The following is a 57,671-nucleotide window of genomic DNA, read 5'->3' on the forward strand; positions in this document are numbered from 1 at the left end:
CTCTTGCTTTCCCCAATCCCATTTTTCTTAATTATACAAAAAAGTACCCTATAGAGGACTTTTTTTAAGTGTCTACTCTATAGGGTACATTTTAAGTGGCCCAGGTTTTTATTTTGTTAAAAATACTATTTTGGAAAAATTCTAAAAATAACATGTTAGGAAACCTTACATGTTTGGTCATATTTTAATTGCGCTATGTTATAGTTTGTGAAGAAACTTTCATAGGGAGGAATATCCAGTGGAAAAGAAAAAGTTGATTCTCGTTGGGAATGGCATGGCAGGAGTCAGAGCCATTGAAGAAATCTTGAAACTTTCAAAGGAATCTTTTGAGATCACAGTTTTTGGGAGCGAGCCCCATCCAAACTACAATCGAATTCTCCTTTCTAAGGTATTACAAGGGGACACAGAAGTTAAGGATATAACGTTAAATGACTGGAATTGGTATCGTGAAAACAACATCCAGCTTTTTACTGGAGAGACCGTCAGTCAGATTGATTCAGCAAAAAAAGTAGTCGTATCGGACTTGGGCAGAGTGGAACCTTATGATGAGTTGATTTTAGCAACAGGATCACTGCCCTTCATCCTTCCAATACCGGGGGTGGAGAAAGAAGGAGTTACGGCTTTTCGGGATATAAAGGATACCGAAGTAATGCTCGAAGCCTCAAAAAAATATAAAAAAGCCGCCGTGATTGGCGGAGGCTTATTAGGGCTTGAAGCAGCAAGGGGACTATTAAACTTAGGGATGGAAGTTTCTGTCATCCATTTGGCGCCATACTTGATGGAACGCCAACTCGATCCTACTGCTGGAAAACTATTACAAACAGAATTAGAAAAACAAGGGATGAGGTTTTTACTCGAAAAACAAACCCAAGAGATTTTTGGGGATGAACGGGTGCAAGGATTAAGGTTTAGTGATGGAACAGAACTACAAGCAGACTTAGTCGTAATGGCTGTTGGAATTAAACCGAATACCGAATTGGCAGAGAAAAGTGGTCTAAATGTCAATCGTGGGATTGTGGTGAATGACTATCTCCAAACCAATATCCCTCATGTCTATGCAGTTGGTGAATGTGCCGAGCATAATGGAATGGTTTATGGTTTAGTAGCCCCGTTGTATGAACAAGGGAAAGTATTGGCGAATACTCTCTGTGGTGTTGAAACCAATCCGTATAAAGGCTCCGTTTTATCGACTCAATTGAAGGTTTCGGGTGTAGAGGTGTTTTCTGCCGGGGACTTCATCGAGGGAGAAGGTAAAAAAGCAATCAAGGTCTTCGATGACCAGGACAATATTTACAAAAAAATCGTGTTACGCGGAAATCAAATCGTTGGTGCTATGTTGTTTGGCGATAGCAGCGAAGGGAATCGGTTATTTTCCATGATTCAAAAGAAAGCCGATATTTCCGACACAGCCAAGGTAGCGATTCTTCAACCTCATAATGAGGAAGCAGGCACCAGTCTTGTGGCTGTGATGGAGGATGGAGATATTATTTGCGGCTGCAATGGGGTAACAAAAGGGGCGATTGTTCAAGCGATTGAACAGCAAGGCTGCACATCAGTGGATGCAATTAAAGCATGTACGAGTGCTTCAAGATCTTGCGGGGGCTGTAAACCGCTTGTAGCTGATCTCCTTCAGCACACGCTGGGCCCCGCGTTTGTGGCAACTGCTCAAAAAGAAGCCATCTGCGGCTGTACACTCCTTTCAAGAGATGAAGTGGTGGAAGAAATCAGAGCAAAAGGGATGTCAACGATTAAGGAAGTGATGTCTGTGCTTGGCTGGAGTTCGGAGGAAGGATGTTCCAAATGCCGCCCCGCATTAAACTACTATTTAGGAATGGTTCATCCAATTGAACATATCGACGAAAGAGAATCACGGTTTGTCAATGAACGGATGCATGCCAATATTCAAAAAGACGGTACGTATTCCGTAGTACCTCGGATGTATGGCGGGGTAACGAATTCAAACGACCTGCGGCGCATTGCCGATGTCGTCGATAAATATGAAATTCCATTAGTAAAATTAACAGGTGGACAACGAATCGATTTATTAGGTGTGAAAAAAGAAGATGTACCAAAGGTTTGGCAGGATCTAGATATGCCATCCGGGTTTGCCTATGGAAAATCGCTTCGAACGGTAAAGACATGTGTCGGAGAACAATTTTGCCGGTTTGGAACCCAGGATTCGATGGGGCTGGGAATTGTATTGGAAAAGAAATTTGAAGGCTTGCAAACGCCTCATAAAGTTAAAATGGCGGTTTCAGCCTGTCCAAGAAGCTGTGCGGAGTCCGGCTTTAAGGATATAGGGTTTATTGGAATTGACGGCGGTTGGGAAATTTACGTTGGCGGAAACGGGGGTACGCATGTCCGCGGGGGAGATTTATTATACAAAGTCAAAACCGACGAAGAGGTTATCGAGATTACGGGTGTCTACTTGCAATATTACCGTGAAACAGCCAATTATTTGGAACGTACATCGGCTTGGATTGAACGTGTTGGACTGACACAGATTCGCTCTGTCCTTGATGATCTGGAGAAACGGAAGGAATTGAATCTTCGGATGGAGGAAGCATTGTCCGTCTTACGTGATCCATGGAAGGAAATTACAGAAGATGAAAAGGTAAGGAAGCAATTGTTTGAAAGTTTAGTAATGTCATAATTCTGACAAGGTAAAGGAGGAAATGGAAGATGGCCAGTAAAAGTGTGACGAAATTATCGATTGGTTCCATTCATGAGCTGAAAGAGCGAATTGGAAAAACGGTTTGTATTGGGGAAAAGGAAGTAGCTGTATTCAGATTATCTAATGGAAAGGTTCGAGCTGTAGAAAACCGCTGTCCTCATAAAGGCGGGGTATTAAGTGAAGGAATGGTCAGTGGAGATTTTGTTTTTTGCCCGATGCATGATTGGAAAATCTGTCTGGATGACGGAAAGGTACAAAAGCCCGATAGAGGCTGTGTGAAAACCTATCAAACCTTGATGGAAGGAGATCAAGTTTTTCTATTATTTGAGGAGTAAGAATCGAAACTGTCTTTTGACCAGGAGTTGAAAGGCAGTTTTTCTAAAATCTATCATTTTTTGCTAGCTTGAGAGGGAATGGAGTAAGGACTGACAAGGAGTGGGGGAAACATGGAACAAAAAAAGGGGAAAGTGTATCTTGTTGGTGCTGGTCCCGGCGACCCAGATTTGATTACTGTAAAAGCGATAAAATTTATACAACTGGCTGATGTTATTGTATATGACCGCCTAGTTAATCCGGTGCTACTTAAATACGCAAAACACGATGGTGAAATAATCTATTGCGGGAAAGAGCCAGGGAACCATTGTGTTTCGCAGGACGCTATTCACGAATTATTACTAGATAAAGCGATGGCTGGTAAATCCGTAGTTCGCTTAAAAGGAGGCGACCCGTTTGTTTTTGGGCGTGGCGGGGAAGAAGCAATGGTACTTGCGGAATATGGAATTGAGTTTGAAGTGGTTCCAGGTATTACCTCTGGAATAGCGGCCCCTGCCTATGCTGGAATACCAGTTACATATCGGGATGTTAGCCAATCGTTTGCTGTAGTAACAGGGCATTGTGTTAGCGGGAAGCCTAAAAACATTCGCTGGGACTATTTAGCTCAAGGCGTCGATACCCTGGCAATCTATATGGGAATCAAGAATCTTCCATACATATGCAGCCAATTGGAATTATGCGGCAAGGATCCGCACACACCTGTAGCGGTTATCCAACAAGGCACAACAGGTGAGCAACGAACGGTGATTGGAACACTTGAAACCATCACAAATATAGTGGAAGAGAATCGAATGAGCAATCCATCCATAATCATCATTGGGGAAGTTGTCAACCTGTCGAGTAAACTAGCTTGGTTTCCAGAAAAAATTCGCATACCAGCTAAATGAATAGGAAAAGTGTATTCGGGGACGGAAAGATAAATTTTCCCAAAAAACAATTAGGTGAAATTAAGTATGAAAATTCTTAACATTAAACGCGGACTAAGGTATAATAATTTTCATTACTTAATAGGAAGGTTTTAAAAACATCATGAACTCTATTTTCAAAGAACAAATCGAACAATTTAAATTGCGGAATCAAAACCGCGGGCGCTTACTAGTCAGCTGTCCCGATCAACCGGGTATTGTTTCCGCCATCTCTCAATTTTTATTTTCCCATAACGCCAATATTATTGAGTCCAGTCAATACTCAACCAATCCCGCGGGCGGAGTGTTTTTCATCCGGATTGAGTTCGAATGCCCCTTTTTAAAAGAAAAAGCAAACGATATGAAAGAACAATTTACCGAGATTGCCAACAAGTTTTCAATGGAATGGAACTTAACACCTGTTTTTAAGGTGAAAAAAGCGGCAATCTTTGTCTCAAAAGAATTGCACTGTCTTTTGGAGCTGTTATGGGAGTGGCAAAGCGGTGATTTGATGACCGATATTGCACTGGTCATCAGCAATCATGAAGCGGCAAGGGATGTCGTCGAAGGGCTTAATATCCCATTCTATTATATTCCAGCCAATAAAGATATTCGTGAACAAGTAGAAAAAGAGCAGCTTCAGCTCCTTAAAGAACATGACGTGGACCTTATCGTTCTGGCACGCTACATGCAAATTCTGACGCCCAATTTCGTTGCGGCTAACCCGCATAAAATAATCAACATCCACCATTCGTTCTTACCAGCCTTTATCGGGGCAAGACCGTATGAACGGGCATATGACCGTGGTGTAAAGTTAATTGGCGCGACCTCGCACTATGTAACCAATGATTTGGACGAGGGACCGATTATTGAACAGGATATCGCCAGAGTCGATCACCGTGCCAATGTCGAATCGCTGAAGAAAATCGGCCGGACGGTAGAAAGAAGCGTCTTGGCTCGAGCTGTAAAATGGCATTTAGAGGACCGGATCATTGTCCATCAGAATAAAACAATTGTATTTTAATTGCTAGAAACATGAACTCCTCTGACCAAATGGTTAGGGGAGTTTGATTTTTTAGAATGGATAATAATAATTTTGGAATAAAATAGTTTTTTCCCCATTCAAATCTCTTATTTTTCTAAAAAAATATTTTATCCGTGATAATAATGCAGTATGATAGATAAAGTTAATGGCTATGATTTTTACTCTAAATTTTCAGTCTTTTTAGATAACTTAAAATTTAAAAAAGAAACTAGGAGCTACTATGAAATTAAAAACAAAGCTTTATACGAGTATTGGCTCATTATTATTGTTATTTTTAATCATTGCGCTCATTTTAATGAATATGCTCGAGCAAACAACGGTGAATTTAAACCTTGTGGTCAATGATTTAAATGAGAGAATCGGAATGGCTTCCGATATTGAATTTGAAACCTCCCGTGTTGGTTTAGAGCTAAGTGCGGCGCTAACGGATCCACACCAAGCCATTAATATAGCCGCAAAAAATAATTGGGAGGATTCCCAAACCACAATAACCGCCTCTCTTGATGCATTGAAAAAGAGAGATTCGGATAAGAAAGCACAGGAGCTAATGGAAAAATATAAGACATTACAAGAATCCTATAACAATATGGCGCTGCAAGCCCTTACCGAGAAAAAACTCCATAAAGATTTCAAAATACCCGAGTCTTTCTGGAAGGATTCTGAACTACTAAGACAAAGAATGTTGCAAATTGCCGATCTTCTCAATGGATTACAAAAACAAAAGTTGAAAGATGAACTGCTCAGATCCAAAGATACCTATAATTGGGCCGTCACCGTGATTTATAGCTACCTTGCCATTGCTCTCTTTATCGGTATTGGTTTTACGTTTTGGATTATTAGAAGTATGACAACGAACCTGAACAAGGTGACAGATGTAATGAAAAAGGCGACGACCAGCAACTTCGAAACCTTACCTAGAATAGATATTTCTGCTAAGGGAGAATTAGGTTCAATCGCGGTTGCCTTTAATAAAATGGCCGATGAATTAGAAGAGCATAGCAGGCTGGAAAAACAATTTTTACAAGAAGCAGAAGAGCAAAGCTGGTTAAATACCCAAATTGCCGAAATCGCAACGATTTACCCAAATGTGGAAAATGTTTCGTCATTAGCAGAGATGCTCATCACGAAGCTTGTTCCCATGGTTGATGCTAGTTTTGGAGTTTTCTATATTAAAGAAGTGGAGGAGGACCAATATTTTTTAAAAAAGATTTCAAGCTATGCCTCCTTGGATAAAAATAAAGATTATATGCGTTTTCGTTTTGGAGAAGGGCTAATCGGACAAGCTGCACTTGAAAAGCGTTCCATCCTGTTAAACGAAGTCCCGGACAATTACATAAAGATAGGCTCCGGAACGGGTGAAGCTACACCGAAAAATATCATGATTTTGCCGGTACAATTTGAAGGACATGTACTGGCTGTTATAGAAATAGCCTCATTTAACTCATTTGGGCCATTGCAGGTAAAACTGCTTGAGGCGGTAATGAACAATATAGGTATCAAGATTAATAGCATTGTGAACCATATGAAGGTTGAAAAACTTTTGCAAGAATCACAGGCTTTGACAGAAGAACTCCAATCCCAATCAGAGGAATTGCAACTACAACAAGAAGAGCTGCGGACAACGAATGAGAAGCTTGAAGAGCAGTATGAAGCAGCGGAACAAAAGAATCTTGAAATTGAAAAGGTTCGCGCCGAACTTGAAGAGAAAGCACAGCAGCTCCAGCTAAGCTCTCAATATAAATCTGAGTTTCTTGCAAATATGTCTCACGAGTTAAGAACGCCGCTGAACAGTTTGCTCATTTTAGCACAGATCCTCTCTGAAAATGGGCAGGGAAATCTTACAGCTAAACAACAAGAGTATATTCAGACGATTTACTCGTCTGGAAATGATTTACTTCATTTAATAAACGATATCTTGGATTTAGCAAAAGTCGAGTCAGGTAAATTAGATGTTCATATGAAAGAAGTAGAATTATATGAGATTGAAGCTTATATCCAAAGCCAATTTTCGCCTGTCGCGGTTCAGAAAAATGTTCAGTTTGCCATTGAAATGGATGAGGGGTTAGCAGAGAATTTCCTTACAGATGAGCAACGATTGCAGCAAATTTTAAAAAATTTACTTTCTAATGCCTTTAAGTTTACGGAAGTTGGCAGTGTAACCTTACGTGTTGAAAAGGTAATAAAAGATGTCAGCCAGCTTGTTCTTGACGGAAAAACACAAATGAAACCGATGCTCGCTTTTTCTGTCATCGATACGGGAATCGGAATCGAAGAAAAGAAACAATCCTCGATATTTGATGCCTTTATCCAAGAAGATGGTACGACAAGCCGTCAATATGGCGGCACAGGCTTGGGGCTTTCAATCAGCCGGGAGTTTGCCCAGTTATTAGGTGGATTTATTGAGGTCTCAAGTAAAAAAGGAAAAGGAAGCACGTTTACTTTATTTTTGCCATACGTTCAAAACAATCATCAAATGATGGCAATGGAGGAAGCAGCCGTAACACTTTTTGTAGATGAATTGCAAGAAACGGAAGAAGTTAAACCGAAACCACATGAGAATAAAATCTTGACGAACAAGAAAATTCTCATCGTTGACGATGATATTCGGAATGTTTATGCACTCACCATCGCACTGGAGGAGAACGGGATGGAAGTGATTGTTGCAGAAAACGGTAGGGAAGGGATTGATGTGTTAAGGAAGAACCCTGATACCGACCTCATCTTAATGGACATTATGATGCCCGAGATGGATGGTTTTGAGGCGATGCGGAAAATTCGTCAAATCTCAGAGTTTCAAACATTACCAATCATTGCTCTAACAGCAAAGGCGATGAAGCGGAGCAGAGAAGAATGCTTAGAGGCGGGGGCAACAGATTATATTAGTAAGCCCATTAACTTGGACCAGCTGTTCTCGTTAATGCAGGTTTGGCTGTATCGATAGGAGGGGCTGAAAATCATTACGAAGAAAATTTATCCAATTCTACATCCAGAAGAAATTGAAAGAATTGAAATCGAATTACTGCTTGAGTCGGTATACCGCTATTATGGTTATGATTTTAGAAACTATGCCTTTCCTTTTATCCAAAGGAGAATTAGCCAACGTGTTCGGAAGGAGAATTTATCAAGTGTATCGGCTCTTCAGGAAAAAATCCTTCGTGATCCAGAAGTGATACTGAACTTGTTATTGGATTTTTCCATTAATGTGACCGAGATGTTTCGCGATCCGTCGTTTTTTAAGTCTTTTCGTGAGAAAATAATCCCGATGATAAGGGATTATCCCGAAATACGGATTTGGCATGTGGGCTGCTCTTCTGGCGAAGAGGTTTATTCCATGGCTATTCTCTTGTATGAAGAAGGGATTTATGAAAAGGCGAAAATTTATGCAACCGACTTAAATCATTTGATTCTTGATAAAGCAAAGCAGGGGACTTTTCCATTAGATGTGATGAAGCTCTATACAAAAAATTATCTGGAGGCAGGCGGGACGAGGGCGTTTTCGGAATATTATAAGGCCGTAGAAGATAAGGTTTTTTTTCATGCTTTTCTTAGAAAAAACGTATTATTTGCCCAGCATAATCTAGTAACCGACCAATCATTTAACGAGTTTGATATTATTATATGCCGGAATGTGCTCATCTATTTTAATAAGTTTCTTCAGAATGAAGTCCATCAGTTACTATATAACAGCCTAAGTGAATCAGGCTTTCTAGGGCTGGGAAAAAGAGAGGGGATAAAGTTTACAAGTTATGAAAACTGTTACGAAGAATTTGACGGATCCGAAAGACTATTCCGAAAAAATAGGTAGTTCGGAAGCGGATAAAGTGAACATTTTAATGGTAGACGATCATCTGGAAAATCTCTTAGCATTGGAAGCTGTCCTGAATTCTCCCAATTATAATTTGGTGAGTGCTCACTCAGGAAAAGAAGCATTAATCTGTATGCTAAAACAGGACTTTGCCGTTATCTTATTGGACGTACAAATGCCGGGGCTAAATGGATTTGAAACGGCAAAGCTGATTAAGGCAAGGGAAAAGACCAGACATATCCCGATTATTTTTATCACAGCGATTAGTCAAGAGCGGGAACATGTCCATCAGGGGTATGCCGCAGGGGCCATTGATTATATTTTTAAACCATTTCATCCGGATACATTGAAACGGAAAATAGAACAATTTGTTAAAATTCATCAAAAACATGAAGAAAATATTCTTCGGACCAATTGGGAACGGAAGAATGAATTGAATGAAATCAATCGGAAGTTAGACCGAACAACACTAAATTTACGGCGGACAGAAGCATTAGCGAAAGTCATTGGTGAAACCATTGTCGACACCATCATTACATTCGATGAACAGGGCTCTATTTTATCAGTGAATCCCGCTGTTAATAAAATGTTTGGTTATAAGCCCGAGGATTTGGAAGGAAGAAATGTTTCTGTTCTTTTCCTTAAAGGGGAGAATGATGAAGTCAAAGAATCTTTCTTAACCTCCATTAAACATTCGGTAGGAAAAGTGATGGAATCAGTTGCAATTCGAAAAGATTATCGGCAATTCCATGCTGATATTCTCATTGGTGAAACATCTGTCGAACATCATCAGATTTTTGTTTGCACGATTCGCGATGTGACAGAAAGAAGACAGATGGAGGAAGTTAAAAAACTAAAATTTATAAATTTGGAACAAATGGTAGAAAAACGAACAAGGGAATTGATTAAGACAAACAAGAAATTGCAATCGGAAATTGAAGAAAGAAAGAAAATAGCTGACCATCTGTATCGATCACAAGAAAGATTTCGAAAAATTTTTGAATCCAGTCCATGTTTAATGGTGATTTTTTCCCAGAAAGATTTAACGATCATGGAAGTAAATGATAGTTGGTTAAAATATACAGGTTATACCTATGAGGAGTTAGTGCAACAAAAAATAAATTTACAGAGTTTTGTTGAAGAATCAACTTTGAAACCCATTCGGATTGATCAAACGATAAGGAATAAGAAAATTAACTATCGGACGAAAACCGGTCGTATCCGCGATGGATTATTGTCAACTGAATTGATTGATGTCTATCCAGAACCATGTATTTTGTTTGTTTTGAACGATATTACCGAAAGGGTTCATTTGGAAAAAGAAATGTCCCGACTGGATCGGTTAAATTTAATTGGGGAAATGGCTGCGGGGATTGCCCATGAAATTCGAAATCCGATGACAACGGTCCAGGGATTTCTACAAATATCAAGGAATAACAAAGATCCTTTACCAACCGATATCATTAATCTTATGTTAGAAGAATTAAATCGGGCTAATTCAATCATTACCGAATTTCTTAATCTGGCAAAAAATAAGATAAGTGTGAAGAAAAAACAAAGCTTGAATGCGATTCTTAACGCCATTTATCCACTGATTCAAGCGGAAGCTTTGCGTTCTAGCAAACAGGTAAAACTGGATTTACATGATTGTCCGGATATCTTCCTCGATCAGAAAGAAATCCGCCAGCTAATTTTTAATATTTCATTAAATGGATTCGATGCCATGACAGCAAATGGGTTGCTTACAATCAAAACCTATTCAGAAAAACAGGATGTTATTTTGGAAATAAAGGATCAAGGTCAAGGAATAAGCCCTGAAGTTTTACAAAAATTAGGGACACCCTTTTTTACAACAAAGGAGAAGGGAACAGGATTGGGGTTGGCGATTTGCTATAGTGTTGCCAAACGGCACCATGCGGAAATTGATATTAAAACCGGGAAACAGGGAACCACTTTCTCGATTCGATTTCATTTAAATTCCTTTTAAGCTACTCATAGTTTTTTAAACAGAAAAGAGGGAAGGATGTAGTGTTAAAAAAAGGAACGTTCGTTTTACTGTCGGCAGTTGTTATTTTTCTCATCATAGGCGGATTTATTTATAAATCGTTCAATAAACCGAAAGTGACGGTTGTGGTAAAAAATTTAGACACGCAATATTTCGAAATTGTTAAAGCAGGTGTTGAGCGAGGTTTTAAAGACTTTGGTTTAAAAGGGGAAGTAATCGCACCAAGTGACGGTTCGGCTAAAGAACAGGCTCATATATTAGAAAAAATCTATCAAGAAAATCCGGATGTTTTAATTGTCTCACCGATCGATTCCTCGGTTATTCAGATTTTGGATAAATTTGTGAAAAAAAAGCATATTCCTGTTTTATTATTGGATCAAAATAATCCATGGCCAAATAAAACTGCTTATGTAGGTTCAGATAATGTAGAATTAGGCGAAAAGGCGGGAGCATTACTAAGCTCCGACCTTTATCCTGGTAATAAAGTGGCCATACTCGCTGGAAATTTATCTGTCTCTATTTTTAAGGAAAGGATCACGGGGGCAAAAATCGCTTTAAAAAATTCAGGCATGACGCTTGTGTCCGAAAAGACGGGGATTCCGGAGAATCTGAAGAGTGTTAGAAAAGAAGTGAATCAGATTTTGAGTGAGCATCCTGATCTTAATGGAATTATCGCTACCCATGATATTCTTGCCTGTAGGATTTTAGAGGTGCTAAAGGAGCAAGATCGGAGCATTCCCGTAACAGGAGCCGATGGAATTCCCGATATGATTAATTATATCGAGGATGGAACCATCTCAGCGACAGTCGCACAAAACCCATATGACATGGGCCATTTAGCCGTTGAAACAGCCTTTAAAGTGATAAAGGGAGACCATGTCAAAAAATTCGTGAATACCGGTGTAGATATTATCACGAAAGAAAATGGCAAAAAAGAAAGACTAGATTTTTATAAAAAAATGGTTCACTTTGGTTCAGATTAGAAGTCGGGGTTCAGCAGCAGTGGAACATATTGTGAAACAAGAAAATTCGAGTGGTGACAGGCACCTTTATCTAAAAAACAAATACCTTAATAAAAACCGTACAGTATTGAAATCTGTACGGTTTTTTTGTGCTTGTGGAACATTTGTGAAACAAGAAAATTCGGGTGGTGCCTGGCACCACCCGAATTTTGTCGAAGACCTAAACGGGTATATTGACCCTATTGACAAATTCGTTGGAGGATTTTAACATAAATATGTTAACTTAAATTAACTTACGGTTAACATATTTATGTGGGAGGTGAAAAAGTTTGAGCCAGGAAGACTTCTATAGTGTCAGAATGAGGGCTTCTGAGAATGGAGCCCATGAACAGGGGGGCAGACATATTTCCGGTGGGGAACTCATTTCTACCTACGGTAATTTGAAAAATGCTGTGAATGTCCTGCTTGAAAAAGCCTTAACGCATTCACGAGGCACTCCTGATTTTATGCAGATTCAGTTTGAATTAATTGATAAGCCAATAAAAAAATTAAAGCCATTACCGATTGAAACAAATGAAGTGGAATCAGTAAAAGAAGGACATGCAATCGCACAGCACCTTTTAAAAATAGTGGGGGTCCCCCAAAAGTGCATTGAAAAAGTATTCGGGCAAATTACTGAAAATTCCGGACTTAGAGGTGCCATGGTGGTTGATATTCAAACGAGTGAACGGATTGATAATCGAAACGAAAAAGGCGTGCGTGTTTCGAGAATGGATTGGTTAACCACGAATTTTGACAACTGGGCAGACCATCACAAAATAACCCGAAGTCAAAGAGTAAAGGAGGCACTAGTTCTTGCAACAAAGGTGAGTCAGCATCCAGCTACAGTCGCAGAATTATGCTGGTCCGATGATCCTGAATATATTACTGGATATGTTGCCAGTAAAAAACTGGGCTATCAGCGGATTACGAGATTAAAAGAATTTGGAGATGAACGTGGCTGCCGTATCTTCTTTGTGGATGGCTTAAGCGATCTTCATGCATACATAGAATACTTAGAAAAACAACCAATATTCGTTGAATGGGAGGAAGGAAATGTCGCACGAATTAATTGAAAAAAGTAAAAAGTACCTTTGGTTACCGTTCACGCAAATGAAAGATTACGATAAAAATCCACTTATCATCGAAAGCGGTCAAGGAATAAAGGTTAAAGACACAGATGGCAAGGAATATTATGATGGATTTTCTGCTCTTTGGCTAAATGTCCATGGTCACCGAAAAAAAGAATTAGATGAAGCGATAAAAAAGCAGCTTGATAAAATTGCTCACTCAACCCTTTTAGGAATGACAAACGTCCCGGCAACAGAGCTGGCAGAAAAACTAATCGAAATCAGTCCCGAAAAACTGACCCGTGTTTTTTATTCAGATAGTGGTGCGGAAGCGATGGAGATTGCGCTCAAAATGGCTTTTCAATATTGGATGAATATTGGCAGACCGGAGAAACAAAAATTTATTGCCATGCATAATGGTTACCATGGCGATACAATTGGCGCCGTCAGCGTTGGGGCGATTGATCTATACCATCAAGTATACGGCCCGCTCATGTTTGAAAGCTATAAAGCTCCGATTCCATTTGTCTACCATTCTAAGAGTGGTGATCCCACGATATGCCGGGACGAATGTTTACATATACTTGAACAGCTGCTAATCGAAAAACACCAAGAAATCGCTGCGCTCTCAATTGAATCAATGGTCCAGGGGGCCGGAGGAATGATTGTGATGCCTGAAGGATTTTTAGCAGGTGTACGTGAGCTTTGTACAAAATATGATGTTTTAATGATTGTCGATGAAGTCGCAACAGGGTTTGGCCGGACTGGAAAAATGTTTGCTTGCGAGCACGAAGGGGTTCAGCCCGATTTAATGGCAGTCGGGAAAGGAATTACTGGCGGATACCTGCCAATTGCGGCAACCTTAACGACAGAGAAAATTTATCAAGCTTTTTATGATGATTACGATAAGCTAAAAACCTTATTCCATGGTCATTCCTATACGGGAAATCAGCTTGGGTGTGCAGTGGCCCTTGAAAATTTACGTATATTTGAAAAAGAAAATCTTGTAGAAGAGGTAGCGAAAAAGGCAGAGTATCTCCACACATTACTTGAGGAGCTGAAATCGCTTCCTTACGTTGGCGACATTCGCCAGCTTGGGTTTATGTGTGGAATCGAGCTTGTTTTTTCTAAGGAAACGAAGGAACCTTTCCCGAAAGAAAAGCGGATCGGCTATCAAGCTACCTTAAAAATGAGAGAGCTTGGGATGTTGACGAGACCATTGGGCGATACCATCGTCCTTATGCCGCCGCATGTGAGCACAAAGGAAGAACTAAAGGAAATGGTGGCAATTATGAAAGAAGCAATAATCGAGGTGACAAATGAGGTGACGAAAGTTGGAGCTTGACGAATGTTTAAGGAAGCGATTGGATCGGACGAAAGTGGCTGGTTTGCATCGTAAACTGCGAACGATGAATACAGCTCCGTTACCAAAAATGTTGATTGATGGTAAGGGACAGCTTGTCTTTTCCTCTAATAATTATTTAGGGCTTGCTTCCGATCGACGTTTGGTCTATGCTGCCGAAACGATTCTCCATGAATTTGGCGTAGGAAGCAGCGGATCTAGATTAACAACGGGTCATACGGACTGGCATCGAAGGCTGGAAGAAAAAATCGCTCAATTTAAGCAAACGGAAGCTTCCTTACTTTTTTCAAGTGGTTTTTTAGCAAATGTTGGCGTGTTATCTTCCTTGCCTGAAAAGGGAGATGTCATTTTAAGTGACCAGTTAAACCATGCCAGTATTATCGATGGATGCCGACTTTCAAAAGCGGTAACAGTGATTTATCACCATATTGATATGGATGAGCTTGAAGAAAAGTTGAGAGAAACATCCCACTATCAGCGGCGTTTTATTGTAACCGATGGTGTCTTCAGTATGGATGGAACAATCGCACCTCTTGATCAGATCATCTCCCTTGCAAAACGGTATGATGCCTTCGTAATTGTGGATGATGCCCATGCAACAGGTGTTTTGGGGGAGAATGGCAGGGGGACGAGCGAATATTTCGGTGTCCAACCTGATGTCGTGATTGGAACCTTAAGTAAAGCAGTTGGTACGGAAGGCGGGTTTGTTGCGGGTTCAAAGGTTCTAATTGACTTTCTGCTCAACCATGCAAGGACCTTTATTTTTCAAACCGCTATGCCTCCTGCTATCTGTGCTGCTTCCTATGCCGCACTTGAAGTTATCGAGGAAAGTAATGAAAAGCGGCAGAAGCTATTTTCAAATGTAAAAAAAATAAAAACGAGTTTAGTAGAAATGGGGTTTGACTTAAAGGGAGAACTGACTCCGATAATTCCTGTCATCATTGGAGATGCAACAGAGGCGGTTATGTTTGCAGAAAAGTTACAGGAAAACGGAATTTTTGCACCTGCGATCCGTCCGCCTACGGTGCCAGTTGGGGAAAGCAGGATTCGCCTTACGGTTACATCCGACCATACCTCGAATGATATTGATGACTTATTAAACTGCTTTTATTCCATTGGAAAGGAGTTAAAGCTGATATGATCAACGGTATTTTTGTTACAGGAACAGATACAGATGTTGGAAAAACCATTATAGCAAGCGGAATCGCGGCCGTTCTAAAAGAGCGGCAAATAGATGTAGGAGTCTTTAAACCTTTGCTAAGCGGCATTTCACGTGAGGATCCAGCAAGCGATACAAGTCTTTTAAAACAACTATCTGAAACATCATTATCTTACGAAGAGATCACGCCTTTTCCATTTAAGGAACCACTTGCACCATACGTATCAGCAAAGCTCGAAGGAAAGAGCGTATGGATGGAAGAGGTTTTAAGTCACTGGGAAAAAATAAAAGATAAACACGAATTTTTCATTGTCGAAGGGGCGGGCGGTATTTCAGTCCCGTTGGGGGAACAGTTTTTAGTAAATGATTTAATAAAAGCATTAAAGCTGCCCATTTTGATTGTAGCCCGGCCAAATCTTGGGACCGTCAATCATATTTTTCTAACGGTACAATATGCAAAAAGTCTGGGTCTAACAATAGCCGGGGTTGTTTTAAATGGAATGAGTGAACAGCCTGGTCTTGCTGAAAAAACAAACCCTGGATTAATTGAAGAGTTATGTGGTGTTCCCATTTTAGGTATTACTCCTAAATTGAAAGATTTAACAGCAGAAAACATTAAAAACATGGTAAAAGAACACATAGATGTGACCTTATTTTTAAAAGAAAAGGAGCTAAGAAGATGAATAAATGGTTGGAGCTTGCAGAACAGGTATTAGCGGGGAAAGAAGTAACAAATGAGGAGGCACTTTCAATCTTAGCATGTCCAGATGAGGATGTATTGTTGCTCATGCATGCGGCATTTCAAATTCGAAAGCATTATTTTGGTAAAAAGGTAAAATTAAATATGATCATGAATACAAAATCGGGATTATGTCCTGAAAATTGCGGTTATTGTTCACAATCTTCTATTTCCACGGCGCCTATTAATACCTATAGAATGGTAGATAAGGATACAATCCTTAAAGGAGCAAAACGCGCCTATGAATTAAATGTGGGCACATACTGTATTGTGGCAAGCGGCCGGGGTCCATCCAATAAAGAGCTTGATCAGGTAGTAGAGGCAGTGAAAGAAATTAAAGATGCGTACGGGTTAAAAGTCTGTGCCTGCCTGGGGCTGTTGAAGCCTGAACAAGCCCAGCTTCTTAAGGAAGCCGGGGTAGATCGTTATAACCATAATATCAATACATCCGCGAGCAACCATGCAAACATTACCACATCCCATACATACGATGACCGCGTGAATACGGTGGAGATGGTCAAAGAATCCGGGATGTCACCATGTTCCGGTGTCATTGTTGGCATGAGAGAAACAAAACAGGACGTTGTCGATATGGCAAATAGCCTAAAGGCTCTTGATGCGGATTCAATTCCGGTTAATTTCTTACATGCAATTGATGGTACTCCTCTGCAAGGTGTTAAAGAGTTAACACCACTATATTGTTTAAAAGTGCTGGCATTATTCCGTTTTATCAATCCAACGAAGGAAATCCGTATTTCGGGGGGGCGTGAAGTCAATCTTCGTTCTTTACAGCCATTAGGACTCTATGCAGCCAATTCGGTTTTCGTTGGCGATTATTTAACGACAGCAGGTCAAGAGGAAAATGAAGATTATAAAATGTTACAGGACTTAGGATTTGAGATTGAATCCGTGGAGGAAATGAAGGTAAGCTTGGCGGCAGAAAAATAGAAAGGATAAAAGTCTTACAGAAATTGATTCTGTAAGACTTTTATAACGATAGGAAAGGGGCCGAACATGAAAACGGTTATAAATCAAACAATGCCATCTCCTCCACATGATTTTTTTCAAAATCCCTATCCATTTTATGAAAGGGTACGATCTATACATCCCATATGCTGGGGAAATCTATTGAAGCAGTCAGGATGGTATGTAACAGGATATGAAGAAGCAAAAACGATTTTAAAAGATACTCGCTTTAAAAATCGGATCCCACTGCCCTTAGCAACAAAAAAATATGAACAATTAAAAAACATCCAAAGCGAGATGCTGCTTTTTAAAAATCAACCAGACCACAAACAGTTGCGTTTCCTGGTGAGCAGTGTATTTACACCTAGAATGGTCGATCGACTATGTCCGTATATCGAAAAAACTACTAACGATTTACTAGAGTCATTTCGAAATAAAAAAGCAATCGATATCGTCTCCGATTTTGCGTTTCCATTAGCAAGTCAGGTCATCGCGAAAATTTTAGGAGTACCACAAGAGGATCATCATCGCTTCAGAGAATGGGCGGTAAGCTTAATTCAAACCATTGATTTTACACGATCAAGAAAGGTGTTAGAAAATGGGAATGAAGTGATGTTAATCTTAAGGGATTATTTTATAGAGCTGATTAAAAAACGAAAACGAAATCCTGAAGCGGACTTAATCAGCTTGTTAATAAAAGAGGAGCAGCAAGGCGAAAGGCTGACAGACGAAGAATTATTGGCAACCTGCATTTTACTTGTAATTGCCGGTCATGAGACAACCGTTAATTTGATCAGCAATTCCATGCTTGTTTTATTGAAACATCCACAGCAAATGATGGAGCTAAAAGAAAAACCATTGCTGATGGAAAGGGCTGTTGAGGAGTTTTTGCGTTATGAAAGTCCTACACAAATGATCGCTCGGGTTGCGTCAGAGGATATCGAGCTTCATGAAAAAATGATTAAAAAAGGCGATCAGGTTTATCTTCTTTTAGGTGCAGCCAACCGGGATCCGAATCAATTCAATGAACCTCATTTACTTGATATCAAGAGGGATCCGAATCACCATCTTGCTTTCGGATATGGTTCTCATTTTTGTTTAGGTGCTCCTTTAGCACGATTAGAGGCACAAATCGCACTTCAGTCCCTTTTAGGCTGGAGGGAAGATATTCAATTAGCTGCACCTGATTTGCAATGGAGAAATCTGATTGGGTTTCGATCGTTAAATGAACTAAAGATTACATTCGAATAAGTTAAGGTAGCTGAAGGACAGAATCACCTGGCTAAACCAAGCAACTGTCCTTCAGCAGTTTTCATTACCCCAAATACTGATGATATAACCCCTTTGCTTCAGCAACATCCTTCGTTCCGTGCACCATCACTCTTCCGTCTCTAAAAACGACCAATCTAAACGAATCTGCTTGATAAGATAAAAGATAAGGATTGCGCTGCACAACGCCCCCTTGCTTCAACAAAACTTTTTCCAATCCCTCCAAATCGCGCACGACAGGAGAAGAAGGGCGAATCTGAACGGAATCTCTTCCGCAAAGCACTGCTGTCTTCGTTTGATTTTCAAATGCCAAAAACGGGTAGGAGCGTTCTATACCACAAGAAGGGCAATCCGCTTTTTTCAATAGATCTACAGAAATAGCACTATATTGGTTTTTCCAAACGTCAAATGAAACAAGTCTGTTTCGTAATGAATCCAAGTCATCGACTAATATTTTTAAAGCTTCACTAATTTGATAAGAAACTACCATGTTTACAGCTGGACTAATAATTCCAGCCGTATCACAGGTCATTCCTCCTAAAGGGACCGTTTCTAGTAAACATGAGAGGCAAGGGGTCCGACCTGGCACAATCGTATAAGAAATGCCGTAGCTGCCGACACAAGCTCCGTATATCCACGGAACCGCAAACTTTTGCGATACGTCATTCAAAATCATTCTTGTTTCAAAATTATCCGTGGCATCGATGATCAGATCCACTTTCCGAGCCCATTCTTCGAGCTCTATAACAGAGGCATCCGCAATCAGAGCCTCAACCGAAACTGAAGAGTTAATTGCGTTCAAGCGGTTTTTTGCCGCAACCGCTTTAGGCAGCCGATTTTTTGCATCTTCTTCGGTGTATAATTGCTGGCGCTGCAAGTTGGACCATTCCACATAATCGCGATCCACAATTGTTAATTTCCCAATTCCGGCACGGACAAGCGCCTCCGCGCTCCCTGAACCGAGGGCACCGGCACCGATGATCAACACATGTTTAGCAGAGATTAAGCGTTGCCCGTCTTTACCAATTGGTGTAAAAAGCTCCTGTCTTGAGTACCGACCCTTCACCCGATACTCATTCCTTCCTTAGGACTGCTGGCCGTCGCATATTGCTTTTTCTCCATTCGTCCTGCCTCATAGCCTAAGCGGCCAGCTTCAATCGCCAACTTCATTGCTTTTGCCATTTTTACCGGATCCTTAGCTGCGGACACAGCGGTATTTAATAACACACCATCCGCTCCTAACTCCATTGCCAAAGCAGCATCAGCAGGGACGCCAATTCCAGCATCCACAATCACCGGAACAACCGCTTGTTCGATAATAAAACCAAGGTTTACCGGATTGATGATTCCTTGGCCGGAACCGATGGGAGAGGCACCAGGCATAATCGCGTGACATCCCAGTTCTTGAAGTTTTCTTGCTAGTACAACATCATCGGAAGTATAAGGGAGGACGATAAATCCTTCCTTCACCAATTCTTCAGTCGCTTTTAATGTTTCAACCGGGTCAGGCAGCAAGGTTTGATCGCAGCCAATGACTTCGACTTTAATCATGTCGCAGAGGCCGGATGCTTTCGCTAATTTAGCAATACGGACCGCCTCTTCGGCAGTTTTTGCCCCCGCCGTATTGGGGAGGAGTGTATATCTAGAAGTATCAAGCTGTTCCAAAAAATTTGGCTGGCTCGGTTCAAAAATATTCATCCGTCTGACCGCAAACGTAAGGATTTCTGCTTCGGAAATTTCAACTGCTTCCTTCTGGATTTCAAAGCTAGGATACTTACCTGTTCCTAATAATAAACGTGATTGAAAAGATAATGGACCAATTTTTAACATATCAACCGCCTCCTACAAAATGAACAATTTCAATTTTATCTTTATCAGATAATCTGGTACTCTGGTGTTCTACTTTCGTTAAAATCTTTCCGTTTAATTCAACCACCACGACCTTATTATGAACCTCGTAGTGTTTAAGGACATCTGAAACAGTCACAATATCATCGGGGAGCACGACTCTTTCACCATTTAACAGTAGTTTCATTTAAAGCCTCCTTAAAAAGGTTTTAAAATGTATTGACAAAAATATTTTTATGTGTTATAATAAATATTTTACATATTGATAATAAATATATAAGGGTGTAATATTGGATTCGCAGGTATGAATTTTTTTCTGGAGGGATCCAATGTTCAAGAAAAATGGTATTCACATGTTAGAAATCTCCATCAACTCTACGGGTGAGGTAAATGTCATTCACCCAACCGTCATTTGGGATGAAGAAGAATTGATTTTAATTGATACAGGTTACCCAGGTAACGCGAATGAATTACGTGATGGGATCGAAAAAGCAGGGGTTTCGTTTGAACGACTGACGAAAATCCTCATCACCCATCAAGATATCGATCATATCGGCAGCTTACCAACCATTCTAGAAGAATCCTCGAAAAAAATAGACGTGTATGCGAGCGAGATTGAAAAAACGTTTATTCAAGGTGAAAAAATGATTCTCAGGATTACCCCCGAATCCATCACGAAAGCCCTGGAATCTCTGCCGCCTGAAGTACCCGAAGACTTTCGCCGTGCTTTTAAATTTCGATTAGAGAATCCGCCAAAAGCAAAAGTAGACCATGTAATGGAAGCTGGTCAGGAATTACCTGTCTGTGGTGGTGTCATTGCCATCGATACGGCTGGACATACACCAGGTCATTTGAGTTTTTACCATAAAGCAAGTAAAACCTTAATTGCCGGGGATGCATTAATTGTTAAAGAAGGACAATTATATCCAGCTGACCCGAAATACACCTTAGATAATGACACCGCAATAAAATCACTTGATAACCTCTTAAGCTATGACATTGAAAAAGTCATTTGTTATCATGGTGGATTATTTGCCGGCAATGTTCATGATAGATTGCAAGAAATTTTAAAAGGATAATTTCTTTTTGAGGTCTGAACGGAAAAATTCCTGTTCGGGCCTCACAGAGCTTTTTCGATTTTCCTTTCCAGCTGAAATGCGGAAAGAAGAGAATCCTGTTTACCATCTAATAAATCAGCAACGAGTTTTCCTGTGATCGGACTTAACAAGATGCCATTGCGAAAATGCCCGGCAGCTACGAACAATCCCTTCCATTCAGGATGCTCGCCAATATAGGGGAGACCGTCGCCTGTCTGTGGCCTAATTCCACTCCAAACCCGCTCCCACTCTGCATCCTTAATCTGGGGAACAAGTTGGACCACTCTTTCAATTAATGTGGCAATTCCTCCAAGTGTGACAGTGCGATCAAAGGTATCCTCAATCATCGTTGCGCCAATATAAATCTCCCCATTTCGTTTTGGGACTAGATAACAGCGTTTATCGGAAAAAATCGTCCTATTGATTAAAGCTTCATCCGTTTTGACAGAAAAGCATTCACCTTTAACAGGGAAGACATGAATGTTCAAGCCGGATTCCATCATCAATTTTCGAGCCCAGGCTCCGGTTGCCACGATAACTTGTTCACAATGTATGACCCCATTTGTCGTTTTGACCCCTTTAACCTGACCCTTTTCAAAAAGAAATGAGAGGACTTCGGTATTTTCACGGATTTCTGCTCCATAGTGGTTGGCGGCTTTTGCAAATCCTTGAGTTAATTTTCCCGAAAGAACATGGCCGTCATTCGGGAGAAATATCCCGCCGGACACTCTTGGTGAAAGAGCCGGTTCCATTTCCCTTATTTCCTTTGAGTCAAGCCATTGGATGTTGGAATCCCAATTTTTTTGAAAAATGGTCTGTTTTTTTAACTCGAATGCGATTTCTTCTGTTTCGGCTACTTTTAACATTCCTTTTTGGACGAACTCAATATCAATTCCAGTTAGATCGAATAACTCGTTTGAAACCTCAGGAAACATGGCTTGACTTTTTATTGCCAGCTGAAAAAGGGGACCATCTTGTTCGATTTCCGCTTGGGCTGCCAGCATCCCGGCGGCCGCACTGGAAGCCTGGCAAGCTAATCGTTCTTTTTCCAATATAATGACCTTTTTTCCCCTCTTCGAAAGCTGATAGGCGATGGAAGCACCGTTAATTCCGCCGCCGATGATGGCAACATCATATGAATGATACAATTGATTCATCTCCATTTTTCAGTTCATTTACGTAAGACTTTACTGCTTCTACTGGATCCTTAGCATCTAACACTCCCGACATAACCGCAATACCGCTTGCACCTGCCTGAAGTACTTGATGAGTATTTTCAGGCGTGATACCACCAATCGCAATGACCGGAATGTTTAGGTGAGTTACCCTTTTTAATTCCTCAAGACCTTTAGGGCTTTTTCCCGGTTTAGAATTAGAACGGAAGACATGACCGAACAAGACGTAATCAGCCCGATCCTTTATCGCCTTTAGTCCCTCCTCAAAAGAGTGGATGGAGCTTCCCACCCGAAGTCGTGGGAAGTTTTCTTTTGCGATGGCTGCATCTAAGCTGTGATAGGCTAATTGAACTCCCGCAGCATTTATAACATAGGCAACGTCGACGCGATCATTCAGAATCAATTTTGACAAAGGGATGTTTTTCTTTGTTAAAAGTTCGACTGCATCAAGAAGCTCTCTGGCTGTTTTTCCTTTTTCTCGCAGGTGAATCGCTGTTACGTAAGGATGGATATCCGTGACAATCTCAGCAAATTGCTCAATCGGTATTTTTCCATTTGAAATAAGATGGAATTCGTTTGAAATGTAAGTCACCCCTTTTAAGAAGATTCCGCTGAAATGAAAAAAACCACTCCCAATTGGTATGGAAGTGGTTTGAAAATTTGAAATAAACAATTTTTGGTTACTCAAATATCCGTTTTCCACTTCCCTACGCTGGCATTAACCAGATCAGGTTCATAGAGTCCCGAAGTAGCACTTCAATCTCAGCCCTTTAAAAAGGCACCTCTAGCGGAATAGCTTCAATATTCATTTGTTATGTTTTCCTGCAGTTATTATATTAACACGTGAGATAAATATGTCAATTGATTTTGTCATTTTACGGAATCATCCAGGTTAGAAAATGGCTTTGAACAAAGGTCATGATTCCTACCAGAATGACTAAAAAGAAGCTATGTTTGACAGTAAAGCGGAATAATTCTGACTCCTTGCCGGCAAGGCCAACGGCGGCACAAGCAACAGCAATTGATTGAGGTGAAATCATTTTTCCAGTTACACCGCCCGAAGAATTTGCTGCCAGAGCAAGCACCGGGTTCATTCCAGTTGAAGTTGCAGTTATTTTTTGCAGGTTCCCAAACAATAGGTTTGCTGAAGTATCAGAACCCGTAATGAATACTCCAAGCCAGCCAAGGAAAGGAGCAAAAAACGGAAACAGCAGCGAGCCCGTTTTGGCAAGAGACATACCAAGAGTGGTGCTCATTCCCGAGGAATTTGTAACATAGGCAAAACCAACAACGGAAGCGATGGTAATGACCGGATATTTTAATTCATTAAGTGTCTCGCCAAAGGTAAGGATCCAATTTTTCCACGAAATCCCTACAATGAATTTCGTCACAATTGCTGCGATTAAAATCGCTGTCCCTGCTGCACCAAGCAATTCAAGTTTATAAACGGCAGGTACAGGCTGCCCAGCGGTGTTCATAACCTTATTATTTAGTAAAGGTACTTCCGGCATGAATGTGAACCAGTAACCCAATGAATTAAGTGCTTTTAATAATGTGTTCGTTCCTTCATAATGACCAGTTAATACAAGTTTAACTGCAGGAATGCCCCATAAAGTGATGGTTCCTGTTAAGACAAGGAAAGGGGACCATGCCTTGAAAATTTGCCTGCTAGTATAATGCTCCTGTTTGCTTTGTAATTTTTTCGCTGAAGAAGCAGCAGCGATCTCTTGCTCAGCGGAAAATCGGAAAATTGTTTTTGGTTTCCAGAACTTCAAGAAAATTGCCAGTGTAAACAACGAAACAAGTGCAGATAAAATATCGGGAAGTTCAGGACCCATAAAGTTGGATGTAATGTACTGAGTAACGGCAAAGGCTGCCCCCGAAACAAGAATGGCTGGCATTACTTCCTTTGTTCTTTTCCAGCCGGACATAATAAATACCAAATAGAAGGGAATAAAGAAAGACAAGAATGGCAACTGTCGGCCAACCATTTTAGAGATCTCCGCTGCCGGTATTCCTGTTGGACCTTCCATTGCAATAATAGGTGTACCAATTGCTCCAAAGGCTACTGGGGCAGTATTGGCAATTAAGCATAGTCCTGCGGCATAAAGCGGGTTAAATCCCAGTCCCACTAATAACGCAGCTGAAATGGCTACAGGCGCTCCGAAACCGGCAGCTCCTTCCAGAAAGGCCCCGAAGGAAAACGCTATCAATAATGCCTGTAAACGGCGATCCTCTGTAATCGATACCACGGATGTACGAATGATATCAAACTGGCCTGTTTTAACAGTAAGTTTGTAAAGGAACAGCGAAGTTATAATAATCCAGCCAATCGGCAGGATTCCATAAACAGCTCCCTGAGATGCTGACATAAGCGCCATTCCGGCCGGCATTTTATAAGCAGCAACGGCAATTACTAAAGCAATGACAAGTGTACTGAATCCTGCAATATGACCCTTCATCCGTTTGATCGCCAATGCCCAGAAAAAATATAGAATCGGTATTAGTGCAACCATTGCGGTAAGTCCAAGATTATTTCCAACCGCTGTAAAATTTTGAGTAAATGTCATACTTTCTGAGTCCCCCTATTATTTTTTTTAAAATGAAACCATTTTCCAATTTGAATCATGCTCTCCTCCTGTTCGTAACCGTTTGCAATTGATGATTAGGTCATCTGATGACTCGATGTCTACTGCTGCTAAGAAAAATTATATGGATGAATCTGAAAAAAGACAATATTTTTTTAAAATTTTTATTTTTTCATAATTTCACATAAGAAATCGCATTTAATGCAGTTTTGTTAAAAACATGTATAATTATAGGAGCGAAATCCTATTTAGGAGCTGGATGGATGAATTACAAAAAAATAAAACCGAAAAAAATCTATGAAGAGGTGGCGGAAGCCATTTCTGAAATGATTCGCTCCGGCGAGCTTAAGCCTGGAGATAAACTTGATTCTGTACAGCAGTTGGCTGAAAATTTTCAAGTAGGGCGTTCAGCGATAAGGGAAGCTTTAACCTCATTAAGAGCTATGGGATTGGTTGAAATGAAGCAAGGGGAAGGCACTTTTATCAAGGAATTTGAAAAAGAACAAATCGCCTTTCCTTTATCCACAGCGATTTTAATGAATGAAGAGGATGTTACCCAACTTCTGGAGGTTCGAAAGATTATTGAATGCGGGGCAGCTGCTGCTGCGGCAAAAAGGCGGACGATTCAGCAACTGAAAACAATCGAGAATGCACTAGAAAAAATGAGAGAAGCGAATGGAGATGAGGAACTGGGCGAGGTGGCAGATCTACAATTCCATTTAGCCATTGCAGAAGCTTCCCAAAATCCGCTTTTGCTGAGTTTAATGAATCATATTTCCGGATTGATGGGGGAAGCAGTGAAAGAAACACGCAAGGTCTGGATCTATTCCAAACAAACCACAACTGAGGATCTATATGAGAAGCACAAAGCCATCTATCAGGCGATTAAGGATCAACAGGAAGATGAAGCGAGAAATCGCATGATGGAGCACCTTGAAAATGTTGAGGCCATTTTACAGAAGTATTTTCAATCCACCCCTTGATCTGGATAAAATGAGAAAAAACTTGCGGTCCTATAGCGATATGCGGGCCGTAAGTTTTTAGGCCAAAAAGTTTTTTACTGAAACCCCTTTCAAATCAGCCTGGCTTTATTGTAAGATTAGAGATATTATTTTTTTAATAAGTCATCTGATGACCAGTTCATCTTCACAAGTATGCTGCGGCCAGCCCTCTTATATCAGCGGTTATGTAAAGGAATTGAAGGAAGCCATGAAACGAATGATTGAAACATTTAGTGATGCGGAATATGTTGTGTCTCCATCTGGATCCTGCGCGTTTATGTTTAAAGAATATCGGCGGGCGGATTGCACGGAAAGGCAAACCAATTAAAGTGCTTCATTTAGCAGAGGTTTTAAATAGCCGGTATAGCGGCTTTTGAGTGAAAAGGGTAAAAGAAACCGCGTTTCATTAACCGAAATAGCGGCTTTTGAGTGAAAAAGGTAAAAGAAACCGCGTTTCATAGCCCGAAATAGCGACTTTTGAGTGAAAAAGGTAAAAGAAACCGCGTTTCATTGCCCATGATAGCCGCTTTTGAGTAAAAAGGGTAAAAGAAACCGCGTTTCATAGCCCGAAATAGCGGCTTTTGAGTGAAAAGGGTAAAAGAAACCGCGTTTCATTAACCGTAATAGCGGCTTTTGAGTGAAAAAGGTAAAAGAAACCGCGTTTCATAGCCCGAAATAGCGACTTTTGAGTGAAAAAGGTAAAAGAAACCGCGTTTCATTGCCCGAAATAGCGGCTTTTGAGTGAAAAGGGTAAAAGAAACCGCGTTCCATTGCCCGAAATAGCGACTTTTGAGTGAAAAAGATAAAAGAAACCGCGTTTCATTGCCCGAAATAGCGACTTTTGAGTGAAAAAGATAAAAGAAACCGCGTTTCATAGCCCGAAATAGCGGCTTTTGAGTAAAAAGGGTAAAAGAAACCGCGTTTCATAGCCCGAAATAGCGGCTTTTGAGTGAAAAAGGTAAAAGAAACCGCGTTTCATTAACCGAAATAGCGGCTTTTGAGTGAAAAGGGTAAAAGAAACCGCGTTTCATTAACCGAAATAGCGGCTTTTGAGTGAAAAAGGTAAAAGAAACCGCGTTTCATAGCCCATGATAGCCGCTTTTGAATGAAAAGGGTAAAGTTATGGTTTTATCCGCGAATGTTCGTGTGAAAGCAATTGCTTTTTAATAGAGCGGTTTTTTTCTTTTAGTAAAAATTGGTAGAAATCCGTCTTTTTAAAGATTCGCTAATTAATCACGTCAATTCACGGATAACCCTGAAAATTCACGGATAAATAATCTTTTCTACAGCCACTCATCCGGAACTGAGCTATTGTCAGCGATTTCGTACGCTGCAGTGGTGATGGCTTGCGCTAACGTATTTCCCGTTGCCCATACGTCATTAAAACAAACCTTGTAAGCTCCTTTTGCTTCATACGAAAACCCTAACTTTTCCATCCTCTCAACAATCAACAAGGCATGGTCAAGATTTTCCTCGGGTTGAAACGCATAAATGAAAATACCTTTTTCCTCATCATACCATCGATCCCACCTATTTAACTTCCATCCTAATATTCTGCGGGCGATAATTTCTATTTTGTTCATATTCAAATGACTTCCTTTCACTAGATTTTAATATTTTATCATGAACGGCATCCAAGTCTAATAGAAATACTTTTCAATTTTTCGACATTCTTAAGAAAATATATTATTTCATGTGTTAAACTTAAATAGATTGATGATGGAGGATTGATTGGGTATGTTGAACATTCGAAACGTAAAAAAGCAGGATTTATCTGATATTGTAATCATAGAACAACTTTGTTTTCCGCCAGAAGAAGCGGCGAAAAAGGAAGCATTTGAGAAGCGGATTGAAGTCATCCCAGATAGTTTTTTTGTTGCGGAAGAGAATGGAGTGATCATCGGTTTTGTTAATGGACCGGTTATTGAAACTCCCTTCATAACCGATGACTTATTTAAGGAAATAAAGGAAAATCCGGAAACGGGTGATCATCAAAGTATCCTTGGGATCGCAGTAACCCCTCATTTTCAAACACGCGGGGTAGCAGCAGCACTCCTTGTTCATATTGAAAAAGAAGCAAGAGCAAAAAGTCGTGAAACGATTACTCTTACCTGTAAAGAAGACTTAATCGTCTTCTATGAAAATCATGGATACCGAAATCTTGGAGTCTCGGATTCACAGCATGCCGGAGTTATTTGGTATAACATGGTTAAAAAATTATAATACCGTGAAACAAGAAAAATCGGGTGGACCTGGCGCCGCTCGATTTTTCTTTGTTGATTATTGAATCATAAATTTAAGGGAAAAAGTAACTTTTAGAGGGATTCCTTCACATTTGTCGAATAATTTAAATAATATCTAATCGACAATTGAGGTGGGAAAGTTGAACGATATCCAATATGTATTTTTCAATGAGTATGGTGATTATGGTTTTGATTTTGACAATAGCGGCGACTCAACCCACTTTATGATCACTGGGATTCTAGTAAAAAATTCCGATAAAGAATGGTTAGAAAAGGAAATCAACAAAATTTGGCAAAAGTATTTTCAAAATGAGAAAAATAGCTTCAGCATAATAAAAGAACAGCCGGAACAGTTGAGGCAATTATTAACTGAAATGAGCGGATTGCCTTTTAAAATATACTCCTATGTAATCGACAAGCAAAAAATTAGAGAGAACAGTGGGGTTACTTATAAAAATACTTTTATAAAATATTTAACCCGCAAAGTCCTCGAAGATTTATCGATCACGTTTGAGAGGCTTGATATTGTTGCGGATGACCAGGACCCGAAGGAGTTTATGAAGGCCTTTATAAATTATGTTAAACAGGAATGTATACCGGACCTCTTTAATTATTCAAGTTTTGGATTTAATAACACTAAATCAGATATTCTCGTGCAATTGGCGCAATGGATTGCGGCAACACTGGCAATAGGATATGACGAAAAGCAGTCAAAACATTATCATACTTTTTATAAAATGATCAAACCTCAAATCGTGCGAATCAATTTATGGCCCTATGATTATCGGAATTTTCTCTATAACTACAAGGTAGACCGTGCTGACATTAAGAATGACGAGGTTATCATCAAACAGGCAGTCAATTTAGCTTATCAATACATTGATAAATTTCGCAAAAGTGATGATGAGGATGATAAGCTTCGCATCGATTTTTTAAAATTTTTACTGTTTAATTTGAAGGAAAACCCTGATGACTATGTATACACCCAGGAGATTTTGAATAATTTGAATGCCATCCGGGAAATCGATTTGAACCCTCATAATTTTCGCTCGAGCATCGTATCAAAGTTGCGTGACCAGGGGTTACTGATTGCGAGCAGCAATAAGGGTTACAAATTGCCGGTTTGTTTGACCGATTTATATGACTTTGTGAACCTCTCAAGTCTAACCATTTTCCCGATGATTCAAAGAATAGCCAAATGCCGTGATCAAATTTTGCAGGCTACCAACAAAGAAATCGACATTCTTGAGCAAAAAGAATATGAGTATTTGAAACGGGTTATTGAATTGAAAAAATGGAATGTCAAGTAATTCTTTTTATAATGACTAAATTTTGTGTCCATATCTTGGTAATACTAAAAACGAAACCAAAGTGGAGGTACAAGATATGGTAGAAGAAAATTCAAAAAATGAGAATGGGAAGGAAAAAAACAGCCTTGTAAAGATACAGTTAGATGAATTAGTCGAGATTAAAACCGGTGAATACAAAGGGAAAAAAGCTAAAGTTATACAAGTCCGCGATAACTCTGTTATTGTGGAACTAGGGTTGAAAACCAAGGCAGGAGAACCCGTCTTAACCGTGGTTAATCATAAAAATTACAAGAAGCTGAATAAATAATTCCATCTTCAAAGTGAAAAGCTCCATCTAGTCTGTTTGCATTCACATCTTAAAGGTATCAGGGACCCTTATGGGAACTGATACCTTTTTTAATTTACTGTGGGAATTGGCATCAATGAAAAAATGGAGATTTTGTGGTTCTGTTCGAGTTATAATAATTATGGCAAATATTTCTTTTTAGTTTGATTAGCAATGGCGGAAGGATGAACAAAAATCTTCCTCTCTAACATTTCGCATGATTTGTGGGAGTTTGTTGAAAGTAATGGTAATGGGGAAGGGGGGAAAAATGTTGAAAAATAATCAAGGAAAGAAATTCACTTTCGCTAGCATCCTAATTATTGCTGCTGTCATGACACTGTTTATAACATCAAATGTGTTTGGAAAATTATCAAGGGATCAAAATCAGCAGGGTAAGAAAAAGAGAATCACCATGTATCTCGCAGGAGATTCCACAGTATCTAATTATCCTGACAATATGACCCCTCGGACCGGTTGGGGGCAGGTGTTGCCGGCATTTTTTGACGGTCAGGTACTAATAAAAAACAGAGCGGTACCAGGCAGAAGCTCAAAAAGTTTTATCAAGGAAGGCAGATTGGCTGTGATTTTAAAACAAATTCATAAGGGGGATTACCTTTTTATTCAATTCGGACATAATGATGAAAAAATAAAGGATCCCAGCCGGTACACGGAACCTTCCACTACATATAAAACCTATTTAAAGCAGTATATTGACGGCGCTCGTCAAAATGGTGCTATTCCTGTCCTGGTCACACCGGTGGAAAGAAGAAGGTTTTCCCCAGAAGGCAGTGCTGCGGAAACGCATGGCAGGTATCCAGCGGCGATGAAGGAGCTAGGGCAGAAGGAGCATGTTACGGTCATTGATTTAACGGAGAAAAGTAGAAAGCTTTTTCAACAGCTAGGTCCTGAAAAAACAAAAGAGCTTTTTATGTGGCTAGACCCGGGAACCAACCCCAATTTTCCGAGAGGAGTACAGGACAACACGCATTTTCAGGATAAAGGGGCAAGAGAGATTGCTAAACTAGTGGTCGAGGGGATAAAGGAGCACGGTTTGGGACTACGCACTTACTTAAAATAAAAGACGATTTTTATTACTGGACCCATTATCTGCGATAGGTTTAATCCCTATAAAAATAGAACAGCTCTCCATTCTGAGAGCTGTTCTATTTTTAAATCAATGTTTTTTTCAAGTTCTGTAAATATCGGTAGCGGATCAAGAAAAAATAAATGAGTTGAGCAACCAGAAAACTGGCTAACACGATGATAATCTCTGTCGCAATCGATAACTGATAAAAGCTTTGCAGGGCCATAAAGGCAAAAGTACTGTGGACAAAAGCTACAACAATTGGAACAAAGAAAAGTAAGGAAAGCTGCTGAGTGACAATCTTGTTTAATTCCTGATCAGTCAGTCCCACTTTCTTGATTGTTAAATACTGACGGCGGTCGTAATCTAAGTCTGCATATAGTCTGAAGTAGAGGAAACTGCCTGCAGCGATAAAGAAAACCGCACCTGTCAATAACGCGACAAATAACATCATCTTATACATATTCATTTGGTTTTCATAAATGGTTCCACTTACGGTCATGGAGTATGGATTTTTTTCAGAAGAAAACGACATTCCATTTTTCGTTAATTTTTTACCCATACCCGCTGTTTTTTGTAGATCCTTCGTATAAAAACCGGTAAACATTTCTGTGTTTACTGGTGTTAGCTTTTTAAATAGTTCATCACTAACAACAAACCCTTGAGAAAAAATCAATTGCATGGGAAGGACAACATTCTTAGTTATTTTTTCATGATGAAATTTTAAATGATTCTGTACTAATGTATAGGTAATCGGTTCCGGTTCACTTAAAGTCGCCGTCCTCAATTCTAGTATTTCTTGTCCGTCAAGTGGCTTTTCGTTAAAATCAAACCCGGCGGCTTTAGCCATTCTTTTATAATCTGAGAAAGAAACAACAGCCATTTTTTTAGGTGCATATTTGTCTGTGGATGAAGCGACAGCAACATATTTAATCTGTACTTGTTTCGTTCTATATTTTATATTTCTAGCTTTCAATTCAGCTTCAATTTGCTGCAAATGTTTCTGGTGAACAGGTTGGTCGTCCTTAGCTAAATAACTGATCTCTGCAGGGAATTCTACTTTTACCTGCTTATTCATGACATTCATTGAAGCAAGGGAACCCACTGCACAGAAGGCAACGGTTGAAACGATTGTCACCATAAAAAACATCCGCGCATTATCTTTTAGACGGTAAGCTAAATTGGAAATCGTAATTAAATTCGTTTTTCGCCAAAACAACAACCGGTGTTTTTGTAGTCTTTTCATCAAGAACACGGAAAGTTGTGTGTAAAAAAAGTACGTGCCGACAACAGTCATACCGATAACTGGCAGCATCCGGAAAAGTAACGTCTGCATTGTCGCAGTAGCGGCTAAATAATAACTAACAAGCAGCAAAATGGCCGAAAGAAGCGATAAGAAAACCGATGCTTTTGGCTCTTTTTTTGGTTTTTCGCCTGCTTGAAATAAATCAATTAACTTGTTGACTCTGACAAGGATGGTGGTAAATAGGGAAATACTGAAAAATAAGATTAAAAATGCCCCAAGTGTTAAAAATAATGCTTTTTTCGAAATGAAAAAGGGAAGTGGGGCGATGCCAATCATTTTTGAGCCAATCATTAAAAACAGTTTTCCCGTGATCATCCCTAACGCAATACCAATGGCTATGGCTCCAATGCCAATCAGCATATTTTCTAGAAACACCATTCGATTTAATTGACCCCTCGTCATTCCGTGCATCATCAAAATCCCAAATTCACGTTTTCGGGATTTTAAAAAGGTGCTGACAGAATAGAGCACAAAAAAGAAAGAAAACACATACATAATGACTTCAGCAGACGACATTAATTGGACAGCCGTCGCTGAGGTCACACCCTTTTTTATATCAGGATGAAAAATAAAAAGGGCGTAAATAAAGAAGATCAAGACCGAAAAGGCGCTGCTTAAAAAATAGGCGGAGTAGGTCCGTTTATTACGGACAACGTTTCTAAAGACGAACTGTGGAAAGGTCACGGCTGTCTCCTCCTAACAACGCAAGCATATCAATGATCTTTTGAAAAAAGGCCTGGCGGTTATTCCCACGGTAAATCTCATTATAGAGCTGTCCATCCTTAATAAAGATGACGCGGTGGCAGTAGCTGGCAGCGACGGCATCATGTGTTACCATTAAGGCAGTTGCGCCATCCTCTTTGTTAATCGTTGTCAGTGTTTCCATTACATCCTTGGAGGCTTTTGAGTCTAAGTTACCTGTCGGTTCATCTGCTAAAATCAGCGATGGGCCGTGGATGATGGCTCGAGCAATCGCCGTCCGCTGCATTTGCCCGCCTGAAATTTCAAAGGTTCGTTTTTTCAGGATTTGATCAATCCCAAGCTTCTTTGCTACCATTTGAAGCTTTTGATTCATTTCACTTACGCTTACACTATCAAGGGTGAGCGGCAGAACAATATTTTCTTCAACGGATAGTGTATCGAGCAAATTAAAGTGCTGAAACACAAAGCCAAGTTCATGGCGCCTGAATAGGGCCGTTTCCTTCCGGTTTAGAATATGGGGATTCTTCCCTTTAATCAAAACCTCGCCAGAAGTGGGCCGATCAATCGTGGCAATTAAGTTTAAAAGTGTTGTTTTCCCACTTCCGGAAGGCCCCATAATCCCAACAAATTCACCTGGTTTAATCGAAAAATTGATATTTGTTAACGCTTTATACGAAACTTTCCCTTCATAAATCTTATCTAAATGCCGTACATCCAAAATCGACATCCTCTCAACTCCCTGTACAATTTATACCCTTATTCTAACGAGAAACCCGTACCCACTGCCATTTCATAAACTTACACCAACCTTACAAAATTGTAAGAGTGTTGAATAAGGCGAAAGGCACTCTTCGTGGACAAATACCACCTTTTGTCCGCATGGGATGGAGGTGTTCATCCGAAGATGATTCGAACGGTTGTGCCTTGGTTGACGGTCGATTCGATTTCGATGTGATGGCCGAGTTTTTCACAGATTTGCTTGACAAGGTAGAGGCCCATTCCGGTAGATTCTTGGAAGTTGCGCCCATTTTCGCCTGTGAAGTATGGATTAAATACGCGCGGCAGATCACTCTCTGGAATACCAACGCCTTCATCTCGTACCTCAAGGACGATCTTGATTCCTCGCCTGTAACTATGGAAGTAGATTTTTCGATTTTCATGTACGGTGTACCGAATCGCATTTGTAATCAGTTGAGTTAACACAAAAGCAAGCCACTTTTCATCACTGGCAATTTGATGGTCCTCGCTGAATTGAAAGGAAGGGAAAATCCGCTTACGGATAAATAATCGTTTTTGGTTTGAGACAACGGACCGTACTACTGTTTCTAAATGTAAGTTTTCTACAAAAAAGTCACGTTCAAATGTATCAAGACGCGCTGTATAAAGCACCATATCCAAACCTTTCCACAGCCGGTCCAGTTCATCACCAATCGAAGTAAAACGCGCATCATCCTCATCTTGAATCATTAAATGAATCACCGACAACGGCGTTTTCATTTGATGTACCCATTGATTGATAAACTGGATATGTCCTTCCAGCTTGTGTTTATAATTATGAAGATTTTTTTGATAATGACGAAACTGGCTTGATAGAAGCTGTTGTAAGCTTTCAGCTAATGGTGTCAGCTGGGTTTCATTTCTAAAATCCTCCATTGAATCAAGCGGTTTTTCTAGACGTTCATAAAACGAGCGGTTCGTTACATATCGGAAAAGAAGATACCCGATAAAAAGACATCCACTCAGCAATGCAGCGTATAAACAAATCATTATATGGTGAAAACCGTCAAGCCAATAAACGGCGGTAATCACAATTAACTGGCAAAAATAAATAAAAATAAGGGGAATCTGCTCACGGATGAAAAGCTTCAATCGCTTTCACCCCAGTTCGGATGGAGCCGATAACCCTGCCCGCGAATGGTTTGCAATGCTTGTTCTATTCCTAATAGAGATAATTTTTTCCTTACCCGTGTTATGTAAACATTTAACGTATTATCATCCACGAACGCTTGGTCATCCCAAATTTTTTCTAACAAGCGATCACGGCTCACCACACGCTCTGATTTTTTCATCAGCTCATCTAATATTTTTGCCTCTGTATGACTTAGCTCGATGGCTTTGTCCTGTAAAGAAAGACTAAGCCGTTCAACATCAAGCGTTAAGTTCTCCACAGTGGTTGTTCGCACTTGCTGGGTGTTCGCATATGAACCGTAGACGCGGCGGAGCTGGCTATTGATTTTGGCAAGGACAATATCATAATCAAATGGTTTTGTTATATAATCATCGGCACCGTTTTCGAGTGCCATCACTTGGTCCATTTTTCCTTCACGGGCGGATATAAAAAGAATGGGACAAGTTGAGATACTGCGAATTTGCCTGCACCAATAATAGCCATCAAATTTCGGTAAATTGACATCTAATAGAACTAGATGCGGTGCGTATTGTGCAAATTGATCCCGAACCTTTTCAAAATCATAAACCGATTTTGTATCAAACCCAAATTTATGTAAATGTTCCTCAAGCAAGCGGACAATCTGGGGATCATCTTCAATGATAAAAATTTTAAACATACCGTTTTCACCCTCCTAATACTTCCATGATTGTAACAAAATTGGAGGAAGGTGTCTCCAATAAGCGGGATAGGAGACAAAATCATCGGTAAATTGGAGGAAAATGTCTCCAATAAGCAGGATAGGGGACAAAATCATCGGTAAATTGGAGGAAAATGTCTCCAATAAGCGGGATAGGGGACAAAATCATCGGTAAATTGGAGGGTAGTGTCTCCAATAAGCAGGATAGGAGACAAAATCATCGGTAAATTGGTGGAAAAATGTCCCGAATAAACTCCAATAAGAAAGAAGGTGAATTTCACCTTCTACATGACTAGTTATGTGCGCTGAATTTGTGAGGTAGAAAAGGTTTTAATCAGCTTTTGTAAATTCCGATGACCTTCCCTTAATCTAATTGTTTCATCAATAATCAGTTGAAATCCTTCCAATTCTTTGTCAGATGCATTTAATAAGGATTTCGGTAAACCTTCTGCAAGTTGTTGTAGGGTGTAATCTTTTGTCACGGACATCGACCATCCTTTCAACTTATTCAATAGACATCTATTTTGTCTTTTTTAGTATTTTGGGATAGGAGCTCGTTTTTCCTGCTAACACCTTAAAAAACTTATCTACATATATCAGCAGATTTCTTTTTGAATACCGATTATTTTGCACTTACCGACAGCTAACAACTAAGTTATCTAGTATTTTGTAGAAAAATAATATAAAGATTTTCGCTTGCTCGTAACAAGTAAGCGCGGTAAAGAAGTGTGACCATGCAATAAAGCAAGAAGATTTTGAAACAAAAAAACTCGCAGATGCGAGTTTTTTTGTTGACACTAGTTTAATATGGTTACTTTTAATTGTTTTACACCAAATTTAATGGCATCTTTTTCGGAAGGAATAAAGACATCGATTCGATTTCCTTTAATGGCACTGCCTGTATCAGCTGCTGTCGCTTCACCAACACCTTCTACATAGACTTTACTGCCAAGCGGTATAACAGTAGGGTCAACTGCGATGACCTTTGCATTTGGGTTTTCTTTTATATTAACTCCCGTTTTTGTAATCCCCGAACACCCTTCGCATGAAGCCGTATAGGCAGTAGCCTTCACAGTAATTTCTCTTGCAGCTTTTTCCTTTTTTTCACTTTCTTTTGGAGCTTGTCCATCCGATTTTGATGTTGTTTTATCTTTTTCACTCGCTGTATTTTGTTCTGTTTTTTCTGGTTCAGCAGACTTCTTAGTTTTTTTTGTATCATCATGATTAGTTGGATTTACGTTCTCAAAGATTAATAGACTTAATCCAGGATGGATAAGATCCGAAACTAATTGGTTCCATTCCTTAATTTGTGAAACACTCACATGGTGTTTTTTAGCAATATCCAATAATGTATCATCTTGTTTAACGGTGTAATGTTTTTCAGGTGCGATCTCTAGTCTTTCACCTGGATAAATAAGATCTGAGGTTAGATGATTTAATATTCGGATGTTTTCTACCTTTGTATGATTTACACTGGCCAGATTGGAAAGAGTATCCCCATCCTGTACAGTAATCGTTGCAGCATATACATTAGCACTAACAGTTCCTGAGAGTACCACAGCTGCCATAAATGTTTTCATTTTGTTTAGCATTCTTTTACCCTCCAATTTCTTTGTCCGCTAAGTTTTCATTATCGTAGCATGATTTTTGCTGATACAAAGAACAGGGAGATGTTAAAACCATTACAAGCATGGCAAGTATATTGCGATAGTATTTCTAAATTGACTGAATAATCAAAAAGTAAAACGTTTTAAAGCCCTTTACAAAAAGAAAAGCCCAATAGGATGCACTCTAAGCCCACTATCCCTTTTATTACAATAATGTTTCAATGATTGGGTATTAGGTAATAGGTCGGACCATTATTTACCAAAGGTACCAGTAATTTATTCTAGTCCTTTTATAATATTTGCTCACAAAAAGTGTTTTACAAACAAGGAACCGAAAACCGTAAATATGATTACCTTTGCAAAGATATTCCGGAGAAAAGAGATTCAAGACTAAAACAATATTAATACACAAAATTGAATATTTATTAATGGGAATTGTTATAGCCAATAGCTTGAAAACCATGATAATTTAAATGATTTATGAAAACGTTTTCTGAAATAATTATCATGAGTATTCAAAAAATATTCAAAAAATGATTGTCAAAGGATGCTTTTTTCACTATAATCAAAAATATCAGATGTGAGGAAATATAACATGAGAATGAGGGGTAATGTGACATGACTGAAACGTTAATTACAAAAACACCTGTGGTTGGTACAACTATTGAACAAATTAAGGAAACTATTACAGAAAAATCTGTTGAACTATTACACTTGCAATTTGTCGATATCGAAGGGATCTTAAAACACATAACTGTAACAAGTGAACAGCTTGAGGATGTAGTAGAAGGTAAGATGATGTTTGATGGTTCTTCGATTAAAGGTTTTTCACCAATTAATAAATCGGACCTTTATCTGCAACCAGATCTTAATACATTTGCAGTTCTTCCTTGGACAGTTGAAGAGGGGTATTCGGAAGCCCGGTTCTTATGCTCGGTAAAAAACCCGGATGGAACACCATATGAGGGAGATACAAGAAATGTACTGCAAAAAACTGTTGAGCGTGCAGCTGAAAAAGGGTACACGATTTCAGTAGGACCGGAATTAGAATTTTTCCTTTTTAAAACAGATGAAAATGGATATGCCACCCAAGAACTCGGTGATAAAGCAGGCTACTTCGAGCCATCTCCACATGATCTTGGCGAGCGTGTTCGTTTAGAAATCTACCGCGCCTTAAAAGCAATGGGCTTTACCATTGAAGCCTCCCACCATGAAGTAGCAGAAGGACAGCATGAAATTAGTTTTAAATATGCGGATATTTTAACGGCAGCGGATCTTGCGACTACGTACAAATGGGTGGTAAAAACGGTAGCAAAGAAATTTGGTCTTCATGCTACATTTATGCCAAAGCCGGTTTTTGGAATCAATGGTTCCGGAATGCATGTTAATATGTCCCTCTTTGATGAAAACGGAAATGCATTCTTTGATGAAGAGGATGAGTTACAATTATCGGAAAAGGCATACCAATTTATTGCGGGTATTTTAGAGAACGTGAAGAACTTTACTGCGGTAACGAACCCGCTCGTGAATTCCTACAAGCGTTTAGTTCCCGGCTATGAAGCACCTTGTTATATCGCTTGGTCTACTTCTAACCGTTCAGCACTAATTCGTATTCCTGCTAAAAGAGGACTGGCAACACGTGTAGAATTACGCTGCCCAGATCCATCATCAAATCCATACTTAACCTTTGCGGTAATTGCCTCTGCAGGATTAAACGGGATTGATAAAGAATTAGAAGTACCGGCTCCAATTAATGAAGATATTTTCCATATGGATGAAGAAACTAGAGCGTTCAAGGGAATTGACAGCCTTCCTGGAAGCTTAGCTGAAGCCATTAATGCATTAGAATCAGGAGAGATTGCCGCAAATACCCTTGGTGAACACGTCTACAACGAATATGTTTCCATGAAAAAAGCAGAATGGGATAGCTACCGTACAGCAGTCCACACATGGGAAATCGAAAGCTATCATTCTAAATTCTAAAAAAGCGGGGACCACTCCCCGCTTTTTTGTTTTTTAAATGATTATTCTCTTTCAAATGCTTTTGGTGGTGATTCTATCCATTCTTTATCAATTAAGATATTTGCACCGTCATCGACAAATAAGCCAATGTTGATCAACGTTCTTCCATATAACAATCCTAAATCTCTTCTTCCATTTACCGCTAGTGAGTTTCCAAACGCCCTTATTTTCATGGAGAACATGTCCACTTTATGAAATAACATTATTTTATCGGAAAAAGGGGGGATGGTAGATGTCGTCACTAAATGATCGATGAATGACGGTGTTCCTAAGTGTTCTGCATGTAGTTTTTCGGTATACTGCTTCACCGCTTTAGTCGTCATATCTAAACCCCGTTTAAATAAATCCTTAATTTTTTCATCTTTCACTGTCTGATAAAATCCTAATAATAACGCATTACTTGTTGTGTTATTCTCAATATTATCATACAGATGCATAATTTCTAATGCATTTAGCGGCCTGACATCCCCAACAAAACCATTTAAATAACTTTGTTTTTTAATAAAATCAGGTCCTTCTGGTGTTGGAATAATCGGAGGTTTTGCAATTAATTTCTTCTCCATTAAAACATTATTTATCTGCCCTATAAAGATATTGGTGCATTCATTACAATAAATAAAAAAATCCTTTATATCCTTCCTCATAAATAATGGAATGGCTACAGCATAAAGGCTAAGACCTACCTTAGCCGCATATTTTAAATAATGCGGATAAAAATCATCTTCGTATAAACGTGGGGCACCGAGGTTTACATCATCTTCAGTGAAGCCTGCAGGTATAGGGAAATTTTCCTTTTTTAAAAATTCCTCAATCTTCTGCATAAAATCCTTACTTAAAGCTAAACCATTTTCCAATAGCGTCCTAATATATTGATCCTCGCAATGTTGGAGAAAATATTTTAAGATCTGGCTTGACATACTATTTCCTACATAAGTAACCCAAAGTTTCCCCATTTCAACTGTTGTAAAAGATTGAGTCTCGTCTAATTCTTTTGAACTTAAATGAATTGGTTTGATAACATCCATTGGTTGTAAATCCATTAGTTAACCCCTTATCCCATTTTTTGTTTAGGATAACCCTTCGAGATATTTTTATTCTATTTATAATGGTAATGGGTTGTTCAAAAGACAAGAGATATCTTAATGCAGACACTCATTCCTAAGGTATAAGAATTCATAGGCGGAGAAAATTTCCGGCTAATGAATATAGTGGAGGCTTAAGAAGCAGATATAAGCGGAGATATTCCGATTAACGGCTCTAAATAAGACAAAATCCAAAGATTTGGATAATATAAACGGAAAAACTTCCTTTATTTTTAGGGGAATATGGGTATTTCCCAATTTAAACGGAATTTTACCGTTTATTTTTCAAACACAGTGAAATCAACATTCAGTTATAATAGAGCCAAAATCAAATGACTATGTCTGATCATCCAATTATTAGCGAGGGGATGTATTTGTTTACAACTACTTTCTTATATATTATTGAGCATAGTAATTCACATCTATTTTAGCAATCCAATTTTCAGATAGAGAATATCTATTCGCAAGTTGTTATTTACTATGTGAATTATTATGCGATTTTATATGCTAATTTGCCAAAAAACATGGATATAGCAATAAAAAAATAGGGTGAGAAAATCACTGCGATTTCGCACCCTGTTTGCATTGCGATATACTGTTTTGCACCTTTAAAGAATACCCGTTATTTATGATTGGGGGCTTACTTATTTTAGTTTTTTAATCATTACAATATGCGGCCCAATCGGTGGATAGTCAAAAACTTCTCCATGCGCTTTAAAACCTAATCTCATGTAATATTCCTTTACAGTCGTTCTTCCTTTGCACCATAAAAAGTCAATACCTTGTTCTTTTAATAATTCTTCAGCATAGGAAACAACCGCTCTGCCAGCTCCTAATTTTCGAAACTCTTCTAAGGTTGCCATTGCTCTTAAACGATATTGCTTTTCAATAGAAAAATCAGGGCTATTTTCGGCACAAAAGGATGCAATGCTTATAAGCGTTCCTTGATAGAAGGCTCCTACATGAAATGCACAAGCTTCATAGTCCGTATCATATTTGCAGTCTTCAATGGTCTGGTGCGGGCGGAGAACCTGATGCCTAAGATCGTACGTCATTTCTGGCTGGATTTTTCTAACCTTTAACATGCTTTTTACTCCAATCTTTGTAATCATCCATGTAATTAATAATTCTCTTACCGTTCTAGCAATCCTGCTTAAGAATGAAATTTTTTAAATGGGAATAAAGCAATGTCTTATTTTAATACAGGGGCAGTTTATATTCAGAATATAATGTATAATTTGAATATAACATTGGATTTGGGGGGTTATGCTAATTAGAGAGTATTTAGAGGGCCTAAGTGAAAGAACATTATTAAACTTATTGGAGGATTTTACGAATGAGTGGAATGGCAAAAACTCCCGAACCGCCTTATTATGCAGTGATTTTTGCCTCACAGAGAACAGAAGGAGACAACGGTTACGGCAAAATGGCGGATAAAATGGTCGAATTAGCTTCTCAACAAAAGGGATTCTTAGGATTGGAAAGTGCAAGAGATGAAGGGCTAGGAATTACAGTATCATATTGGGATTCATTAGAATCAATAAAAGTTTGGAAGGAAAATTCAGCCCACAAAGCTGCACAAGATAAAGGGAGATCAGAATGGTATAAGAATTTTGCTCTCAGAATTTGCAGAGTAGAGAGACACAACTTTTTTGAAATGTAAAGTTGATTCGTATTAAACTTGGTTAACCAAATATATAAATGATATAATTTCATCAAATTAGGTAGAGGAGTGAAAGGTATGATTAATATAGTAGGGCAAATTATGTTGTATGTAAATAATCAGGACGAGGCAGTGAATTTTTGGACAGAAAAAGTAGGGTTTAGTGTCATTTCGGAGCAAGATAATGGTCAAGGAATGAGATGGATTGAAATCGCTCCAACAAACGAAGCTGAGACAAGTATTGTTCTTCACAATAAGGAGCTCATTGCTAAAATGCAGCCTGAATTAAATCTTGGTACTCCTTCGTTAATGTTCTTCTCAAAAAACTTCGAAGAATTACATAGAGACTTATCAAATAAAAACGTTACAGTCGGAGAAATTGTCAGTATGCCTTCAGGCAGGGTATTCAATTTTGCAGATAGTGAAAATAATTACTTTGCCGTAATGGAAAAAAATAAAATTTAAGAAGGTTTACAATCGATAAGACCTTGCATTCGGAACCGTAACGGATAAGTTTGGTGTAACCTTCAAATAAAATGACAGCCTCGTATAAAGAGGCTGTCTGAAAGTTTTATAAGGATTCAAAACTACTGTTTTTTATTAACGACAACAATTCCACGCTCTTTTAAATACATATAATCCAAAGACAAAGAAGGCAAGGAAGCCAATAACTGCAATAAGGATAGTGAAAAAATAACCAAGGTTTCCTAAATCAATTAAACCAAAGAAGTCAGTAATATACCCCAATACTGCTAATAGCAGCCAAATCATACCTGTAAAAAATCCAAGAAAAATTCCCAAAATGTGACAGTGGCCTTGACAATGATGACCCATAAAAATTCACCTCCTGTCAATGCTTGTTCAACATTATGGTATGCAGTTAATAACGGCTTTGATTATAAAAATACAAAAAGAGGCTCGCACGGAGAAAATTAAGGTATATATTGTTCTGTAATTTTTGTTATGACACCTTTATTAATTTCGATATGGAATGGAACTTGATGGTCCTTATTTCGTTGTTTCAAAAAGGTCATAAACTGGCTTCTTGTTACTTTTTCATTCCATTTTATTTTGTAAGAATTCCGGGTTTGTAACACAAATTGAGCGTTTTTTGAAATGGTGAAGGTACGTATCTTAGGATTCACGTTTCGAATCCAGTATCCATCTGGAGCACCATCCATTACATTGCCGCATTTACAATCCTTTAAAAATTCTCTATCGGCTGCTTTACCAAAAAACCATTGGATATAATCAAATTTCCCAACCCATTTACCATTGACCTTTTTGAAGGAAGTGATATAGGTAGTGGCTTTTACCGTTTTAGAATATTTTGTAACGTTCATTTTTGCATCTACTTGTGAATTGAGTGAGGGTAATAATAACAAAGCAAAAATCATGAGTACAGGAAAAAACATTTTCAGTAATCTTTGTAACTTCATTCGTCATTCACCTCTTCATTTTTATTTCTATAATAAAAATATAATGGGTGAAAATTGAAAATGATGTCGATATACGGGATATAGAAAAATTTATTAATCAAATTAAAATGAAGGAGTATGTATTAAATTTGATTGTGCATCCATTTTAAAAATATTAAATGACCAAGGTATGACAACTCCCACTGCTAGCGGTGGGAGTTGTCAGATGAACATCACCATATAGGCAACCATGCATAAAATGGTAGTGCCAAATGGAGGTGTGACGTTCAAAAATGATGCATTTCAATCAACATTATATAAATAGTTTAATAGCCCAAAACCAAGAATTAAGACAAAGGATAACGGAGTTAGAGGCACAAGGATTAAGACGAAATGTAAGGGCCGACGCCCAGAGCTGGCCCATGCATCTGGGCGACCAAGGAAATACCAATTATTCAACTGCAACATTGCCTGTGGATCTGACCTTAAAGAAAGATCCTTTTAATAACGCTTCATCCCTGTTTAGCGTGGACCAGAATCAACTTTATTCGGTTGAACGGATTGAGAAAAAAATTCTTTCTGCAACTGACTTGGATACCTATAAAGAGAAGTGGGATTTTTCAACCGAAAACCAGGATGCCTTTCTCGATTTGATTTCCAGAGATGGAGTGATCTATGCTTCAACCGCAAATAAACTGTATGCCATTCAAGATACAGGGACTGCACCCAAAACACTTTGGAGTATTGATACATTATTGGCAAACCGTCTTTTAATTGACCAAAATACATTGTTTTATTCCACGAGAAACATTGACCTAATGATAGACGGAATTGGAGCGGTAGATGTCAATACAGGCCAAAGAAAATGGAATTATACGCTTAAAACAAATGAAAGAATCGATGGAGCTTTAGCAGCTGGCGGAAACCGGCTGTACGCTATAATTCGGAATCCGGTTCAAATGACCGTCCGATTGTACGCATTTGATTCGGCTTCAAGCACTGTTCTATGGACCTTCGATATCTCCTCAGGCGCATCCATCTACGGTGCTCCTGTTTATAAAGACGAAAAGCTTTATGTGGATGCCAAGGATAACACAAGAAACCTTTGGGCGTTTGATCCCGCAACTGGCAAGACATTATGGAAGTTTAGTCTTACAGGCATGTATACACAACCAATGTCTGTGACGAATGATTCGCTCATCGTTCTTGATGAAGCCAATATTTTTTCAGTTGATAAAAATACAGGTGCGCCAAAATGGAAAGTGCTTTATGCTGACCAGTATGTGGCTGGCGGAACTCAGACGATTGTGGGTTCAGACGGAATGGTGGTCGCATCAGACAAAATTATTTTGGAAAATAATAACAAAATAAAATTTTTCAATACTGCAAATGGGCAGCTCATTTCGTCAACACTTCAGCTTTCTACCCCTACCGGCGGATCAGGTGTGAGGCCAATTGGAGTCATCCAAGACACAATTTTTGTAACAGAGTCGAATCAAATCCTTTATACGTATGCGGTGCCAAAGCCAACCCAGGCAGATACGGAAAAACCAACCGCAACAATTGATTTGGCAGCGGTAAACCAGTTATCTTTTCAGAATGGTAAATATCAAATCCAAATTCCCGTGACCATAAGTGAAACCGCAGATATGGATGTAACCATTGTCGATGATAGCGGCCTGGTAGTTCAGACCATTGGATGGGATCGCCACTTGAAGGGGACATCGTATTTTTATTGGGATGGAAAAAACAGACGCGGATTTAACGTAACGCGTGGGAATTACTATCCTGTTGTCAAACTTACCGATCTTGCCGGAAATACGAATGTGTATGATGCACGTGACAAAGCCATTCAGATAACGGAAGGGTTCGGGTTAACGGTAAAAAATTCAAATTTACGGTCTGGACCGAGCACGCAAAACCCAATCCTGCTAACCATTCCAGCTGGTTCAGAAGTGACGATTACGGGGGAAACAGGTGATTGGTATCAGGTTTCGTACAGTATGATAAGCTCGGTGCTGAAAGGATATGTATCCAAGCCGTTAATCAAGGTTCCATCCAATCAGGAAATTCTTCAAATTGAAAGTGGGAAGACAAGGGTAAATGCCAATGTTCGGAGTTATGCCGGGACGCAATATGATATTAAATTTTTCCTCCCGATGAATACGGATATTAAAATTATTTCTGCTCTCGGTGATTGGTATGTAGTAGAATACAAGAAAGATGCCATTTATTCGGATCAAGGATATGTAGCGAAATATATTGTAGCGCTTCCAGTGGTATCAACGGTTGTTTACACCGTTGTTGCAGGGGATTCTCTATGGAAGATTGCTCAAAAGTTTGGGGTAACCATTGACTCGATCGTTAAAGCCAATAATCTCGATCCCAATCAACCGATTTATATCGGTCAAAAACTGGCTATTGTAAAATAATATATTAAATGAAGGCTGTCATTTATGACAGCCTTTTACTTGTGAATGATTCCATCATTAATGGAGAGACTAAAATTACAGATTATGTAAAATGGTTTAGGGGAACTTGGCTAATGGTCTTATTGGTTATTTCAATTATATTGTTTAATTCTATAGCTTATAAGATGACTAAACGTCTTACTAAAAATCAAATTGTTCACATGTGGGCATTTACAATCATACTGGTTACTTGGGCTGATATATATATAGATGAAAAAACAGGAGGTTACTGGTATTTTCATAAAGGAATTGAATGGCATAACTTTTTAGTGTATACCTTACTTATTCCACCAGTGAATGTTATATTTTTGAATTGGTTTCCCTTTAATGCCAATAGGTTAAAAATACTCCGTTACTTTGTTTATTGGATCATATTTATAACGGTTTATGAGTTAACATCATTACTTCCTCAACCTTGGGGATTTTTTCATTATGGCTGGTGGAATTTGTTTTATTCGATCATCTGTGACCCCATATTACTGGGGATTTTACTGGCCTATTATAAATGGATAGGGAAAATTGAAAAAAGTAAATAGCATAACTGCTACCTTCTTCTACCAAAACGATTAGTAATAAAAAAGGGCTGCCCAATAAAATTTGAGGCAGCTCTTTTTATTAATCAATCATCTACCTTTATTTACCTCTTAATTCTCCTCCCATTCTAAAAACTCTAATGATCAACTTGCAATAAAAAAATTTTAAAAAAACCTTTGGACACGGTTCAACATTTTTATCGATCCGCTACTAATGGAATTAAGGATAAATTAAGTTAACTTTTATAAATTAATACAACGACAGGAGGGACCTGATGATGTACAAATACAATTTCAATTCAATGAGTACGATGGTACAAATTTCAATCAACCAAGAACTGTTTGCAAATGACCTTATGCCGGTATACAAATTATTCTCAACGCTCGAAGACACATGCAGCCGGTTTAAAGAAGATAGTGAATTATCGAGGTTAAATCACCAAATGGGGAAAGAAGTCAAAGTATCGAATGAATTATTTAGTATTCTCAATGACGCACTAAAATTTTATCAAGAAACAAATGGGGTATTTAATCCAGGTATTTTGTCTGCGATGGAAAACAGTGGCTATACAAAATCGATCGAGTTAATTAGGGGGCGTGAATTGGGGGATTCCTCCCATTCAGCCTCGGAAATTAGTAAAATTCAACCTTACCAATTAAATACGGACAAACAGACTGTTTTCTTGCAAACGCGTATTGATTTAGGCGGCATCGCTAAGGGCTGGGTGATTGACCGGGCTGCAGAAGTCCTATCGACATATGGATATGGATTTATTAATGTCGGCGGAGATATTCGGATTTTTGGAAGCTTGCCAAGACCATTAAAAATCGGAATTGAAGATCCCTATGATCCGGCAAAAATAATCTCTTCCATCCAAGTTTCTGTTGGGGCAGTGGCAACTTCTACCTCGATGAAAAGAAGATGGAAGATGAATGGAAAAACTAAGCATCACCTTATTGATGCCGCAACAGGTCAACCTTCCAAGAGTACCATACTCTCTTCAACGGTTACGGCTCCAACGGCTTTAGAGGCGGATGTAAGGGCCAAAGTCGTCCTATTATTGGGAGAAGAGACTGGGAATAAGTGGATTGCAGACAAAAAGAATAAAGCGGTCCTTATTAATGATAAAAAAGAAATTTGGAGAGGAAGCGAATCAAATGGAATCTCTTGAATGGTACGCAATACGAGCAACAGGAGTGGTAGCATATCTATTATTATATCTGGCAGCATTAACCGGAGTATATTCCGCGGTTCAGAAGAAACGAAAAAAGAAAATAAACGGCATCCTGCATTTTCATGAGGTGCTTTCGGACTGGTCATTAATTATGACTTGCGGACACTTAGAAATTTTACTAATTGATTCTTATTTCCCATTTAAACTTTCTGAAGTGCTAATCCCATTTGCCAGCGGATATGAAACTATTTCTATGGCGATGGGGACGATTGGCGTTTATTTCTTCATTTTAACGATTATTACATCAAAATTCCGGAAGAAAATTGGCTATCAAAGATGGCAAAAATTGCATGCACTAAATCCCATTTTGTATATCCTCGTGACTTTACACGGTCTATTGAGTGGTTCAGATTTTCCAGGAACGATATTAGCAGCTGTTAATATAGCGCCAATCATTGTTATGGGCGGAATGTTGCTTTCGAGTAAGAATAAACTTAAAGAAGCACAGTAAACAGATTTTTTAGCGCAAATAATTAAGGAAGAAAGTGATTTTTTTAATAGTTTTTAGTTTAATAGAATGTTATAATAATGGTTGTTTTAGATGGAATTTGGGATGGAGTAGTAAGCGCGGAGGTGAAAAAAGTGGATTACGGTCTTTATGTTGTCCTTGGATTGTTTGTTACCGCTATGGCAGCAACTTCCGTTATGTTTGGTAAAATGATGAAAGAATAGATGAAAAACGGCATATAAAATGCCGTTTTTTTTTTGATGTTTGATAGCTAATGGGAATTAAACCTAAGAATCTACTGCCATTGTCGGTAAACTTTTCGAACCATGACTTGAATCTTTTATAAAAGTGATTTATTACATATTTGCTTTTTGGTTTTTTATTTTTAAAAATGAAAAATATCGTAAAAGTGGGATTTCTGCTAATAACATCCCAAATAGAATCAATAAGCAACCGAAAATGGAGCGGGTCCCCAAGGTGGTTGCATTCCATAGATAATCAGCTAGGGCAGCAAAGACAGGTTCCATTGAAAAGATTAAAGCTACTTTTGATGGACTAGTAGACTTTTGAAAAAAGGTCTGGGCAATATAGGCAATCACAGTCGCAAAAATACTTGTGACTAATAATGCACCAATCACCGATGGATGTAACAATATATTTAAACTAAGCGTAGGTTCAAAGATCAATGCAAAAATTCCACTCAAGACCGCAACGGTAATTAATTGAGATAAAACGAGATATAAGACGGAGGTTTTGGATGCAAACTTTCCTGTATAAACTATCTGGAGTCCAAACGCAAAAGAACATAAGAGTGCTAACAAATCGCCAATATTTACGCCTGTCATCCCCGAAAATGCTAATAGGTAAAGACCCAATACGGCTAAAACAACACCGACCATTCCTTGAAATGTGGGTTTTTGCCGTAAGATAAAATAAGAAATAATCGGCACAAGTGCAACCGCCAATCCCGTTAAAAATCCCGATTTACCAGGAGTCGTGTGTAACAAACTAAAAGTTTGCAAGGCATAGCCTAAAAACAATAATAACCCAAGAAAAGAGCCAATTTTAAGTTGAGTGAAGAGAGTTTTAAAAGAAAATTTTTCTTTCTGTGTGAAAAAAAGAAATAGAAAAATCAATACAGCCGCTAAACCAAATCGTAGAAAATTAAAGGAAAACGGATCTATGGTTGAAATGGCTTCTTGTACCACCACAAAGGTTATCCCCCAAATGAATGCAATACTTAATAATGCAGTATTAATGAACCAATGGTTTTGAATCATTGAGTACAACTCCTTTATTTTTATATCAATACTTCAATTGGCTTGCATACTTTTCGTTATTTCATTGTTAGGTCATAATGAAGTATATACGAAAAATATTTTGTTGTAAATACAACAAAATATTATGGGGGATTGTTTTTATGAGAGAAATACTTCGAGAAATTGGAATGATTTCCAGAGCACTTGATTCGATTAGTAATATTGAATTCAAAGCATTCGACCTTACAAAAGGGCAATATTTGTACTTAATTCGAATTTGTGAAAACCCTGGAATCATTCAAGAAAAAGTGGCGGAAATGATTAAAGTTGACCGAACAACAGCTGCCCGTGCGATTCAAAAATTGGAACTTCAAGGCTTTCTTGAAAAAAGAAACGATGAAGAAAATAAAAAAATTAAAAAGCTCTATGCTACAGAGAAGGGGATGGAAGTTTACCCCTTTTTAAAAAGAGAAGGAGATTACTCAAACAAGGTAGCGCTAAATGGATTTTCCACAGAAGAAATAGAAACAATCTTTCATCTTCTTCGAAGGGTGAGGTCCAATATCGATGTGGAATGGGAATATGTAAAAAAAGGGAACAAGAGGGAATACTAAAAGGCTGCCAATTCGGCAGCCTTTTCTTTTTGAAAAAACTGGTATAAAAATTGCATGATTAATAAATGTAAGTAAAATCCAGAATGGAGGAGAAAAAAAGATGGAGAACGTAAACATTCGAATTGCCACAAAACAGGATATTCCCCAGCTTCTTGAATTAATGGATCAGTACATTGTTGATTTCTACAAATGTCCTCGTCCAAGTGAAGGGTCAGTGGAAAAATTAGTGAACCATTTAATTGAAAATCCATATGAAGGAATTCAATTCGTTGCAGAAAAGGAGCCGCATCAGCTAGTTGGCTTCTCTACACTATATTTTACGTTCAATACATTAGAAGCGAAACGGATGGCTTTCCTTTATGACTTATTCGTAACACCGGAAGTAAGAGGGCAAAAAATAGGGGAGCAATTACTTCAAACATGTATTTCCTTCATAAGGAAGAAGGGGTATTCCCATATGATTTGGGAAACAGCACATGACAATCTTGCCGCCCAAGCTCTTTATGACAAAATCGGAGCAAGAAAAGCTGTTTGGCTTAACTATGAAATTAGCTAATGGTTTTATGTGGTACTGAATAAATTATTCACCATCAATTTAAATTGAATCATCTGATAAGAAAAACTAGTGCAGGTTGGTGTATAGTGATTCGGGGATATTAATCCGGGGATATTAATCCAGATTGTTGTACAACATTACAGCCTACTTCACCTACTTCAAGAACTGTAACGTTCTTTAATGGTGGTTAATAATAAAACAACTTTTTGGTTAGAAAAGAAGGCTATACGTCATTTTCTCTTTGACGTATAGCCTTCTTTGCCAACGCCAATACAAACAGTTAAAGATATTTATTCAAATGAATATTAAGACATAATATAGAAGATTATAAAGGAATCTGTTAAGTATTTATTTTATAAGAACGACATTTATCAAAGGAAGATAATTTTCTACATACGAGGAGATACAGCATGGATTTTTTTATTCCTAATGGTCAAAAAAATGAAAGTAAAGATAAAAATTTAAAATGGTGGCAATTGTCGCTAATTGGAGTCGGCTGCACCATTGGTACTGGATTTTTCCTTGGATCTACGATTGGTATTGAAACAACGGGTCCATCTATTGTATTTTCATTTTTATTAGCAGCCATTGGAACCTATATTGTTTATCGTTTATTAGCTAAAATGACGGCTGAAGATCCTCAAGAAGGATCTTTCTGTTATTATGCAAACAAAGCATACGGGCGTTGGGCCGGATTCAGCTGTGGCTGGAATTATTGGTGTTCCAACATTTTGATCATGGGAAGTCAACTAACCGCTCTTTCTATTCTTTCGAGATTTTGGTTTCCAAATATTCCTCTTTGGCTTTTTGCCGCAGGATATGCCATTCTCTCGATTATGGTTGTAATAACTGGCAATAAGGGTTTCGATAAGGTAGAAAATCTATTGGCTGTTATTAAAACAGCGGCCATTGTCATGTTTATTATTCTTGCGTTGGCGGCAGTGTTTGGATTGATTCATGGAGATGTAAAACATCCCGGTTTTCCACATTCAGCTAGGGAACTTTTTCCAAAGGGTTGGAAAGGTTTTTGGTCCTCTTTCATTTATGCCTTTTACGCTTATGGTGGAATAGAAGTTATTGGGCTTATGGCGATAAGGCTTAAAAAGAAAGAAGATGCGCCTAAAGCGGGAATCAATATGTTAATTGTACTTGTCGTGATTTATATAATATCACTTGGACTAGCCGTTTATATGGCAGCTCATGAAGCATTTACCGAAAAGGAAAGTCCTTTTGTAACCGCTTTGGATAAATATCATTTTGCCTTTTTTCCTCATGTATTTAATGGAGCGATTATTTTAGCCGGATTTTCAACCATGACGGCTTCCTTATTTGGGGTGACGACACTTCTTGTGACACTTGCCGACGGCGGGGATGCGCCCCAATTTTTTTCTAAAAAGCTAAAAAGATTTAAGCAACTCCCTTTACCATCATTGGGTCTTGCTACAGTTGGATTAATCGCCTCTATCATAACAGCTTTACTTTTGCCTGGTAAAATTTATGAATATATAACAACGGCCGCAGGAATCTTAATATTATTCAACTGGGCTTTCATCATTATTTCCGCTCTTCATATTTTGAAAATAAAAATAGGGGGGAAGATATTAGCTTTTATAGGAATCGCACTCATTTTTGCTGCAATCAGCGGCACCTTGATGGAAAAAGAGATCCGGATGGGTTTTTTTGTTAGTTTATTGTTTGTGGCGATTATAGGTCTAGTTTCTTTTTTTATGCAAATAATGGTTTGGAAGAAAGAAGGGAATAATCCGTTAGGAGAGCTCTCATAACAAGCTGATTCGAATAATGCCAAAAAACCGACCTCTCCTAGAAAGGTCGGTTTTAATGGAGATCCTTTATTTTGTTGTTGAGATTCCATTCACCATCTGAGTCAATGCCTCGATAATTGGTGTTGCTGGACGACCGATAAGTTTTTCGAAATCATGGCTCTCAACATCTAGAGTTCCTTCTCGAATACTCCTTTGGATGTCAACTAGCATGGGGATAAGGAAATCTGGTAAACCGGCACCTTTCATTATTTCAGCATACGCAGCATCGTCTACTTGCTGAACAGGTATTTCTTTGCCTAAAATAGTGCCAAGTGAAGCCACTAGTTCTTCCTGAGTCAATGCCTTACCAGAAAGTTCGTAAATGGTATTTTCGTGCCCGGTACCAGAAAGGACTACGGCTGCTGCTTCTGCATAATCTTGTTGTGGCGCCCATCCAACCTTGCCGTTACCAGCTGATGTTACCCAAGGGGCTCCAGCTAACACTCCTTGAATGCTTGGGATCTCATTTTCCAAGTACCAGTTATTGCGTAAAAAGGAGTAAGGAATTCCTGTTTTTACGATGGCTTCTTCTGTTGCCTGATGCGTTGGGGCAAATAAATTTTTACTTTCTTTAGCATTTGCTAAGCTGGTATAGGCAATAAATTTAACTCCAGCACGTTCTGCCGCTGCGACCGCATTCGCATGCTGACGGATTCTTGTTTCATTGTCTCCATCCGCAGAAATAAGGAGTAAGCGATCAATTCCTGCAAAAGCTGTATCCAAGGTTTCCGGATGATCAAAATCTCCTTGGCGGACTTCAATTCCACGCGCCCGAAATCCTTCCGCTTTTTCTGTGTTACGAACACTGACAGCTAGTTGCTCCGCTGGTACAGTTTTCAATAAAGCTTCTACCACTTTTGTTCCCAATTTACCTGTTGCGCCTGTTACGAGCATTTTCATGAATTTTTCCTCCAATATATAAGATGTAATTTAATTGATTACCTGTAACCATAATAGTTACTTTATTGAGTTTTGTCAATAATTTTAAATCAGTTTTAATGGCTTAGTTAAAAACTGTCGCTGATTTAGGATCCAAAATGAGTTGATTGTAACTTGAATAACGATCCTCTTACGAATGAACCTGTCCTTTTTCGGCAAACTATTTTAAAAGGACAAGTTAGATTTTGTATTCAAATCATTACCTTTCTTAGGGGGACAATAACGTGATTAAGAAAAAAATGGCAATGGTAATAACCCTTTTGCTCGCTTTAGGGACCATTCTAGGTGCATGTGGAAAGGGTAATAACAACACAACTGGTGGTAATAAAAAGAATGGATTCTCTGTTGGAATGGTTACGGACATAGGCGGTGTGGACGACAAATCCTTTAACCAATCTTCTTGGGAAGGTCTTCAAGCCTTTGGTAAAGCAAACAACATGGATAAAGGAAAAGGCGGATATGATTATCTTCAATCTACATCTGATGCTGACTATGTGACAAACTTAACAACACTTGCCCGCCAAGGCTTTAATTTAGTATTTGGAATTGGATTCTTAATGCAAAATGCTGTAGATGAAGTGGCAAAACAACAAAATGATACAAAATTTGCCATTATTGATTCTGAAGTGAAAGAGCCTAACGTTGTAAGCATTCTTTTTAAAGAGCAGGAAGCCGCTTTCCTTGCGGGGGTTGTAGCAGCTCTTACAACGAAAAGTAATCATATTGGTTTTATTGGCGGTATGGAAAATGCTGTAATTGAACGTTTCCAATCGGGTTTTCTTGCTGGAGTTAAAGCAGCAAAACCTTCTGTAAAGGTTGATGTCCAATATGCGGGTGCTTTTGACAAACCGGAGGCTGGTCAAGCAATCGCATCTAAAATGTATTCGTCTGGTGCAGATGTAATTTTTCACGCAGCCGGTGGTACAGGCAATGGTTTATTTAAAGAAGCAACAGACTTAAAGAAAAAAGATCCGAACCGTGAAGTTTGGGCGATTGGTGTAGACCGTGATCAAAGCGACATGGGTCCGGATGTGGTTCTTACCTCTGCCATTAAGCGTGTTGACGTAGCGGTAAAAGATACTTCCCAGAAAACGAAAGATGGGAATTTTCCAGGAGGAAAGAACATTCTATACGGTTTAAAGGAAAATGGTGTCAGTTTAGCTCCTATTAATGCCAAAGCTGCAAACAAAGCGGCTATTGAAAATGCTGTTAAAGATTGGACAAGTAAAATTAAATCTGGATCACTCAAAGTTCCTGGAACACTTGCTGAATTTAAAACATTCAGCGTTAAATAGTAAATCATATGAAGCAGACCATAAATCATGAAAAAAGCTGCATCACAATCAGCAGCTTTTTTCTATTTCATTTTTGGAATTATTCTTAAATAAAAAATCCACCCTTCCAATGGAGAAGGATGGATAAACCACAATCAAGACTTTAGGGGAATCTTGAAGTAATCTTATTTTAATCCGAAATGAAGGAAGTTATTTGTTTTATAAGACTAAATTAAATAAATTTTTTTTGTTAATTCGATCAGGTGACATACATTAATAATTTAAACCTTTATTTAAAGGGAAAAGTAAAAAGATAAATGGTTATATTATGATTGTCTTTTGAAGCTTCGCACATAATGAGGAGGATCCTAAATGAAATGCCCGGAATGTGTTTATGTTAATCCTGAGGGTGTAAAGTTCTGTATAAATTGCGGCAATAAATTTTTTCAGGACACCAATACTAATCAAGATTCAAATAGCTTGTTTTATGAGTTTGCTCATTTTGTCGATTTGGTACCTAAGCAGCAACGTTCGATTGAGCCTAAATTTCAAAATGTATTCTCCCGGGTGTTTCGAAAGCATAGTGAACTTGAGGCTGAACGGCTTTTCATCGTAGGAACAGCACTGACAACACCCAAGATTGAGGAAGTGAAGGAAACGTGGCCGAAACCTTGGCTTTTTGCGAGAGTATTTCTAATTGCGCTTATTTCATTCCTAGGCTTATTTTTAGGGGTAAGCTTGTTCAAGAATATAAACTTTTTGCCTGGTCTGATCATCGTCGGTGCTTTCGCTGTGCCATTCACAACGTTGATCTTCTTTTGGGAGATGAATGCCCCTCAGAATATTGCTATTTATAGAATCATTTATGTGGTATTGGTTGGCGGAATCCTCTCGATGTTAGTGGCCGTGGTGTTTTATGATATTCTAAAACATAACATCAATCCAATAACGATTGGAATTGTGGAAGAACTGGCCAAAGTGATAACCGTTATCTATTTTGTGCGAAACATAAAATACCGGTACATCCTTAACGGACTACTGTTGGGCGCTGCAGTAGGCGCAGGCTTTGCCGCTTTTGAAACGGCTGGTTATGCGTTAAGAGCACTTCTTTCCGGAAGTTTTCACAACCTCTATACGACCATCCTTTTGCGCAGTATTTTAGCTCCTGGCGGACATGTTGCTTGGGGAGCTTTAACGGGGGCTGCCTTTTGCATGGTACAAGGGAACAAAAAATCTGACTTGAACATGTTGTTAAAGCCTAAATTTGTCCGAATCTTTATTCTTGTTGTTTTGATGCATGCATTATGGGATACACCTGTATCAGGTATTTTTCCGGTCGGGCAAATCATTCTGATGCTCTTATCATGGTTTATGGTTTTTCGAATGATCCGCAGTGGGTTAAAGGAAATAGGCAATAAGAAATGGCTGCTGAACAAAGATGTTTTGTGAGCCTATCTCATAGATGATGGATAAAAAAAGAAAAAGGGGACAACTGCACGATCCTCTTTCTGGGTGTACGAATGGGTAAAGTAGAAACGGAATTTCCGGTAAATAGTCCGTCTGCTTTAATTCGGTAATTCATTCACTTCATTGGCAACTCGAATCCCAGATTCAATCGCTCCCTGCATCCATCCGTGGGTAAGTGTTGTATGCTCACCTGCAAAGTGAACTCTTCCTTCGGGTATAGTGATATACGGAAATAGCTCATTTTCCTGCCCTGGATCAAAAGCCACAACAGCTCCAGTAGAATAGGGATTATCGGTCCAGCTAATAGAAGTTCCGGTGACAAACTCAGAATAGACTTAATCACCGAAAATAGCTTCTAAGTCCTTAAGGCATATTGAATGCGATCTTCGTCTGACAGACCATTCCATGTCATCGCTTCATCTGCCCATGTATAACTCGCCAACATAACGGCAGGTCCTTTTGTGCCGATACCCTGACTAGGGTAATACGTGAACCGAATTGGTAAATCTGTTATCGATTTACCCCCAAATTGACCAGCCTTTTCCCAAAACCTGCTTTTAAACTCAATTCCCACTTTTGTTGCCGCCATATAGTTAATTTCACGGATTGCTCTGCGTTTAAAATAAGAAAAAGATTGAAAGGGTTCGATTGTCACAAAGCGTAAAACTGAATTTGATGAGATGCCTATGTGCTAAAGTGTTTGGGGACGATGTTAGAGAAGAATGTTCATTATTTAAAAATTATTCCAGAATAACTTTGTAATGAAATTGTAAATTTGCTGTGATGCCTCCGTCATACCCTTCTAGTATATTTAACCTATCAAATCACACTAGGAGGTAACAAATATGCTAAAGAAATTCATTATGGCATTTGTCATTCTAGCTTCTTGTGGCACTTTGTTTGCCAACACGGGTAATAAAGCAGAAGCGGCAGCTTATAATTATCATATTAGAGCCATTCAAGTAGCAGAAAATCATATGGGAGTACCCTATCGTTGGGGTGGGATGTCTCCATATGGCTTTGATTGTTCAGGGCTTGTTAAATATTCATATGGAAAAGCGGGAAGAACACTAAACCGTACAGCAGCAACCATGTTCTATGGAAACGGGTATCACGTATATTCTCTTAAGACGGGAGATTTAATGTTCTTCGCACCAACAAAAGCAAGTAGACCAACACATGTGGCAATTTATATTGGGTACGGTAAAATGATTATGGCTTCTTCATCAAAAGGAGTTATGATTACCAGAACAAGTAATCCATACTGGCATCAAAGATACATTGGAGCAAAACGAGTGTAAAGATCATCGGAAACGGTGGTCTTTTTTTATTTTAAACAGGATTGTAGGAGGGTAAATTTTTTTAGGTTTGTCCTACAAATATCCAATCATTTAATAGAAGTACACATTTAATATAATAGGAAAGGAGATGATATTGAAAATGAGCAATCAAGGGTTTAACCGCTTTGCTTCTGAGCTTGTTGGAGAAGAAGTAGAAGTGATCACGAATAATGGAACATTTACTGGGACACTGGAATATGTTGGCGGTGACAGTATCATTTTGAACACGAGAATAAGAGGCCGAAGAGTCAGATTAGCCATTCGTATCGCTTTAATAATCGCTCTATTCAGTTTATTAACTGGCCGTAGGTTTACTCTT

General features: G+C 38.8%; 54 protein-coding genes, 2 pseudogenes and 1 riboswitch (1 of these 57 running past the window's edge). Of the genes and pseudogenes, 36 read left to right on the forward strand and 20 right to left on the reverse strand.

The annotated features are described in order from the left end of the window. Positions 1-238: 238 nt before the first annotated feature. From nirB to J2Y67_RS12550, 14 genes are all read left to right on the forward strand, one after another. On the forward strand, positions 239-2,653 hold the full coding sequence (nirB, locus tag J2Y67_RS12485) for a nitrite reductase large subunit NirB (protein WP_310174455.1): 2,415 nt from the start codon (positions 239-241) through the stop codon (positions 2,651-2,653). 29 nt (positions 2,654-2,682) lie between these two features. Continuing rightward, complete coding sequence (gene nirD, locus J2Y67_RS12490) at positions 2,683-3,009, forward strand: nitrite reductase small subunit NirD (protein WP_310174457.1); 327 nt, start codon at positions 2,683-2,685, stop codon at positions 3,007-3,009. Positions 3,010-3,120: 111 nt separating this feature from the next. Next, positions 3,121-3,894 carry a uroporphyrinogen-III C-methyltransferase gene (gene cobA / locus J2Y67_RS12495; protein WP_310174459.1) on the forward strand — a complete coding sequence of 258 codons (774 nt, stop codon included), beginning with the start codon at positions 3,121-3,123 and terminating at the stop codon, positions 3,892-3,894. A 142-nt stretch (positions 3,895-4,036) separates the two neighbouring features. Further along, positions 4,037-4,936 carry a formyltetrahydrofolate deformylase gene (gene purU, locus J2Y67_RS12500; RefSeq protein WP_310174461.1) on the forward strand — a complete coding sequence of 300 codons (900 nt, stop codon included), beginning with the start codon at positions 4,037-4,039 and terminating at the stop codon, positions 4,934-4,936. Between the two features lie 241 nt (positions 4,937-5,177). After that, positions 5,178-7,898, forward strand: coding sequence for a response regulator (locus tag J2Y67_RS12505; protein WP_310174463.1), 2,721 nt, complete (start codon positions 5,178-5,180; stop codon positions 7,896-7,898). A gap of 12 nt (positions 7,899-7,910) precedes the next feature. Further along, positions 7,911-8,762, forward strand: coding sequence for a CheR family methyltransferase (locus J2Y67_RS12510; RefSeq protein ID WP_310174682.1), 852 nt, complete (start codon positions 7,911-7,913; stop codon positions 8,760-8,762). Between the two features lie 28 nt (positions 8,763-8,790). Continuing rightward, on the forward strand, positions 8,791-10,749 hold the full coding sequence (locus tag J2Y67_RS12515) for a PAS domain S-box protein (protein WP_396954074.1): 1,959 nt from the start codon (positions 8,791-8,793) through the stop codon (positions 10,747-10,749). Positions 10,750-10,790: 41 nt separating this feature from the next. After that, on the forward strand, positions 10,791-11,750 hold the full coding sequence (locus J2Y67_RS12520; protein ID WP_310174467.1) for a sugar ABC transporter substrate-binding protein: 960 nt from the start codon (positions 10,791-10,793) through the stop codon (positions 11,748-11,750). Positions 11,751-12,058: 308 nt separating this feature from the next. Beyond that, positions 12,059-12,844 (forward strand): 6-carboxyhexanoate--CoA ligase, encoded by a 786-nt coding sequence (bioW, locus tag J2Y67_RS12525; protein ID WP_310174468.1) that lies wholly within the window; start codon positions 12,059-12,061, stop codon positions 12,842-12,844. Next, the gene (bioA, locus tag J2Y67_RS12530) at positions 12,825-14,183 is read left to right on the forward strand and encodes an adenosylmethionine--8-amino-7-oxononanoate transaminase (protein WP_310174470.1); all 1,359 of its coding nucleotides are present in this window, start codon (positions 12,825-12,827) and stop codon (positions 14,181-14,183) included. The genes bioW and bioA overlap by 20 nt, the downstream gene beginning before the upstream one ends. Further along, positions 14,173-15,342, forward strand: coding sequence for an 8-amino-7-oxononanoate synthase (gene bioF, locus J2Y67_RS12535; RefSeq protein WP_310174472.1), 1,170 nt, complete (start codon positions 14,173-14,175; stop codon positions 15,340-15,342). Before bioA ends, bioF begins: the two co-directional genes overlap by 11 nt. Further along, positions 15,342-16,043 (forward strand): dethiobiotin synthase, encoded by a 702-nt coding sequence (bioD, locus tag J2Y67_RS12540; protein WP_310174685.1) that lies wholly within the window; start codon positions 15,342-15,344, stop codon positions 16,041-16,043. Before bioF ends, bioD begins: the two co-directional genes overlap by 1 nt. Further along, the gene (bioB, locus tag J2Y67_RS12545) at positions 16,040-17,047 is read left to right on the forward strand and encodes a biotin synthase BioB (protein WP_310174474.1); all 1,008 of its coding nucleotides are present in this window, start codon (positions 16,040-16,042) and stop codon (positions 17,045-17,047) included. Before bioD ends, bioB begins: the two co-directional genes overlap by 4 nt. Positions 17,048-17,113: 66 nt before the next feature. Next, positions 17,114-18,316, forward strand: coding sequence for a cytochrome P450 (locus J2Y67_RS12550; RefSeq protein WP_310174475.1), 1,203 nt, complete (start codon positions 17,114-17,116; stop codon positions 18,314-18,316). A 64-nt stretch (positions 18,317-18,380) separates the two neighbouring features. Here J2Y67_RS12550 and J2Y67_RS12555 read toward each other — a convergent pair whose 3' ends face one another. The 3 genes from J2Y67_RS12555 to thiS are packed head-to-tail and all read right to left on the reverse strand — an operon-like array spanning position 18,381 to position 20,369. After that, a complete protein-coding gene (locus J2Y67_RS12555) occupies positions 18,381-19,400 on the reverse strand; it encodes a thiazole biosynthesis adenylyltransferase ThiF (RefSeq protein ID WP_310174477.1) in 1,020 nt (339 codons plus the stop codon). Beyond that, positions 19,397-20,164 carry a thiazole synthase gene (locus J2Y67_RS12560; protein ID WP_310174479.1) on the reverse strand — a complete coding sequence of 256 codons (768 nt, stop codon included), beginning with the start codon at positions 20,162-20,164 and terminating at the stop codon, positions 19,397-19,399. Before J2Y67_RS12560 ends, J2Y67_RS12555 begins: the two co-directional genes overlap by 4 nt. Before the next feature lies 1 nt (position 20,165). After that, positions 20,166-20,369 (reverse strand): sulfur carrier protein ThiS, encoded by a 204-nt coding sequence (gene thiS / locus J2Y67_RS12565; RefSeq protein ID WP_310174481.1) that lies wholly within the window; start codon positions 20,367-20,369, stop codon positions 20,166-20,168. A 142-nt stretch (positions 20,370-20,511) separates the two neighbouring features. Here thiS and J2Y67_RS12570 point away from each other — a divergent pair, with 142 nt between their 5' ends. Beyond that, positions 20,512-21,261 (forward strand): MBL fold metallo-hydrolase, encoded by a 750-nt coding sequence (locus J2Y67_RS12570; protein ID WP_310174482.1) that lies wholly within the window; start codon positions 20,512-20,514, stop codon positions 21,259-21,261. Between the two features lie 41 nt (positions 21,262-21,302). Here J2Y67_RS12570 and thiO read toward each other — a convergent pair whose 3' ends face one another. The 3 genes from thiO to J2Y67_RS12585 form a co-directional block, all read right to left on the reverse strand. Further along, a complete protein-coding gene (thiO, locus tag J2Y67_RS12575; protein ID WP_310174484.1) occupies positions 21,303-22,427 on the reverse strand; it encodes a glycine oxidase ThiO in 1,125 nt (374 codons plus the stop codon). Continuing rightward, positions 22,411-23,046 carry a thiazole tautomerase TenI gene (gene tenI, locus J2Y67_RS12580; RefSeq protein ID WP_310174486.1) on the reverse strand — a complete coding sequence of 212 codons (636 nt, stop codon included), beginning with the start codon at positions 23,044-23,046 and terminating at the stop codon, positions 22,411-22,413. Before tenI ends, thiO begins: the two co-directional genes overlap by 17 nt. Positions 23,047-23,141: 95 nt before the next feature. Continuing rightward, a riboswitch (TPP riboswitch) is annotated at positions 23,142-23,250 on the reverse strand. 79 nt (positions 23,251-23,329) lie between these two features. Beyond that, a complete protein-coding gene (locus J2Y67_RS12585; protein WP_310174488.1) occupies positions 23,330-25,024 on the reverse strand; it encodes an L-lactate permease in 1,695 nt (564 codons plus the stop codon). 281 nt (positions 25,025-25,305) lie between these two features. Here J2Y67_RS12585 and J2Y67_RS12590 point away from each other — a divergent pair, with 281 nt between their 5' ends. Together J2Y67_RS12590 and J2Y67_RS12595 are read left to right on the forward strand one after the other, a co-directional pair. Then, positions 25,306-26,025, forward strand: coding sequence for a FadR/GntR family transcriptional regulator (locus J2Y67_RS12590; RefSeq protein ID WP_310174490.1), 720 nt, complete (start codon positions 25,306-25,308; stop codon positions 26,023-26,025). A 163-nt stretch (positions 26,026-26,188) separates the two neighbouring features. Continuing rightward, positions 26,189-26,335: pseudogene (locus J2Y67_RS12595) on the forward strand (heterodisulfide reductase-related iron-sulfur binding cluster); the annotation flags it as partial. A 991-nt stretch (positions 26,336-27,326) separates the two neighbouring features. Here J2Y67_RS12595 and J2Y67_RS12600 read toward each other — a convergent pair. Beyond that, positions 27,327-27,626, reverse strand: a complete 300-nt coding sequence (locus J2Y67_RS12600) for a BC1872 family protein (protein ID WP_310174492.1) — start codon at positions 27,624-27,626, stop codon at positions 27,327-27,329. A gap of 154 nt (positions 27,627-27,780) precedes the next feature. On the opposite strand from J2Y67_RS12600, the gene J2Y67_RS12605 reads away from it, so the two are divergent. The 4 genes from J2Y67_RS12605 to J2Y67_RS12620 all read left to right on the forward strand — a co-directional run bounded on the left by J2Y67_RS12605 (position 27,781) and on the right by J2Y67_RS12620 (position 30,999). Beyond that, on the forward strand, positions 27,781-28,266 hold the full coding sequence (locus tag J2Y67_RS12605) for a GNAT family N-acetyltransferase (protein WP_310174494.1): 486 nt from the start codon (positions 27,781-27,783) through the stop codon (positions 28,264-28,266). Positions 28,267-28,426: 160 nt separating this feature from the next. Next, a complete protein-coding gene (locus J2Y67_RS12610) occupies positions 28,427-29,596 on the forward strand; it encodes a DUF3800 domain-containing protein (RefSeq protein WP_310174496.1) in 1,170 nt (389 codons plus the stop codon). Positions 29,597-29,672: 76 nt separating this feature from the next. After that, positions 29,673-29,903: a DUF2187 family protein gene (locus J2Y67_RS12615; protein ID WP_310174498.1), complete on the forward strand. Its 231-nt coding sequence runs from the start codon at positions 29,673-29,675 to the stop codon at positions 29,901-29,903. 289 nt (positions 29,904-30,192) lie between these two features. Further along, on the forward strand, positions 30,193-30,999 hold the full coding sequence (locus tag J2Y67_RS12620; RefSeq protein ID WP_310174501.1) for a rhamnogalacturonan acetylesterase: 807 nt from the start codon (positions 30,193-30,195) through the stop codon (positions 30,997-30,999). Between the two features lie 91 nt (positions 31,000-31,090). Here J2Y67_RS12620 and J2Y67_RS12625 read toward each other — a convergent pair whose 3' ends face one another. The 6 genes from J2Y67_RS12625 to J2Y67_RS12650 form a co-directional block, all read right to left on the reverse strand. Beyond that, the gene (locus J2Y67_RS12625) at positions 31,091-32,995 is read right to left on the reverse strand and encodes an ABC transporter permease (RefSeq protein ID WP_310174503.1); all 1,905 of its coding nucleotides are present in this window, start codon (positions 32,993-32,995) and stop codon (positions 31,091-31,093) included. Further along, positions 32,970-33,740, reverse strand: coding sequence for an ABC transporter ATP-binding protein (locus J2Y67_RS12630; RefSeq protein ID WP_310174505.1), 771 nt, complete (start codon positions 33,738-33,740; stop codon positions 32,970-32,972). Before J2Y67_RS12630 ends, J2Y67_RS12625 begins: the two co-directional genes overlap by 26 nt. 167 nt (positions 33,741-33,907) lie before the next feature. Beyond that, entirely contained in the window at positions 33,908-34,882 is a 975-nt protein-coding gene (locus J2Y67_RS12635) for a HAMP domain-containing histidine kinase (RefSeq protein WP_310174507.1), read from the reverse strand. Continuing rightward, positions 34,879-35,580, reverse strand: coding sequence for a response regulator transcription factor (locus J2Y67_RS12640; RefSeq protein ID WP_310174509.1), 702 nt, complete (start codon positions 35,578-35,580; stop codon positions 34,879-34,881). Before J2Y67_RS12640 ends, J2Y67_RS12635 begins: the two co-directional genes overlap by 4 nt. A 317-nt stretch (positions 35,581-35,897) precedes the next feature. Next, positions 35,898-36,113: a hypothetical protein gene (locus tag J2Y67_RS12645; protein WP_310174511.1), complete on the reverse strand. Its 216-nt coding sequence runs from the start codon at positions 36,111-36,113 to the stop codon at positions 35,898-35,900. A 285-nt stretch (positions 36,114-36,398) separates the two neighbouring features. Continuing rightward, positions 36,399-37,193: a LysM peptidoglycan-binding and 3D domain-containing protein gene (locus J2Y67_RS12650; protein ID WP_310174513.1), complete on the reverse strand. Its 795-nt coding sequence runs from the start codon at positions 37,191-37,193 to the stop codon at positions 36,399-36,401. 633 nt (positions 37,194-37,826) lie between these two features. Between J2Y67_RS12650 and glnA the strand changes: the two genes are divergently transcribed. After that, complete coding sequence (gene glnA / locus J2Y67_RS12655; protein ID WP_310174515.1) at positions 37,827-39,191, forward strand: type I glutamate--ammonia ligase; 1,365 nt, start codon at positions 37,827-37,829, stop codon at positions 39,189-39,191. A gap of 41 nt (positions 39,192-39,232) precedes the next feature. On the opposite strand, the gene J2Y67_RS12660 is transcribed toward glnA, so the two are convergent. Next, on the reverse strand, positions 39,233-40,270 hold the full coding sequence (locus tag J2Y67_RS12660; RefSeq protein WP_310174517.1) for a DUF3231 family protein: 1,038 nt from the start codon (positions 40,268-40,270) through the stop codon (positions 39,233-39,235). 686 nt (positions 40,271-40,956) lie between these two features. After that, a complete protein-coding gene (locus J2Y67_RS12665; protein ID WP_310174519.1) occupies positions 40,957-41,397 on the reverse strand; it encodes a GNAT family N-acetyltransferase in 441 nt (146 codons plus the stop codon). Between the two features lie 251 nt (positions 41,398-41,648). Here J2Y67_RS12665 and J2Y67_RS12670 point away from each other — a divergent pair, with 251 nt between their 5' ends. Beyond that, positions 41,649-41,975, forward strand: coding sequence for an antibiotic biosynthesis monooxygenase family protein (locus J2Y67_RS12670; RefSeq protein ID WP_310174521.1), 327 nt, complete (start codon positions 41,649-41,651; stop codon positions 41,973-41,975). 78 nt (positions 41,976-42,053) lie between these two features. Beyond that, positions 42,054-42,440 carry a VOC family protein gene (locus J2Y67_RS12675; protein WP_310174523.1) on the forward strand — a complete coding sequence of 129 codons (387 nt, stop codon included), beginning with the start codon at positions 42,054-42,056 and terminating at the stop codon, positions 42,438-42,440. Between the two features lie 135 nt (positions 42,441-42,575). On the opposite strand, the gene J2Y67_RS12680 is transcribed toward J2Y67_RS12675, so the two are convergent. Further along, complete coding sequence (locus J2Y67_RS12680; RefSeq protein ID WP_310174525.1) at positions 42,576-42,809, reverse strand: ABC transporter; 234 nt, start codon at positions 42,807-42,809, stop codon at positions 42,576-42,578. 98 nt (positions 42,810-42,907) lie between these two features. Next, complete coding sequence (locus tag J2Y67_RS12685; RefSeq protein WP_310174526.1) at positions 42,908-43,414, reverse strand: hypothetical protein; 507 nt, start codon at positions 43,412-43,414, stop codon at positions 42,908-42,910. 272 nt (positions 43,415-43,686) lie between these two features. Here J2Y67_RS12685 and J2Y67_RS12690 point away from each other — a divergent pair, with 272 nt between their 5' ends. The 5 genes from J2Y67_RS12690 (at position 43,687) to J2Y67_RS12710 (ending at position 48,304) form a co-directional block, all read left to right on the forward strand. Next, positions 43,687-45,825 carry an outer membrane protein assembly factor BamB family protein gene (locus J2Y67_RS12690; RefSeq protein ID WP_310174528.1) on the forward strand — a complete coding sequence of 713 codons (2,139 nt, stop codon included), beginning with the start codon at positions 43,687-43,689 and terminating at the stop codon, positions 45,823-45,825. 8 nt (positions 45,826-45,833) lie between these two features. After that, entirely contained in the window at positions 45,834-46,400 is a 567-nt protein-coding gene (locus J2Y67_RS12695) for a hypothetical protein (RefSeq protein ID WP_310174530.1), read from the forward strand. Between the two features lie 275 nt (positions 46,401-46,675). Continuing rightward, positions 46,676-47,569, forward strand: a complete 894-nt coding sequence (locus tag J2Y67_RS12700; RefSeq protein ID WP_310174532.1) for an FAD:protein FMN transferase — start codon at positions 46,676-46,678, stop codon at positions 47,567-47,569. Then, a complete protein-coding gene (locus tag J2Y67_RS12705; RefSeq protein WP_310174534.1) occupies positions 47,556-48,083 on the forward strand; it encodes a ferric reductase-like transmembrane domain-containing protein in 528 nt (175 codons plus the stop codon). The genes J2Y67_RS12700 and J2Y67_RS12705 overlap by 14 nt, the downstream gene beginning before the upstream one ends. A gap of 77 nt (positions 48,084-48,160) precedes the next feature. Continuing rightward, on the forward strand, positions 48,161-48,304 hold the full coding sequence (locus tag J2Y67_RS12710) for a hypothetical protein (protein ID WP_310174536.1): 144 nt from the start codon (positions 48,161-48,163) through the stop codon (positions 48,302-48,304). A 132-nt stretch (positions 48,305-48,436) separates the two neighbouring features. Here J2Y67_RS12710 and J2Y67_RS12715 read toward each other — a convergent pair whose 3' ends face one another. Continuing rightward, on the reverse strand, positions 48,437-49,360 hold the full coding sequence (locus tag J2Y67_RS12715) for a DMT family transporter (protein ID WP_310174537.1): 924 nt from the start codon (positions 49,358-49,360) through the stop codon (positions 48,437-48,439). Positions 49,361-49,500: 140 nt separating this feature from the next. Here J2Y67_RS12715 and J2Y67_RS12720 point away from each other — a divergent pair, with 140 nt between their 5' ends. The 3 genes from J2Y67_RS12720 (at position 49,501) to J2Y67_RS12730 (ending at position 52,293) form a co-directional block, all read left to right on the forward strand. After that, positions 49,501-49,953 (forward strand): MarR family winged helix-turn-helix transcriptional regulator, encoded by a 453-nt coding sequence (locus J2Y67_RS12720; RefSeq protein WP_310174539.1) that lies wholly within the window; start codon positions 49,501-49,503, stop codon positions 49,951-49,953. Positions 49,954-50,053: 100 nt separating this feature from the next. Further along, positions 50,054-50,509, forward strand: coding sequence for a GNAT family N-acetyltransferase (locus J2Y67_RS12725; protein WP_310174541.1), 456 nt, complete (start codon positions 50,054-50,056; stop codon positions 50,507-50,509). A gap of 410 nt (positions 50,510-50,919) precedes the next feature. Continuing rightward, a complete protein-coding gene (locus J2Y67_RS12730; RefSeq protein WP_310174543.1) occupies positions 50,920-52,293 on the forward strand; it encodes an amino acid permease in 1,374 nt (457 codons plus the stop codon). A 66-nt stretch (positions 52,294-52,359) separates the two neighbouring features. On the opposite strand, the gene J2Y67_RS12735 is transcribed toward J2Y67_RS12730, so the two are convergent. Further along, positions 52,360-53,232 (reverse strand): SDR family oxidoreductase, encoded by an 873-nt coding sequence (locus J2Y67_RS12735; RefSeq protein WP_310174545.1) that lies wholly within the window; start codon positions 53,230-53,232, stop codon positions 52,360-52,362. Between the two features lie 263 nt (positions 53,233-53,495). On the opposite strand from J2Y67_RS12735, the gene J2Y67_RS12740 reads away from it, so the two are divergent. Together J2Y67_RS12740 and J2Y67_RS12745 are read left to right on the forward strand one after the other, a co-directional pair. Beyond that, entirely contained in the window at positions 53,496-54,566 is a 1,071-nt protein-coding gene (locus J2Y67_RS12740; RefSeq protein ID WP_310174547.1) for a BMP family lipoprotein, read from the forward strand. Between the two features lie 351 nt (positions 54,567-54,917). Further along, entirely contained in the window at positions 54,918-55,994 is a 1,077-nt protein-coding gene (locus J2Y67_RS12745; RefSeq protein WP_310174548.1) for a PrsW family intramembrane metalloprotease, read from the forward strand. Positions 55,995-56,110: 116 nt separating this feature from the next. Here J2Y67_RS12745 and J2Y67_RS12750 read toward each other — a convergent pair. After that, positions 56,111-56,682 (reverse strand): annotated as a pseudogene (locus J2Y67_RS12750) (flavin monoamine oxidase family protein); the annotation flags it as partial. Positions 56,683-56,857: 175 nt separating this feature from the next. Between J2Y67_RS12750 and J2Y67_RS12755 the strand changes: the two are divergent. Together J2Y67_RS12755 and J2Y67_RS12760 are read left to right on the forward strand one after the other, a co-directional pair. Then, on the forward strand, positions 56,858-57,313 hold the full coding sequence (locus J2Y67_RS12755) for a C40 family peptidase (protein ID WP_310174549.1): 456 nt from the start codon (positions 56,858-56,860) through the stop codon (positions 57,311-57,313). A gap of 139 nt (positions 57,314-57,452) precedes the next feature. Further along, positions 57,453-57,671, forward strand: partial view of a hypothetical protein gene (locus tag J2Y67_RS12760; protein ID WP_310174550.1) — the 5' portion only. The gene runs 3 nt beyond the window's last position; the window shows 219 of its 222 coding nt (coding positions 1-219); it begins with the start codon at positions 57,453-57,455; its stop codon lies off the right edge, out of view.

Source organism: Neobacillus niacini (assembly GCF_031456445.1).
Taxonomy (GTDB): Bacteria; Bacillota; Bacilli; order Bacillales; family Cytobacillaceae; genus Neobacillus; species Neobacillus niacini_I.

Excerpts from the sequence above, each read along its gene's own strand:
- nirD (WP_310174457.1), top strand. The coding sequence starts at position 2,683 with ATGGCCAGTAAAAGTGTGACGAAATTATCGATTGGTTCCATTCATGAG.
- cobA (WP_310174459.1), top strand. The coding sequence starts at position 3,121 with ATGGAACAAAAAAAGGGGAAAGTGTATCTTGTTGGTGCTGGTCCCGGC.
- purU (WP_310174461.1), top strand. The coding sequence starts at position 4,037 with ATGAACTCTATTTTCAAAGAACAAATCGAACAATTTAAATTGCGGAAT.
- J2Y67_RS12505 (WP_310174463.1), top strand. The coding sequence starts at position 5,178 with ATGAAATTAAAAACAAAGCTTTATACGAGTATTGGCTCATTATTATTG.
- J2Y67_RS12515 (WP_396954074.1), top strand. The coding sequence starts at position 8,791 with ATGGTAGACGATCATCTGGAAAATCTCTTAGCATTGGAAGCTGTCCTG.
- bioA (WP_310174470.1), top strand. The coding sequence starts at position 12,825 with ATGTCGCACGAATTAATTGAAAAAAGTAAAAAGTACCTTTGGTTACCG.
- bioB (WP_310174474.1), top strand. The coding sequence starts at position 16,040 with ATGAATAAATGGTTGGAGCTTGCAGAACAGGTATTAGCGGGGAAAGAA.
- J2Y67_RS12550 (WP_310174475.1), top strand. The coding sequence starts at position 17,114 with ATGAAAACGGTTATAAATCAAACAATGCCATCTCCTCCACATGATTTT.
- J2Y67_RS12560 (WP_310174479.1), bottom strand. The coding sequence starts at position 20,164 with ATGTTAAAAATTGGTCCATTATCTTTTCAATCACGTTTATTATTAGGA.
- thiS (WP_310174481.1), bottom strand. The coding sequence starts at position 20,369 with ATGAAACTACTGTTAAATGGTGAAAGAGTCGTGCTCCCCGATGATATT.
- J2Y67_RS12570 (WP_310174482.1), top strand. The coding sequence starts at position 20,512 with ATGTTCAAGAAAAATGGTATTCACATGTTAGAAATCTCCATCAACTCT.
- J2Y67_RS12585 (WP_310174488.1), bottom strand. The coding sequence starts at position 25,024 with ATGACATTTACTCAAAATTTTACAGCGGTTGGAAATAATCTTGGACTT.
- J2Y67_RS12590 (WP_310174490.1), top strand. The coding sequence starts at position 25,306 with ATGAATTACAAAAAAATAAAACCGAAAAAAATCTATGAAGAGGTGGCG.
- J2Y67_RS12600 (WP_310174492.1), bottom strand. The coding sequence starts at position 27,626 with ATGAACAAAATAGAAATTATCGCCCGCAGAATATTAGGATGGAAGTTA.
- J2Y67_RS12605 (WP_310174494.1), top strand. The coding sequence starts at position 27,781 with ATGTTGAACATTCGAAACGTAAAAAAGCAGGATTTATCTGATATTGTA.
- J2Y67_RS12615 (WP_310174498.1), top strand. The coding sequence starts at position 29,673 with ATGGTAGAAGAAAATTCAAAAAATGAGAATGGGAAGGAAAAAAACAGC.
- J2Y67_RS12630 (WP_310174505.1), bottom strand. The coding sequence starts at position 33,740 with ATGTCGATTTTGGATGTACGGCATTTAGATAAGATTTATGAAGGGAAA.
- J2Y67_RS12640 (WP_310174509.1), bottom strand. The coding sequence starts at position 35,580 with ATGTTTAAAATTTTTATCATTGAAGATGATCCCCAGATTGTCCGCTTG.
- J2Y67_RS12650 (WP_310174513.1), bottom strand. The coding sequence starts at position 37,193 with ATGCTAAACAAAATGAAAACATTTATGGCAGCTGTGGTACTCTCAGGA.
- glnA (WP_310174515.1), top strand. The coding sequence starts at position 37,827 with ATGACTGAAACGTTAATTACAAAAACACCTGTGGTTGGTACAACTATT.
- J2Y67_RS12660 (WP_310174517.1), bottom strand. The coding sequence starts at position 40,270 with ATGGATTTACAACCAATGGATGTTATCAAACCAATTCATTTAAGTTCA.
- J2Y67_RS12665 (WP_310174519.1), bottom strand. The coding sequence starts at position 41,397 with ATGTTAAAGGTTAGAAAAATCCAGCCAGAAATGACGTACGATCTTAGG.
- J2Y67_RS12670 (WP_310174521.1), top strand. The coding sequence starts at position 41,649 with ATGAGTGGAATGGCAAAAACTCCCGAACCGCCTTATTATGCAGTGATT.
- J2Y67_RS12675 (WP_310174523.1), top strand. The coding sequence starts at position 42,054 with ATGATTAATATAGTAGGGCAAATTATGTTGTATGTAAATAATCAGGAC.
- J2Y67_RS12680 (WP_310174525.1), bottom strand. The coding sequence starts at position 42,809 with ATGGGTCATCATTGTCAAGGCCACTGTCACATTTTGGGAATTTTTCTT.
- J2Y67_RS12685 (WP_310174526.1), bottom strand. The coding sequence starts at position 43,414 with ATGAAGTTACAAAGATTACTGAAAATGTTTTTTCCTGTACTCATGATT.
- J2Y67_RS12690 (WP_310174528.1), top strand. The coding sequence starts at position 43,687 with ATGATGCATTTCAATCAACATTATATAAATAGTTTAATAGCCCAAAAC.
- J2Y67_RS12695 (WP_310174530.1), top strand. The coding sequence starts at position 45,834 with ATGAAGGCTGTCATTTATGACAGCCTTTTACTTGTGAATGATTCCATC.
- J2Y67_RS12700 (WP_310174532.1), top strand. The coding sequence starts at position 46,676 with ATGTACAAATACAATTTCAATTCAATGAGTACGATGGTACAAATTTCA.
- J2Y67_RS12705 (WP_310174534.1), top strand. The coding sequence starts at position 47,556 with ATGGAATCTCTTGAATGGTACGCAATACGAGCAACAGGAGTGGTAGCA.
- J2Y67_RS12710 (WP_310174536.1), top strand. The coding sequence starts at position 48,161 with ATGGTTGTTTTAGATGGAATTTGGGATGGAGTAGTAAGCGCGGAGGTG.
- J2Y67_RS12715 (WP_310174537.1), bottom strand. The coding sequence starts at position 49,360 with ATGATTCAAAACCATTGGTTCATTAATACTGCATTATTAAGTATTGCA.
- J2Y67_RS12720 (WP_310174539.1), top strand. The coding sequence starts at position 49,501 with ATGAGAGAAATACTTCGAGAAATTGGAATGATTTCCAGAGCACTTGAT.
- J2Y67_RS12725 (WP_310174541.1), top strand. The coding sequence starts at position 50,054 with ATGGAGAACGTAAACATTCGAATTGCCACAAAACAGGATATTCCCCAG.
- J2Y67_RS12730 (WP_310174543.1), top strand. The coding sequence starts at position 50,920 with ATGGATTTTTTTATTCCTAATGGTCAAAAAAATGAAAGTAAAGATAAA.
- J2Y67_RS12735 (WP_310174545.1), bottom strand. The coding sequence starts at position 53,232 with ATGAAAATGCTCGTAACAGGCGCAACAGGTAAATTGGGAACAAAAGTG.
- J2Y67_RS12745 (WP_310174548.1), top strand. The coding sequence starts at position 54,918 with ATGAAATGCCCGGAATGTGTTTATGTTAATCCTGAGGGTGTAAAGTTC.
- J2Y67_RS12755 (WP_310174549.1), top strand. The coding sequence starts at position 56,858 with ATGCTAAAGAAATTCATTATGGCATTTGTCATTCTAGCTTCTTGTGGC.